A 57,436-nucleotide genomic window follows, 5' to 3' on the forward strand; every position below is an offset into this window, starting at 1 on the left:
TAAGTAGTTTGATTAATGTTTGCTTGTTCATAGTGATCTCCTCAAAGATGTTTGGTTTGCAGCCTTTGGCCTTTGACTTTGATTAGGTATAAGTCATTAGCCATTCGCTGCCGATGAGGTAAATGTAGCTCTCAACGTCAAATTGATAAACACCGCTATCATTTAATGATTAGCAACAAATTGACGATAATAAGCCTGGGCGGAAGATGGGCTTACGTCTTGGAGCATTAGTCTTGAGGCATTAGTCTTGAAGCTTAGGGCTTAAGGCTTTGCGCTCGGGCGCGGAAAGCTTGAGGACGAGAAAGCTGGCTAATGCGAGAAAGCTAGCTAGAGCGAGAAAGCTGGCTAAAACTATAAAGCTAGCCAAAACCAGCTAGTCGTCTAGCGCATCCCAGTAAGGGGTCTTGCCATAGTATTGGCTCAGGGCATCGACGAAACAGCGCACCTTGCTGGCGAGAAACTTACGGTGCACATAGACGGCGTACAGGCCAAAGGGCTCTGGCGTATACTCGGTGAGGATCGCTTTGAGCTTACCACTACGCAGGGCCTTGCTCACCAGAAAGGTGGGCTGCACCACTATGCCGCGACCGGCGATGGCGGCCTCCACCAGCATGTCACCGTTATTACAGGCCAGGTCGCTTGGGATCTTCAGCGCCGAGAAGTGCTCGCCGAAACGACCGAAGGCCGCGCCCAGATCCGAGTAGCTAAAGTGCAGATAGTTGTGATGGATAAGATCCGCCGGGGTCTTGGGCTCGCCGCGCTCGGCCAGATACTCGGGGGAGGCGCAGACAACCAGCTTGATCGGGGTGAGCTTCTTGGCGATAAGCGAAGAGCTTGAGAGCTGACCGATGCGCAGCGCCACATCGACGCCATCCTCCAGTAGATCCACCTTCTTGTCCGTCAGGGTGATATCCAGCCTGACATCCGGGTGTTGCTGCTGAAACTGCACCAGGGCGCTCGGCAGATGATGAATACCGAAAGACATGGGGGCGCTGACCTTAAGCAGACCCGAGGCGGTCTCGCTAAGGTTGGTCAGGGCGTTGTCCATCTCCTCGATATCGATAAGCACCTGCTGACATCGCTCGAAGTAGGCCCTGCCCGCCTCGGTCACATTGACCCGCCGCGTGGTGCGATTGAGCAGGCGCACCTTGAGATGCTCCTCGAGCTGAGACACATACTTGCTGACCAGCTGTGAGGAGAGCCCTAGCCTGTCCGCCGCCTTGGTGAAGGAACCCTCCTGCACCACGGCCGTAAAGGCTTTCATGGTATCGATTCTATCCAAGATAAGCTCCCCTATTCGTTCTTAATTAGTCGCCAAATTAGTCATCAGATGTTGATAATCAAAGACAAAATAGTCTATTTAATGGAACTTTTGAAGATAATCTAAGGGTAAAAATTCAATCAGCAGAGGTCGTACGCACCGTTGTCAGCCAATAAAAACTGGGCTAAACCTATAACAGATGCATACTCAGACTCAGGAGAACGAGATGGACTACCACTTAACCCAACTAAGCGGCGATATTCTGGTGGGCATAGTCAACGAGCAGCTCAGGCTGAACTGTAATGATAAGCAGGACCTCTTCTACCAGCTGGACATTCCCAGCGCTCAGCTGGAGCAGAAACTGGCGGCATCAGGGTTCGAATATGACCCCATCAGCAACCAATACAAGGCCTGCAAATAGCGATTAACCTGCCAGCGAGTTAAGAAGCTATTTAGCTATATCCCTGGGGATTACGACACTGCCAGCACCAGCTGTCTTGCATCATCTGCGTAAGATCTCTCGCCACCCGCCAGTCGAGTTCCCGGGCCGCCTTTTCAGGGAAGGCTTAGACGCTTAGGCGAAGGCCCCCGCCCCGCTATGGCACAGATAGATATCCGCCGTCAGCCCTGTCCTTGCCTGATACTCGGCGGCGATTGTCTCGTGCACCAGGGCTATCTTGTGCTCTGGCAGCAGGGCGACCACGCAGCCACCGAAGCCGCCGCCAGTCATGCGCGCGCCGCCATCCATGCCCAGCACCTCGCTCACCAGTGCCACCAGACAGTCCACCTCAGGGGTGCTCACGGCAAAATCATCTCGCAGCGAGCGATGAGAGGCGGCCATCAGACGGCCGATGCGGGCGCTATCGCCTGCGCTTAGCGCCTCAGCCATCTCAAGCACCCGGGCGTTTTCACTCACCACATGGCGGGCACGCCGAAACAGGGTCGGCTCGAGCGAGGCCTCAGCCTGACACAGCTGCTCATAGCTCACCTGCCGCAGGGAGTTCACACCGAAATGCTGCGCCACCTGCTGGCACTGCTCGCGCCTCAGGTTATATTCGCTGCCTACCAACGCCCGCTTCACGTTAGAGTTGATGATCATCAGCCCTAGCCCTGCTGGCAGCGGCACCTGTTTGATATCGAGATCGCTGCAATCGAGCAGCATGGCGCGCTCCGCCTCTCCCATGGCCGAGATCAGCTGATCCATGATGCCGCAGTTACAGCCGACAAAATCGTTCTCCGCCTGCTGGCCCAGCTGCGCGGCTTTTATGCCGTCGACCTTGAGATCGAACAGCCCGGCGAAGGCCTTGATAAGCGCCATCTCAAGAGAGGCCGATGAGCTCAGCCCCGCTCCTTTAGGCAGATTGCCGCTAATCATCAGGCTAGCGCCCCTGAGAGGAGGCTGATCCGTCTCGGCCAGATAGGCGCTGAGCATCTTCACCATGCCGCGCACATAGTTGCTCCATGGCGAGACGCTATCCAGTGGCATCTGCGCCATTGCTTGGTCATCGAGCGAAAAGCTAACCTTCTCGTTGTCCATGTCTCTCGCCACCACTTGGATCTGGCTATCATCGCGCTGTGATGCAGCCACCCAGGTGCCCCTGTCGAGCGCCACTGGTAATACCCAGCCCAGGTTGTAGTCTGTATGATCGCCTATCAAATTGACCCGCCCCGGGGCGTAGGCCACTAACCTAGGTTCTTGGCCGAACGCCTGGTTGAAGGCCTGGGTGAAGGCATGGATAAGGGCTTGAGTTAGCTCGCCATTTCTCATCTTTCTGTCCTTTTTTTAGCCTGGCTTTATCTGTGTTTTTATTGGCTCTGCTTGCCTTAGCTATTTTTGTTGTGGCTGTTCTTGTAGTGGCTACTCTTGTAGTGGATTGGGGATTGTTCCCTCAAACGCGCGGCGGCCTGCTCAGGGGTGATATCCCGCTGGATCTCGGCCAGCAGCTCGTACCCCACCATAAATTTCTTCACGCTGGCGCTACGCAGCAGTGGCGGATAAAAGTGAGCGTGCAGGCACCACTCGGGGTGGTCCTGGCCATCAAACGGCGCGCCGTGCCAGCCCATGGAATAGGGAAAGGCGCACTGGAACAGGTTATCGTAACGCACGGTGAGCGCGCCTATGATCTCCCCCAGGCTTTCACGGGTCTCGGCGGTCAGCTCCGGCATGCGCCTAATGTTGAACCTTGGCAAAAGCAGGGTCTCGAAGGGCCAGCTGGCCCAGTAAGGCACAAGCGCCACCCAATCATGGTTGCTCACCACAATGCGCACTTCTTGCTGTAGCTCGCGCTCGACATAGTCGCCCAGGAGATTGCCATGATGCTGCAGGTAGTAATCCGCAAGGCGCTGCTGTTTCGTCGCCACCAATGTGGGAAGGTGGTTATGGGCCCAGAGCTGCCCATGGGGATGGGGATTAGAGCAGCCCATGGCGGCGCCCTTGTTTTCAAATACCTGCACCCAGAGATACTTCTTCCCCAATAGCTCGCTCTGGCTTTGCCAGACGGCGATCACCGCCTGCATCGCCTCGGGGTCGAGCTGCGCCAGCGTCAGGCTGTGATCCGGCGAGAAGCAGAGCACCCGACTCTCCCCCTCTACCGTCTCGAAGCGAAACAGCGGATCCTCCCCCTGAGCCTTGGGGCCTTCACTATTGAGGGCGGCGAAGTCGTTTTGAAACACGAAGGTGGTGTCGTACTTGGGGTTTTGCTCGCCATTGATGCGTTTATTGCCAGGGCAGAGGAAGCACTCGCTGTCGTAACTGGGCGCCGTGGTCAGATCCAGCGCCTCGGTCTGTCCCTGCCAGGGCCGCTTACTTCTATGTGGTGACAGTAACACCCACTCGCCGGTGAGAGGATTGAAACGGCGATGGGGGTGTTCATCGGTTGAAAACTTCGGCTTAGCCTGGGTCTTTTGAAACATAATAGCGATCTACATCCTTGGTTCTTAAGTGATCGCTATGCTCGGCCAGTTGCCCTTTACAGTCATTCCTGAAAAGAGCCTTTTGTTTCCCATTTACCACCCAAGCGAGAAGAAAGCCACACTTATAGTGACAACTAATAGTGGTCAACTAAAATTAAACGCTTCGGGTACTTAGCCCACCCTACATACTACTGAGTATCCAGCACTTCCCCCTCTGTGATCTAGGCAAGAAAGGTTAAAGAGTGACACCCACCATGCTAAACAAGAGCAGATTTTCAATAGGGATTTACCTATTTTAAGGGGACGCTAACGGCACAGAATGCTCCTTTTGGGAAGAATAGCTTCATCCCACCCGGCGACGAAACTCCAGCGGCGACATGTTGAACTCGCGCTGAAAGATGTCATAGAAGCGGCTCACCGAGCCAAATCCTGCCTCCAGCGCTATGTTCAGCACAGGATTCTCGGTATCGATCAGCAAGGCCTGGGCATGTTGCAGTCGTAGCTGGTTAATATATTGTTTTATTGAGACTTTCATTACGCGATTGAAGAGCTTCATCGCATAGTTCTTGTGCAGCCCGGTGGACATGGCCACGTTCTCTATGGTGATCTTCTGATCATAATGGTCGGCGATATAACGCAGCATGGTCTGAATATGGTTAAGCCCGCCAAACACCGGCTTGTCGACCCCATGGCTGCTACGATGAGCCAGATTAAAGGTGCTGTAGTGCTCTATCGCCATGCGCCGGATACGATTGCGGATCTCGTTGATCACCTGACTGGCGAGCAGAGGCTCCTGGCTGGCGATATCCGCCTCCCAGATCTGCGTCAGCTGGCGATCGCACACATAGAGGCTGTCAGACACCATCACCTCGCCATGGAGCAACTGGCTGACAAACTCCCCCGGCAGCATCCAGGTGAGGAAGGCCTGCAGCGGAATGTAGATATTAACTATCTCACCGTCACCATGACAGGCGGTCATCTGATGGGGGATCGAAGCCCAGAAGATGATCATCCGCCCCTCGGGCACAGAGATCTCCTGACCGTTAATCAAATAATCGGCCGAACAATCAAAGAGGTAGTTAATCTCTATATGGCCATGCCAATGGCTGTGGGCCATCACCTCTGGCCGCTTGCGATGAAAGCCAAACTTATTGTCTTGCGCCTGCGCCGTTAACGGACTGGCTTCACTAAACGAAATTTTCTCGACCCATTCGAACATAAGGATAACCCCGGTTAACCCACCTCAGGCGAAACTAACGCACATACACTTGATTCACAAACTTAAGTTATTTTTCGGGAAGTTATACCTTATTTTCAGGAAGGTGCAGAGTGAAACTTACTCAAGTAGCTAGCATGAAAACGACTGATGTTAAATATTCGTTAGGGTATTTTCTGGAAGTCATAGCCACTATTTTGGGAAGTCTCCCATCCAGTATCGAGGATATAAATATCAGGGTGACGTGCTCAATCTCGTTTTGATCCGCTAGCCTTGCCTTTGGTAGCTGTCGCACCGCCGCGTCGATTGCCATAGCCACGTTTCTTAAACGAACGCTTAGGCGCCTCGACACCTTGCAAGGCCTTGGGCAGCTGGGCACCAGCCTGCATTATAAGCCCGTTGAGCGACTCGACTAGCGGCGCCATGAAGCTCAGGTACTTGGCTTCTTTACGACTGATGGCATCCAGGTGACTCTCCCACAGCGCCGTCATATCCGGCGTAGTTGCCGACTCAGGCAGGCTATTGATGAGGCCGCGACCAACAGGGGTCGAGACGATAGATTTTCCCTGGCGCGCCAGAAAGCCTCTTTTAAACAGCAACTCGATGATCCCGGCGCGGGTCGCCTCTGTCCCCAGGCCGTCGGTTTCCTTGAGGATCTTACGGATCTCTGGGTTGCTCACGTAACGACTGATCCCCGTCATGGCGCTCAGCAGGCTGGCATCGGTAAAGGCCTTGGGCGGCTGGGTCTGCTTCTCGATAAGCTCTCCCTGACCAGAGTGCAGTTCTTGCCCCTTATGTAGCGGCGGCAGCAGGGCCAGGGCCTCGTCGCCCTCGCCGTCGGCCTTGTCATCGCTGCGCTTGGGAAACAGTTGCTTCCATCCGGGGGCGATCTCCTGCTTAGCCTTGGTATGAAAATGGCCGCCGGCGATCTCCACCTCAACCTGAGTCTCATGGTAGCGATAGACAGGGTAAAACTGCGCCAGATACTGACGCGCCACTTGCAGGTAGATCTGTTTCTCGGCCTGGCTCAGGGCACTCAGATTAGCTACTTTCTCGGTAGGCACTATGGCGTGGTGGGCATCCACCTTAACATCGTTCCAGGCCTTAGAAACTATCTTGGGATCCGGCGCGGTGCACTGGGCGGTGAGTTCGCCAGCCCCCTTAAGCACGGCGTCGATCACCCTTGGCGCCAGAGCCAGCTGCTCCTTAGGCAGATAACGACTATCGGAGCGTGGATAGGTGATCAGCTTATGTTTTTCATACAAGGACTGACAGGTATCGAGCACCGTCTTGGCACTCATGCCAAATCGTTTCGCCGCATCTATCTGCAGCGACGACAGGTTATAGGGTAAGGGTTGTCCCTGCTGTTTATCTTTGGCCTGCAGATCCGTCACCTTGGCGGGCTGCTCTGTGATCCGCCCCACCACGTTTTCCGCCAGGCGGCGCGACAGCACCCGCCCCTCCTCATCCATATAGGGCTGACAGGCCTCGCTGGGCTGCCACTTGGCCTTAAAATGCGCCTGCTCTTGGGTATACAGATTGGCCTGCACCTCATAGAAAGGCTTGCTGACGAAATTCTCAATAGCCTCATCACGACGCACCACCAATCCTAATAGTGGCGTCTGCACCCGACCGACGGAGAGCACTCCCTGATAGCCCACCTTACGGCCTTGGAGCGTATAGGCGCGAGTCATGTTCATGCCATAGAGCCAGTCGGCGCGGGAGCGCGCCAGCGCCGAGGTCGACAGGGGGATAAACTCTCGGTTGCTACGCAGCTGCCCTAGGGCGCGTTTCACTGCCTGGGGGTTGAGGTCGCTCACCAGTAGGCGCTGGGTCTGTTCTAGCTTGTCGCCCTTGACCCCCAAATAGGCGATCACCTCATCCACCAGCAGCTGACCTTCACGGTCCGGATCCCCGGCGTTCACCAACTGGCTGGCCTGCTTGACCAGTTTTCTCAGTACGCTGAGCTGTCCCCGTGTTTTGCTCTTTGGGGTCATCTTCCACTGCTGCGGCACTATGGGCAGATGGTCGAACGACCAAGACTTGAAGGCGGGATCATAGCTGTCGGGCTCGGCCTGCTCCAGCAGGTGCCCTATGCACCAGGAGACGGTATCGCCATTGGCCGCCGTGATATAGCCCTCGCCCTTCTTGTGGGGTTTAGGTAACACATCGGCGATTGCCCGCCCGAGACTGGGCTTCTCTGCTATGTATAGGATCATACTGACATCAATTACTGTATAAATTAACAGTAACTTTAAACCACTCGTGGCCTTGGCGCAAATAGGAAAAGCAATCTTATGCTTACATGTAAATTTAGTTGAGAATAATTCTCATTAAAGAGTAGTCTAAGGCCATTCTATGGAGGTTGATATGCACATACGACTCAAAACCCCTTACCGACCCGAGCGCCTGCTACTCTATGCCACGCTGACAACGACGGCGCTGCTTCTGCTCTTAATGCCTAACTTAGCATTACCCTGGCGACTGGATCCCCTGATGCTGTTTGGCGCGCTGCTGTTGCTAAGCTGCGCAGGCACTCTATTTGCGCTCGCCCGCCATGGTAAAAATCATAGGCTGGCCATGGGACTCCTGTTCTGCCTCTGGCTGTTGGTGTGGGTAAGCCAAGGCTTGCTGCTCCCCTTCTGAACTCTCGCTATGCTCGATTAGCAGTGACTTGTCCCCAGCTTTGTCTTGGCCTCATCCGGCAAAAACCATTAAAAAGGCGCCTCCCAGGAGACGCCTCAATCAGCTTTAACAACATGCTGAGTCTATGTTTTTAACTTACCTAGCTGTAGGTGCTGCTGCTCCACCAATGCCGCTAGGCTGGCACTGCTCTGCTGCGCCTCATCGGCCAGTCTCGCCAGCTCTGAGGCCGAATCAGAGATGCCGGTTATGTTGCGATTGACCTCTTCGGTGACGGCGCTCTGCTCCTCTGCAGCGGTGGCGATATGGGTCACCTGCCCCGAGACCTCCTGAATCTGGCTCACTATAGTGTTAAGCGAACTCAAGGCCGATTCGGTCTGGGCCACGGCGCGCTGGGCACCATCCACCCCTTGGTCGATGATCTGCGACGCGCTGGTAACCTCCCGCTGTAAGGTCTCGATCAACTTGCCAATCTCATCGGTAGAACTCTGGGTCTTGGAGGCCAGGGCCCGCACCTCGTCAGCAACCACGGCAAAGCCCCGCCCCTGCTCTCCGGCGCGGGCCGCCTCGATGGCGGCATTCAGCGCCAGCAGATTGGTCTGTTCGGCAATGGCGCTGATCACCTCGAGGATCTTACTGATGTTGGTGCTGCTTTCCGCCACCTTGCCCACGGCTTCCTTGGCCAGCAGAGATTCTTGCGACATATGGGTCACATAGCCCATGGCCTGACTCAGGCTGTCTTCACCGGCCTTGACGTTGAGGGTCATCGCCTCGGTTTCCGATGCGGTTTGCTCAGAGGCCTTGGCCACCTCCAGCGCGGTGGCGCTCATCTGATTCACCGCGGTCACCACACTCTCGATGTCACTGTACTGACGATTGACGCTGTTGTGGGTCTGCTGGGCAATCCCGGCTGCCACCTGACTCTCCGCCTGAGAACGTGACGCCAACTCCTTAAGCTCGCCGATCAGCAGGCGCAGCTTGGTAATAAAGCCATTGATGCCGCCTCCCAGGGCGATTAACTCGGCGTGGGATTCCACCGTGATCGCCTGAGTCAGATCCCCCTCGGCGCTGGCAAGGTTTTCCACTCGATTCTGAATCACCTTAAGCGGCGCTATGATGGAACGTATCACTAAACTAATGGTGACCACGGCGATTAAGGAGACGATAACCCCGACGATCAACAGCAGGCTACCCAGAGAGCTGGCCATCGCCGACATCGCCTTATCCATGGCATTGGCGGCCTCATAGGCATCAACCTTGTCCACCTCGATAACCAGCGACCACTGCGCCTTGGCAAGTCCAATATCGATAGGATAGGCGACGATAATATGGCTTCCTTGCTCCAAGTAGCCGCCCTGGCGATGCAGCCCGGTTAACTGACTGGCGAGCGAGGGTGCGATAGATTCGCCCAAGGGCCTTGCCTTCTTATCATAGTGACTGGCCGCCACCACTAAGCCCTTCTGGCTCAGCAGGGTCACCTTGGCCTTGCCTCGATACAGGCTGGCCGAGAGCTCGTCGATCAGCTTCTGAAACACAGGCAGGTTGACGTCTACACCTATCACGCCACGAAAACTGCCGCCCACCACCACAGGTACGGTCAGCGAGGTCATCAGCGCCGTGTTGCCCGGGCTTATCTCATACAGGTAGGGCTCCATCAGGCAAGGGCGCTTGGTATCCTTGGCGCACAGATACCATTCGGCCTCGCGCACGCCAAACTCCTTGAGGGTGGCATCATATTTCTCACTGGCATCGTCCACCTGCTGATGTTCGACGCTGCCATCGTCGTTGCGGGTGTAATAGATCTCCAGGGTGCCCGCCTCTGGCACGCTGTGACTAATCTTCTGGGTATATTCGCTATCCCGACCATCATAACCATTGGGCTCGAACTGGGCGTACATGGAAGAGAGCTGGCTATTCTTGCGCAAAATACCTGCCACAGATTCCTCAACCCCTTCACGAGATAGCGGCTGAGTGGCGGCGCTTTGTTCTATCATACCCGCAAAGGAGAAGGGAATTCGGTAAGCCTCGTTGATGAAACCCGCAACACGCTCGCCGTACTCACCGGCCCGGGCACTGAGACGCTGGCGGGTCTCATCATGCAGCGCACTCTGCACCTGGCTTGCCAGTTGGGCATTTTTGTCGCTGAGCGACCACCAGAGGCTAAAGGAGAGAATGGCAACGATGATCAAAAACAGCGTTGAGGTGATCCAAAGCAACTTAGTACTGATGGACAAGTGTTTCATTTATCACTCCTAAGCAAGGCGGTAGAGATGAGGATTAAGGCGTGAGACCGAGCTCTTTCACTCATTAAACATAGCACTAAAGCATTAAAACACCATGCTATCAGGTATTTAATTGACCTTGCAGGGGAAGCGATGTAGCAAAATGCCCCATAAAAAAACCGACCACCTACATAAAAAAACCGACCACCTACATAAAAAAACCGACCACTAAGGGTCGGCTTTTAACTGATGCATCTGCTACCGATTAAGGGTGACAGACGTTGTGCAGCTCTAGGTTGGTACCGATATCCTTGATGCGATTTGCCTTGGCATCGTCGTTACGTAGCTGGGTCAGGTGATCCAGATAGGCCTGATCCACATCGTTGGTCACATAGTTACCGTCAAATACCGAGGTCTCGAAGCGTTTGATATCCGGGTTCTGCTGACGTACGGCTTCGATCAGATCTTCTAGATCCTGGAAGATGATGCCGTCGGCACCGATCAGCTTATTGATCTCTTCGGCGTCACGGCCGTGGGCGATCAGCTCGCTCGAGGTTGGCATGTCGATACCATAGACGTTCGGGAAGCGGATCTCAGGGGCCGCAGAGGCGAAGTAAACCTTCTTGGCGCCGGCTTCACGAGCCATCTCGATGATCTGCTCGGAGGTGGTACCGCGCACGATAGAGTCATCCACCAGCAGCACGTTCTTGCCCTTAAACTCGGCATTGATGGCGTTAAGCTTGCGACGAACCGATTTCTTACGCTCCTGCTGACCCGGCATGATGAAGGTACGACCGATATAACGGTTCTTCACGAAGCCCTGGCGGTATGGCAGGTCTAGGTTACGGGCGATCTCCAGAGCGATATCGCATGAGGTCTCAGGAATTGGGATCACCACGTCGATATCGTGATCTTCCCACTCCTTCTTGATCTTCTCACCCAGCATGGTGCCCATGTTCACGCGGCTACCGTAGACAGATACCTTGTCGATGGTCGAGTCTGGACGGGCAAAATATACATATTCGAAGATACAAGGCGAATAGGTTGGCGACTGGGCACATTGACGTGTGTAGAGCTGACCATCCAAGGAGATATAGATGGCTTCGCCTGGGGCAACATCACGTACCGTCTCGAAACCGACGGCGTCGAGTGCCACGCTCTCAGAGGCCACCATATATTCGGTGCCCTGCTCTGTCTCATGCTTACCCAGTACCAGTGGACGAATACCGTAAGGGTCGCGAAACGCTACCAGGCCCTGGCCGATGATCATCGCCGCCACGGCATAGGCGCCGCGGGTCAGCTCATGCACCTTAGTCACCGCCTCGAAGACTTCGTCGGCTGTAAGATACTGGCTCTTGGTGTGTTGTAGCTCGTCGGCCAACAGGTTAAGCAGGACTTCAGAGTCTGAGGTGGTGTTCACATGACGACGCTGCTTAACCAGACGCTCGTGCAGCTCGACCGTGTTGGTCAAGTTACCATTGTGCGCCAGAGAGATACCGAAAGGTGAGTTAACATAGAAAGGTTGCGCCTCAGACGCGCTCGAGCTACCCGCAGTTGGGTAACGCACGTGACCTATGCCAGCGGAGCCTTGCAGGCGCTGCATATGCTTAGGTTCAAATACGTCTTTTACCAGACCATTGGCCTTACGCAATCTAAACGCATTGCCATCTACGGTGACAATGCCCGCGGCGTCTTGGCCACGATGCTGTAGCACTGTGAGTGCATCATAGATTGTCTGATTAACCGATGTTCGGCCAACTATTCCGACGATACCACACATGGGTAGGTTTCCTCATTTTAAGATGTTCTGATAATTATTATCTGCGGCCAGGACCAATGGCTAGGCTCGCCTATGCTTAAGCATTTTTATATTTTAGGTACAAAGCTTGAGGTGTTTTCCACGTAGTCAAAGAACCACTGGATAACCACTCCGAATTCGGGAACCAGCTGTGAGCTGGCCCACCAGTCTGTCCTAGGCGCCCCGGTAAAGGCATCCAGGAAAAAGAGTATCGCGCTGACGATAAGCGCCCCGCGCAGAGCGCCGAAACAGAGCCCCAGTACCCTGTCTGTGCCAGACAGGCCAGTCTTGGCCACTAATTGGCCGATAAGATAGTTAACCAGGGCACCGAGAATAAGGGTCGAGATAAACAGGATGGCGATGGCGATGCCATTTCGCACCATTTCATCTTTCATCTGGGTCAGGTAGACGGCGAGATCTTGATAAAACTGACTCGCCACGAAGAAGGCGGCAAACCAGACCACGAGTGACATGGCTTCCTTAACGAAACCACGAAGTAGACTAATTAAAGTCGAAATTGCGATGACCGCAATAATGGCATAATCGATCCAAACCATTGAATAAGGTGATCCAGCATTAGCATTAAGACGGCGGGATTTTACCAGAGACTGAAGACATTCTCACCCCCTAGCCTGATTTAAAAGTGATTTAGTTTATCCGCAATTACGGACACTGAGTTCTGAACCAGGACCATCTTACCCCGGCCCCGCAGACAAAAACGCCCAGGGGAAAAGCCTGGGCGTCGGGGAGTGGTCACTCAAGATCAGAGCAGCGGATTGTAGTCGACCACCGCCGATTTAAGGCCGGTAAACTTATCCAGCTTGGTCTGCAGCTTCTGCAGCTTGGCCTTGGAGATATCAGGCCCCACAAACACCTTGGTCAGTTGGCCATCCACCGGCTTTTGCGGCACGGTATAGGCACGGTAGCCTTGGCTTCGAAGGCGTTTAACCAGGGCATTTACATTGTCGGCATTCTTAAAGCTACCTAGCTGCAGAGTATAGGCAGAGCTCGCCGTCGCTGGCGCAGGTTCACTCTTGTTAGAGGCACTTGTCTTAGCGGTATCGGTTTTCACGACATCGGTTTTTGTCACACTTGGCTTAGTCTCGGGCTTAGCTTCGACCTTAGCCGTTTCTTTCTCGCTCTGCGGCTCGGCTGGCAGTTGGCTAGCGTTAGCTTCTCGCGCACTCATCTGTTGGTCGAACTGCGCTTGCTGCTCACCCAGGTCGATGGCCGTGATGGTACCCTGCTCGTCGAGACGGGACTCGGCCTGTGGCCGCAGTGGGATCTCGGCAAACTGCTCTTCCTGATGCTGCTTCTTACCATCTAAGATATCGGGCAAAAAGATCACCCCCAGGGCCACCAAGACTATGATGCCCACCAGACGGTTTTGAAACTGGCTCGATACCTTCTCTTGTTTGACTTCTACTTCATCCACCTGCATTTAACTTAGGTCCAATTGCTTAAACTCTGCCACAGTGTAAAAGGAGCCAAACACAATTACCACATCGGATTGGCCAATCTCTGGCTTTAACGCTTGGTATGCCTGCTCAACCGAGGCAAAGCTATAGGCAGCTTTGTCGCCACTCAGATAGCTGAGCAAGTCCTGCGCCTTGGCACTGCGCTCACAGTTAAGGTCCGTCAGATACCAGGCATGTACCTGATCGTCGAGCAGGCTAAGCACGGCGCGGCAGTCCTTATCTTTCAACATGCCGCACAGGGCGAAGATTCGCCGGCCTTCATAGGCTCTTAGACGATCGGCCAGATAACTCGCCGCATGGGGGTTATGGGCAACATCTAAGATGATCTTGGGCTGCTCGCTAACCACCTCGAGTCGCCCGGCCAACTTAGCCTCTTTCAGCCCGGTGGCGATGGCGATGCGGGCCTGCTCTGTCTCAAACTGCTGGCACATAAGCTGTTGCACTACCGCCAGCGCAGTGGCGGCATTGGCCAGCGGCAAGCTAGGCAGCGGCAGCCCTGAGAGTGATAAATGAGACGGTTCGGCCGCCTTAAAACGCCAATCTGTCTCGCTCGCCTGATAGCTAAACTCCTGATCCACCCGCAGCATCTTAGCGCCGATGGACTCGGCGTAATCCACCACACTTGCTGGCAGGTCGGCGTCACCAATCACCACGGGACGCCCCGCGCGCATGATCCCAGCCTTCTCTCGGCCCACCAGCTCACGGGTATCACCCAGGTATTCCTGATGGTCGATATCAATCGCGGTGATCACCGCGATATCGGCATCGATAATATTGGTGGCATCAAGGCGGCCCCCTAAGCCTACCTCGAGTAACACGAGATCCAGCCCCGCCTGCTTAAACAGGTAGAGCCCTGCCAGGGTGGCATATTCGAAGAAGGTCAGCGAAATGTCACCGCGAGCCGCATCTATCGCGCAAAACGCCTCGATAAGCGCCTCATCGCTGGCATCAAGGCCATCGATACGCACCCGCTCATTGTATTTGAGCATGTGGGGCGAGCTGTAGACCCCCACCCTTAGCCCAGCCTGCCTCATGATGGCTTCTATCATGGCGCAGGTCGTGCCCTTACCATTGGTGCCGGCAACCGTCACTACCTTAGTGCCAGCAAGGCTATCCAGCCCCATGGTCCTGGCGACGGCCGAAACGCGGCCAAGCCCCATATCGATCTCGGTGGGATGGATGGCTATCAGATGCGTTAGCCAGTCATTAAGGCTAGATTGTGCGTTAGGTAGCGAGGTCATTGCGAATTGCTCTAATTATATTGATTCGGGATTAATCCAGCATAAACAGCGGCCCCAGGGCCAACTTGGGCAGATCATAATGCTCGGGATAGGTGACATCGACCAGATAGAGACCGTTAGGCTTGGCCGTTGCCGCCGCCTGAGTGCGATCCTTTAGTGCCAGTAGCTCTTTAATCCAGGTCACGGGCTGACGACCGTAGCCCACCTCGAGCAGGGAGCCCACAATATTACGCACCATGTGGTGTAAGAAGGCATTGGCCTTGATGTCGACGCAGATATACATGCCCTGACGGGTCACATTGACCTCATGTACGCAGCGAAACGGCGTGTTTGACTGGCACTGAATGGCGCGGAAACTGGTGAAGTCCTGCTCACCTAACAGAAACTGAGCCGCCTCATGCATCTTGGTCTCATCTATCTGCCCCGGATAATGACTCACGCCGGAGCGCAGGATACCAGGTCTGAACTGATGGTTATAAATCATGTAACGATAACGGCGGGCGGTGGCGGTAAAACGGGCATGAAACTCATCGTCCACATCCTTGGCCCAGCGCACGGCGATATCGTCCGGCAGGTTAACATTGACCCCTAGGGTCCAGGCGCTTTCCTTACGCACGGCATTGGTCTCGAAATGCACCACCTGGCCCGTGGCATGCACCCCGGCATCGGTACGCCCGGCGCATTGAATCGAAATTGGCTCGTTGGCAACAAAAGATAGGGCTCGCTCGAGCTGGGCTTGTACCGAGTCGACCTCGGCCTGACGTTGCCAGCCAAAATAACGGCTGCCATCATATTCGATACCTAATGCTACGCGCATGAAATACCTGTCCTCATGTTTTATAAATATGTACGCTAGGCGGCGGATTCTAGCACAAGCTCGGTATGAACTGGATAGTTAACTGGCCCGATAATTGGTCATCCTCGATTTAATACCAATCGTAATAAATAATTGATCATTCTAGCTTGTTAAAACGCTCGATAACTCGATTAGTATTTTTAATTGTAGAAGAACTACTTATCTAAAAATCCTGTCTTGTTCTCAAGCGTTTATCCTGCGCTATTTCTGATCACATGTTTACTGTGATTGGTATAACGGCATGAATTGAGAAAATATTGGCTTGCCGCCATAAAAAAACGGTGCCTAAGCACCGTTTGTTATGACTTATCTTGATTAGAGCTTCTCTGGTTTAGAGCTTCTCTGGTTTAAAGCTCGTCTAGCAACTTCTTGGCTTCCTGCTGCTGACGCTCGTTGCCATCGAGCTCGACCTCTTTGAGCAGTGCCTTGGCGCTATCCATGTCATCGATCTCGATATAGGCGCGAGCCAGATCCAGCTTGGCATTGACCGAATTCTCCTCGTCGTCGACATCCACCATGGCCGCATTGCCCATCAGGTTATCGAGTTCACCCATGTCGACATCCAGCTCCTTATATTTGTCGACATCCAGCTGCTCCTCATCGGCCTCGTTAAGTAGTCTGTCAATATCGATAAAGCCGTTATCTTGCTGGAAGGCGGTCAGGTCATGCTCAGGCACGGCTCTAGCGGCGCCCTTCTTCTCTGCCGCATCCAGGGCTGCCAGTGCCTGATCTACGGTCAGGTTATCATCATCGTCCAGCTGCAGATCGATACCTTCGTCGTCATCTTCTTCTGCCGGCGTATCCTGTGCACTCGGCGCAGCGCTAGTCAATGCAGACTCCCACTCAAGCATATTATCGCTGCTGCGCTTATTGCCCTTGAGATCACCGAAGAAACCCGACTCACCTTTCTCAGCCTTAGGTTCTGCCTCTTCGACCGATTCGAGGTCGGCCAGCAGTGCATCGAGATCCACCTCGCCGTCATCCTCAGCCTTGGTTTCATCTTGGGCGCTTGGCTCATCCTCACCCAGATCAAATTCTAGCGGCTCATGGCCGATCGATGGCTTACTCGCTTCTAGCTCGGCTGCAGGGTCGAGTTCCGGCTCAAGTTCGGGCTCAAGTTCAGGCTCGATATCGACGGACGCTTCATCGCTCGCCGCAGTGTCTGGCGCTTGAGTTTCAGCGGCTTCTGGCTCGCTTGCTGGCGCAGCGGGTTCGAACTCGGCCAATAAGGCATCGAGATCCGCCTCATCGGCATCATCGTTTTCTTCCTCAAATTCGGCGGCGATCTGACGGGCTATCTCATCATCCTGCTCGCTATCGGCCGCCTGCGCCTCCTCGACTTCTGTCGCTTCGTTTTCTGAGGCTGCTGTTTCAGCATCAAAACCGGCTAGCAAGGCGTCGAGATCGGTATCATCGACCTCGGCTTCATCACCCGTAGCATCGATAGCCTCTTCAAGTTCCTGCGCTATCTCATCGGCCAGGGTTTCCTGCTGCGCATCCTCTGGGGAGACTTCAGGCTCGGCGGTTTCCTCAGCCTTAGCCGTCTCTTCCACGGCCGCTTCTTCTACTGCTTCTTCTGCTGGCAGGTTAAACTCGGCCAGCAGCGCATCTAAATCTTCCTCTTTAGTCTCTTCGCTTGGTGTCTCTTGCTCAAATTCGGCTAGCAGCTCATCGAGATCTGTCTCGCTAGTGTCAGCCTCATCTTCAAGCGCTGCAGGCGCCTCGAACGAAGTTTCCTCGGCTAATGGCTCTTCGACTGCCTCGTCCTCAGCGGGTGCCGCGACCGGCGCGTCCAATTCGGCCAGCAGGCTATCCAGGTCATCTTCCGGTGCCGCCTTCGTCTCTTCCTCTTCCTGCTCGCCCATGGCCTCGGCCCAGAGATCATCGAGTGACTGCCCTTCATCATCGATCGGTGACATCACCTGCTCATCACCGGCATCGACCACCATCTCGGCGCCTTCTTGCGGCAACTCCTCGCTAAGATCGGCCTCTGGCGTTAACTGGGTTTCGTCGACCTTCATCAAGGAATCCAGCGAGTCGGCCTCATCGTCATTGTCCAGGTGCACCGCCATCATCTCTTCGCTATCTTCAGGCGCAGGTGCGACAGGCTTATCATCCATCTGCTGTGTCACAGGCGCGCTCTCCTCGCCCGCCTCACTCTTATTGTTGCGACGCTTGATAAACAACCATACCAATACCAGCAGCAGTAGCGCTGGAATAGCCGCGAACAGACCGAGATAGAGCGGGCTGCTCATCATGGTGCGCCAGCTATCATCAACCTCTTTAGGCTGGGCTGGCTGAGTGGCGGCCGCGAGCTGCTGACGTAACTGTTCCACCTCGCTGTTAAGTTGCGCCTTCTGCTCTTTCTGAACCAGTAGTGCCTCTTCCAGCTCGGCGATACGGCTGCTTTGCTCATCTATCTTGGCCTGCAACATCTCGCTGTCGTTGTTGCCCAGATTCAGCTTATCTTGTGCCCTGGCGAGCTCATCGGTGAGCGACAGGTTCTTGGCCTGCTCGGCTTCGAGCTGCGCCGTTAATGCCTCAATCTGCTTTTGCTGTTCGCCGCTAGGCTTATCAGCCGGAGTCGTTTTGTCCTGAGTCATCTCAGGTTGACTCGCCTCTGGTTCACTCGTTTGCGGCGCTTGTGCCGTCGCTACCGGCTTAGGCTTAGCCGCGGTCTGTGGCTTCTGACGCCAGCCTCTATCGTTTTTTTCGGCCTGCTGTTTGGCCAGGCTCTTAGGAATAGCCAGCATCACCTCTTTAGATGGGATCAGCAGGATCATCCCCTTCTCTAAGCTGTTGTAGTTGTCACTGGTAAACGCATGGGGGTTGGCTTCATAAATCGCCGCCATCACCTGATAGATGGTCACACTCGCATCGGGACGGGTTTTCTGTGCAATACTCCAGAAGGTATCAGACGCCGTGGTTGGACCGTATTGGCGCAGTGTCTGGCGACTCTCACCATCTGGACCGGTAATATTGAGGGGTTCTGCGGCAGATAAAAGACCCGAAGTCGACGAGAGAACAAGCAGTGCGCTGGCTAGCAAACCAGCAAGATGCGATGTGCGAAAGTTCATCAATTCTTCCCTTTCAAGCGATGATGGACTGCCATTTGGCAGCGTGCTTTAGGCAATTGTATTTATTGAGATTACTATAAACCAGTTTTAGATGGCCTGCTACTGTTCACATTTCAAAAACAAGTGATCACACAAAAAAAGCCTGCAAACTGCAGGCTTTTTCTCCACTTAGACGCTTATTGGCCCGTTAGGCCGAGCGTTCAGTAGTAGTCTCTGACCAAGACTTCGGCGATCTGTACGCTGTTAAGCGCTGCGCCTTTTCTAATGTTATCAGACACAACCCAGAGATTGATACCGTTAGGATGCGAGATATCTTCACGCACACGGCCCACATAAACAGGATCGGTTCCCGCCGCCTCAGTCACCGCCGTTGGGTACTCTTCGTTAGACTCGAACAGCTCAACGCCCGGCGCATCACGCAACACGGCCTTAACATCTTCTGCGCTCACCGGCTGCACGGTTTCGATATGCACAGCTTCGGAGTGACCATAGAAGACCGGCACACGCACCGCGGTAGGGTTAACCACTATCTGGTCGTCGCCGAAGATCTTCTGGGTTTCCCACACCATCTTCATCTCTTCTTTGGTGTAGCCGTTGTCCATAAACTTATCGATCTGTGGCAGCACGTTAAAGGCGATCTGCTTAGGATAGGCCTTAGGCTCTACCGGCAGCCCCTGCAATAACTTGGCACACTGATTGGCCAGCTCTTCGATAGCCTGTTTGCCCGAGCCTGATACAGACTGATAAGTGGCCACATTGATACGTGAGATCCCGAAGGCATCATAGACAGGCTTAAGCGCGACCAGCATCTGAATGGTCGAGCAGTTAGGGTTGGCTATGATGTTGCGGTTACGAAAATCGGCGATCGCCTGAGGGTTCACTTCCGGAACCACCAGCGGAATGTCGATGTCGTAACGGAAATGTGAGGTGTTATCGATCACCACACAGCCCTGCTCGGCTGCAATAGGTGCCCACTTGGCCGATACGTCACCGCCCGCCGAGAAGAAACCTATCTGCGCCTGAGACCAATCGAAGGTCTCCACGTCTAAAATTTCGACCTGTTTACCATGGAAAGTTACCGTGTCGCCCGCACTACGACTACTGGCTAAAGGATACAAATTGGCAACGGGAAAGTTGCGCTCTTCGAGGATCTCAATCATTGTTTGACCCACGGCTCCCGATGCACCTAAAACGACGACGTTAAATTCCTGCGACATAATTACAGACCGACTCCTGAAAAACCTAATTCGAACAACCAATCTACATCAGAACCCGCGGCATTGGCTAGCATTAACGCGCTAAATTCACGTCGATGCTTATGATTTTTTCTCATCAGGTCGAAGCCTTTGTTATTTTGGAATCGCTGGCGAAACAGTTCGTCGTCATCGCGCAGGTCATAGACCAGGCGAACCAGGCTAAGCAAGGCCCTCTCATCAGGCACTGACAGGGGCGACAACTGATGACTCCACAGCGGCGGTAACAGGCTGGAAAGCGACTTATCGACCTCTCTTCCAAGCTGAGCCATCAAGGCCAGATACAACATGAAGGTGCCGCGAGCCTTGCCCTCAAGGCTATAGCCTGCGATGTGCGGGGTGGCTATCTCAACCAGTGGTACCAGCTCGGCCATCGGCTCGGGTTCCCCTTCCCATACATCCAGCACCAGCTTGAGATCCTCCCGCACCTGTTTCACCTGAATGAGCGCGTGGTTATCTATCACCTCGCCGCGACAGCAGTTCAGCAGCCAGGTGCCTTCGGCGAGTGTGTTCAGGCGCGCCTGGTCAAACAGATAGTGAGTCGGATGCTCGCCATCTCGAGTCAGTGGCACATGCAAAGAGATCACATCGCAGCGCTCGATGAGTTCCTCTAGGGAGACAAACTCGCGCTCATCGCCACTGGCTTCGAGCAAGGGATCGTTGAGCAGTGTCTTCACTCCATAGGCTTGCAGACAATGTTGCAGCGCTGTGCCCGTGTTACCGGCACCGACTATGCCGACCGTCTTATTCTTAAGCGGCGAATGAAAACGTCTGGCGAGCTCCAGCATGGCATTGAAGGCGTACTCGCCTACGGCTACCGCGTTACAGCCCGGCGCATTGGTGCAGAAGATGCCTCGCCGCTTCAGATAATCCAGGTCCAGATGGTCCATGCCTATGGTGGCACTGCCCACGAAGGAGAGCCTGTCGCAGCCGTCCAGCAGACTCTTATTCACCTTAGTGACTGAGCGCACCAGCAGGACATCGGCATCTTTCACCTGAGCCTGGATCAGGGTGCGGCCATCGACCATCACCACCTCGCCAAGATCGGCAAACAGGGCTTCGACATAGGGCATATTTTCATCGGCTACAATTTTCATCGACTTCTCTTCACAGTTACTTGGGGCTACTTTATCGTATTATTTCGCAGTACTATTTTGCCGCACTATTTTTTTGCAGTAAATTTCGGGCACAAAAAAGGAGCCCTAAGGCTCCTTTTCGAGAGTTTTGCATCAGACTCGGATTAACGAGTACGTGGGCAAAGTTCTTCAGCGCTGAAGAAGTAAGCGATTTCACGCTCTGCAGAAGTCAGTGCGTCAGAACCGTGAACGGCGTTTTCGTCGATGCTGTCAGCGTAGTCAGCACGCAGAGTGCCACGAGCCGCTTCTGCTGGGTTAGTTGCACCCATGATCTCACGGTTAGCCAGAACAGCGTTTTCGCCTTCCAGTACTTGAACCATGATAGGACCAGAAGTCATGAACTCAACCAGCGCACCGAAGAAAGGACGCTCGCTGTGCTCGGCGTAGAAGCCTTCAGCTTGTTCTTTGCTTAGGTGAACCATTTTAGAAGCGATGATTTTCAGGCCAGCGGTTTCAAAACGGTTGTAGATAGCACCGATGTGGTTTTTAGCAACGGCATCAGGCTTGATGATAGAAAAAGTACGTTCGATAGCCATGTCTAGCTTCCTTCATTAAACAGGTTTTTAAAAATTCGCGCGGATTATACGAAATTAAAACCGAAAAACCTACCTTTATAACGAGATGAATGAGACATTCATCAAACCGTCATCTAGGCTGGGCGCGATCCTGCTTGCAAAGTAGCAAACACAAACCTGAACCTCTTTGGGTCAAGGCGATACTAAGAAGCTCGACGCAACATCAATACTCGTTGATCCAACAGGCCTGAATCGCCTCCAGGATCCGCTCATTGCAATGATTGGGGTCGTCGTCAAACTCATCGAGTGCCAACACCCACTCCCGCAGATCGGTAAAGCGGATCTTGGCGGGATCCACATCGGGATGGGCCTCAAGCAGACTGAGTGCGACATCGAGAGAATCTATCCATTTCATTGTCTTACCTCTATCGCTGAAAACTCTCCCTTAAGTTTAGTCCCTCGGCGAATGGCGGGATCAAAAAAGCCGGTCTGATGAACCGGCTTTCTTTCGTGTGCAGCGCACTGTTAGTCAGGCTTAACCTTCACTCACCATGTTGATGGTGTATTTAGGGATCTCGACCACGAGATCGCTGTCAGGCACCTTAGACTGGCACGACAGGCGGCTTTCAGGCTCCAGGCCCCAGGCCTTATCCAGCATATCATCTTCGAGCTCATCGCTCTCTTCCAGCTCATCGAAGCCTTCACGGATGATCACATGACAAGTGGTACAGGCACAGGATTTCTCACAGGCATGTTCGATGCTGATGCCATTACGCAGCGCCACGTCCAGCACAGTCTCGCCCACCTGGGCCTCGACTACTGCGCCGTCCGGACATAACTCTTCATTGGGTAAAAAAACTATTTGAGGCATATTGTTACCTATATATTGTCAACCGACTGGCCCTTGAGCGCCAATCGAATGGAATTATCCATACGTTTCGCGGCAAAGCTTTGGCTGGCATCGTCCAGCGCAGCAATTGCCTTTTCGATGGCGTCCGTATCGGCTTGGCTCGCCACCTGTGCCAGATTAGCCATTCCCGCCTGAATCGTCGCCGCTTCTGCTTCGTCGAGCAGGTTGCCATCTTTAGCCAGTGCCGCCGACAGGGATTCTAGTACCCTGGCCGCCTCCACTTGCTGCTCGGCCAACATGCGACGTTCGATATCCTCTTTGGCATGGGCCATCGAATCTTTGAGCATGGTGCCGATCTCTTCGTCGGTCAGACCGAAGGAAGGTTTAACCTGAATGCTGGCCTGCACGCCAGATGATTTCTCCATGGCGGTCACGCTAAGCAAACCATCGGCATCGACCTGGAAGGTGACACGAATATGGGCCGCGCCGGCCGCCATAGGCGGAATGCCTTTGAGGGTAAAACGGGCTAGCGAGCGACAATCGGCCACCAGCTCACGCTCGCCCTGCACCACATGAAATGCCATGGCAGTTTGGCCATCCTTAAAGGTGGTAAACTCCTGGGCGCGGGCAACCGGAATCGTGGTGTTACGAGACACCACCTTCTCAACCAGGCCACCCATGGTTTCGATACCCAGCGACAGCGGGATCACATCCAGCAGCAGTAGATCAGACTCTGGCTTGTTACCCACCAAGATGTCGGCCTGAATCGCGGCGCCGATGGCCACCACACGGTCAGGGTCAATTGAAGTCAGCGGCGCCTTACCGAAGAAACCTTCGACGCGCTCACGCACCAGAGGCACGCGGGTCGAGCCGCCAACCATCACGGTTTCCAGCACTTCATCGGCAGCGATACCGGCATCGCGTAGCGCGCGGCGACAGCTGGCGATGGTCTTCTTCACCAAGGGCTCGATCAGGGCATCGAACTGCACCTTATCGACCACTTGCTCAAATACTTCTCCCGCCGCCAGTGTCAGGCTCGCGGTAACACTTGCCTGCTCGGTCAACGCCTCTTTCACCCGGCGACTCTCGATGAGCAGTGCGCGGCGTTCGCTGGCGCTGAGGCTGGCCAGTTGCCAGCTCTGCTGCAGATGATCCGCCAAGGCATGGTCGAAATCGTCGCCGCCAAGGGCTGAATCACCGCCGGTAGCCAGTACCTCGAACACCCCTTTGTTAAGACGCAGAATCGAGATATCGAAGGTGCCGCCGCCCAAGTCATAGATGGCGATCACCCCTTCCTGCCCCGAGTCTAGGCCATAGGCGATGGCTGCCGCCGTCGGCTCGTTGAGCAGACGCAGCACCTTGACCCCAAGCAGGCTGGCCGCCTCTTTGGTGCCCTGACGCTGAGCGTCATCGAAGTAGGCCGGCACTGTGATCACTACACCTTCTAAGGCCCCCCCTAGGGTCTTCTCGGCGCGATCCACTAAGGGTCTTAGGATATCGGCAGAGATCTGAATAGGGTTGAACTGACCGGCCTGGGTATTAAAGAGCGGCAAGCCGTTTTCGCTGGCAGAGAAATTATAGGGTAGCGAGGCATCCTTGGCCTGGATATCACTCAGGCTGCGCCCCATGAAACGCTTCACCGAGACCACGGTATTGAGTGGGTCTTGGGCGGAGAAACGCTCGGCATCCACGCCGACCTGCACCCCATCTTCGCTGTAGCGCACCACGGAAGCCAGGGCGTGACGGCCTGATTCATCGGCCAGGGTATCGGCAACACCACTGCGCACGGCAGCCACTAGGGAGTTGGTAGTACCTAAGTCAATGCCCACCGCCAGCCTGTGCTGGTGCGGCGCGGCGCTCTGTCCGGGTTCAGCGATCTGCAAAAGTGCCATATCTTTCCAACTTAAAAAAATAAAGGCTCAGTCGACCGCAATCGACGACAGAGCCATAAAAAAACGTTCGGGCTTAAAAGAGAGCGTCTTCGGTTCGCTCGAGTTCCGCCTGCAGCTTCTCCATAAACTTGAGTTTACGCACCAGGTCGGCGGCCTGCTCCAAGACTGAAGCCTCTTCACTGCCTATCTTTTGCGCCAGCTGCGAAGTGATCTCACCGCGATACTCGCCAAAGGATTGATGCAGGTGCTCGATAGCCTCGTCGGGATCATCGCAATCGCTGATCTCCTCCAGCGCCTCACGCCACTCCATCTGCTGCATTAAAAACATTGTGTCTTTAACCGTGGTGGATTCGTGGCTGAGGTCGATTCCCTTGAGGCTGAGCATGTGCTCGGCGCGCGAGATGGGATGTTTCAGGGTGTTATAGCCATCGTTAACCTGGGCGGTATGCTGCACGGCCAGACGCTTGTCCTGCTCGCTGGCATTGGCAAACTTATCAGGGTGCACCGCACGCTGCAGCTCGCGATACCGCTCTGAAAGTAAAGCGGTATCTAGCTCAAACGATGGCGATAAACTAAACAACTCAAAATAGTTCATGTATCTCGATTCGCTCGCTAAACGGTGAAGCTCTCGCCGCAGCCACACTCCCCTTTCGCATTGGGGTTGTTGAACTGGAAGCCCTCGTTGAGTCCCTCTTTGACGAAATCTAACTCGATCCCTTGCAGGTAGATGAAACTCTTGGCATCGATGATGATTTTCACCCCTTCGATCTCATAAACTTCATCGTCGTCATTGAGTTCGTCGACGAACTCCAGCACGTATGCCATGCCGGAGCAGCCGGACGTCTTCAGTCCCAAACGTAATCCGATACCTTTACCGCGATTAGCCAAGAAACTTCTTACTCGCTCGGCCGCCGCCGGTGTCATCGTTATTGCCATTATTACTCCGACTATTACTTTTCGTGCTTAGCCTTGTATTCGTCTAACGCTGCCTTGATGGCGTCTTCAGCCAAGATTGAGCAGTGGATTTTTACAGGCGGTAAGGCAAGCTCTTCAGCAATATCCGTATTCTTAATCGCTTGTGCTTCTTCAATCGTCTTGCCCTTCACCCATTCGGTGACCAGCGAGCTAGACGCGATAGCGCTACCACAGCCGTAAGTCTTAAACTTGGCGTCTTCGATGATGCCTTGCTCGTCGATCTTCAGCTGAAGCTTCATGACGTCACCACAGGCAGGCGCGCCTACCATGCCGGTCACGACTGAAGGGTCGTTCTTGTCGAATGAACCTACGTTACGCGGGTTTTCATAATGATCTATTACTTTTTCACTGTAAGCCATGATTCTGCTCCAATCTCTATTCGTTTATCGGCCGGATTAATGGTGTGCCCACTGCACTTTTGACAGGTCTACACCATCTTTGAACATCTCCCACAATGGAGACATCTCTCTCAACTGACCGATAGACTTGGTAATGGTCTCGATCGCATGGTCAATCTCCTCTTCCGTCGTGAAACGACCGATAGAGAAACGGATTGAGCTGTGCGCCATTTCATCGTCTAATCCTAATGCACGAAGCACATAGCTAGGCTCTAAACTTGCTGAGGTACAGGCAGAACCTGATGAAACAGCCAGATCTTTCAGCGCCATCATCAAAGACTCACCTTCGACGAAGTTAAAGCTGACGTTCAGGCTGCCGCAGTATCTCTGCTCTGCATCACCGTTGATATAGGTTTCTTCGATATGCTTGATGCCGTCCCACAGTCTGTCGCGCAGACGACGGATACGGGCGTTGTCGCTTTCCATGTCGGCCTTGGCAATGGCTGCCGCTTCACCCATGCCCACAATCTGGTGAGTCGCCAGGGTTCCGCTACGCATGCCGCGCTCGTGTCCGCCACCGTGCATGGTCGCTTCCAGACGAATACGTGGCTTACGACGCACATACAGGGCGCCGATGCCCTTAGGGCCATACATCTTATGGGCCGAGATAGACATCAGGTCGACCTTGGTCTTCTGCAGGTCGATAGGCAATTTGCCCGCGCTTTGCGCCGCGTCTACATGGAAGATCACCTTCTTGGCACGGCAAAGCTCGCCGATGGCGTCGATATCATGAATCACGCCGATCTCGTTATTTACATGCATCAGGCTGAGCAGTATGGTGTCTTCACGCATCGCCGCCTCGAGCTTCTCGATAGGGATGATGCCGTTTGACTCAGGCTCAAGGTAGGTTACCTCGAAGCCTTCACGCTCTAGCTGGCGACAGGTGTCCAGCACAGCCTTATGTTCTGTCTTGCTGGTGATGATGTGCTTGCCTTTCTTATGATAAAAATGCGCAACACCCTTGATGGCCAGGTTGTCAGACTCGGTAGCGCCCGAGGTAAAGACGATCTCACGAGGATCGGCGTTGATCAACTCGGCCACCTGGTTACGGGCGATATCCACCGCCTCTTCGGCCTGCCAGCCGTAACGGTGAGAACGTGAAGCGGGGTTACCAAAAATCCCGTCCATCGTCATGTATTGCATCATTTTCTCTGCTACGCGCGGATCGACCGGCGTCGTCGCAGCATAATCTAAATAAATAGGAAGCTTCATCTCACACTCCGTACTGAGTAGTCATGGCGCGACCACTTAACCACGTACATATAGTAATAATTAATAACAAAGTTAACTTATAGGGTTACTCTTTGTTCCTGTTGCATCTTGTCTTGCTTGATTGAGATAAATTGCACATCTCGCTTGTTCATCAGACCCGCAAGGCTAATGCCATTTAAAAAATCTGAAATCTGTTTGCTCAAATCGCCCCAGAGCGAATGGGTTAAACATCTTGTACCGCTCTGACAATTTCCCAAACCTTGACAACGTGTGGCGTCGACCGACTCATCTACCGCCCGAACCACCATGCCCACGGAGATATCACTGGCGTCGAAACCGAGACGATAACCGCCGCCAGGTCCTCTGACGCTGGAGACTAATCCATGCTTACGTAATTTAGCGAAGAGTTGTTCAAGATAGGAAAGAGAGATTCCCTGACGCTCGGAGATGTCAGCTAATGGGACCGGGCCAGAAGTAGAATGCATTGCAACGTCTAACATTGCCGTTACCGCATACCGACCTTTTGAAGTTAGTTTCATAGCTACCACTGCTCTCTAAAATGCTTAGGTCAATTCAATCATACCCGACTATTTTAGTCAAGTATAAAGCCTAGTATTTTGGTCAGGTATTAAGGGCGTTATCGGAAACAGGAAATACCCTGCTTCGTTGCTGGGGTATTTAACCTGTTTCAAGGCAAAGATTCAACGCTCAGAGGGCAATAAATCTCACTCTTTATTAAATAATGGGATCAAACTCATCTATCGCCTGCTGGCGTTTCTCGGCGGCGGCCTGCTCGGCGTCGCTAAATTCACCCACTTCGAGCTCGGGAAGCCTTTCGGTACAAACGCTGCCGCCCATGCTCTGCACGGCCTGACACACCTCTTGCACCTTAGAGTCCATCAGGTGCATATGGTCGAGCATCTTGCCGATAGCATTGGCCACTGGATCGGGATTATCGGGAGAGACCGCATAGGCATCGAAGCCATATTTCTTGGCCATCTCTGAGCGGCGCTGAGCATGCTCCTTAGCCTCATCGCTAGGCCTGGCCACTTCTCGGGCGGGGATCCCCACCACAGTGGTGTCTTTTGGCACCTCTTTGACCACCACTGAATTAGAGCCCACACGTGCCCCATCGTGCATGGTGATGGGACCGAGGATCTTGGCGCCGGCGCCCACGACCACATTGTTGCCAAGGGTCGGGTGACGTTTGCCCGCCTGCCAGGTCGTGCCCCCAAGGGTAACGCCATGGTATAGGGTACAGTCGTTGCCGATTTCGGCTGTCTCACCGATCACCACGCCCATGCCATGGTCGATAAAGAAACGGTCGCCTATGGTGGCACCCGGATGAATTTCCACGCCGGTCAACCAGCGTGAGAAGGTAGAGATCATGCGCGCCGTCAGACACCACTTGGCCTTCCAAAGCTTATGGCTGACACGGTGGATCCAAATCGCCTGCATCCCTGGATAGTTAAGCAGGATCTCTAGGGTACCGTTCGCCGCCGGATCTCTATGGTAGATGGAGGCTATGTCATCTTTAATTCTGGAAATCACGCCCATGGCTCTATTCTTCCTTCGTTGACTGCACGTCTTTTGTGGCCTGCTGGGCCAATGCGACCTTCTTATCTACCGAGGTCAGGATACCTCGTAGGATGTTCATCTCCTGGCTCTCGATTCTCGCCCGGCTAAAGAGGCGTCTCAGCTTAGTCATCACCTGCCCCGGATGCTGCTTGATGATAAATCCGGTCGAAAGCAGTGTCTTCTCCAGATGAACGAAGAAGTTTTCCTGCTCCTTGGCCAGCGGATACGCCTGCTCTTCCACCGTCTCGGGATCCATGTTGAGATGCGCCACACGCGCCTCATAACAGATGATTTGCACCGCCTGGGCCAGGTTCAGCGAGGTATATTCTGGATTAGCGGGTATGCTCACATGATAGTTGCATTTTTGCAGCTCATCATTGCTCAGGCCATTGCTTTCACGACCAAAGACGATGGCCACAGGGCCATTAACGGCGGCGCCAGCGAGTTTTTCACCCGCCTGACGAGGATCCAGCATGGGCCAGTCCAGAGTACGGCTGCGGGCACTGGTGGCGATCACCAGGCTGCAATCGGCAATAGCGTCTTCCAAACAGTCGACGGTCACCGCATGCTTAAGGATATCCGACGCCCCGGCGGCGAGCGCGACAGACTGGCCATCGGGTGCCACCTTGGGCTCGGCGAGATAAAGTGTGGAAAGCCCCATGGTTTTCATGGCACGGGCGGTTGAACCTATATTACCTGGATGAGTGGTTCCTACGAGAACGACACGAATATTGCTAAGCATGAAACAAGTTTGATTTCTTTCTATAGAACAGTGGATTGATGGTATCACAGCGTAAGGGGATCCCTTAATATAAAAATCTATATTTGATATAACGCTTGAAAAGCGTATAATACGCGCCGATTATTTATATCTGTTCTTTAACATCCAGGGGATTGTAATGCATCCGATGCAGACCATCGCTGTGCGCGCCGCTCGCGCTGCCGGCCAAACAATTATGCGTGCCTATACCGAACTCGACCGTGTAGAAGTTAGCGCAAAAGGTATCAATGACTACGTGACTAACGTAGATAAAGAAGCTGAAGCTGCCATTACATATCAAATCCGCAAGTCGTACCCGGACCACACCATTGTCGGTGAAGAAAATGGTGAGAATAAGGGTCAAAACAGCGACTACATGTGGATTGTCGATCCCTTGGATGGCACTAACAACTTTGTTAGAGGCATCCCTCATTTTGCGGTTTCTATCGCCGTACAACACAAAGGCAAAACCGAAGTTGCCGTCGTCTACGATCCTGTTCGTGACGAGCTGTTCACTGCCGTGCGCGGTAAAGGCGCCAAGCTAAACGATTTCCGTATCCGCGTGAGCAAAGCAAACGATCTTAGCGACGCCATCGTAGGTACCGGCTTCCCATTCAAGGCAAAGCAACACTCAGAAACTTACATGAAGCTGCTGGCCTCTACTTTCAGCCAGTGTGCCGATCTGCGCCGTGCAGGTTCTGCCGCCCTGGATCTGGCTTACGTAGCAGCCGGTCGTATGGACGCCTTCTTCGAAATCGGTCTTAAGCCATGGGACATCGCCGCTGGCGATCTGCTGGTTCGTGAAGCTGGCGGTACCGTCACCGACTTTACCGGTAACCACGGCTACATGGGTTCAGGCAACATCATCGCAGGTAGCCCTAAGGCAACCGTCGCTATGGTGAAGAGCTTCCGCCCTCTGCTGAGCGATGCCCTTAAGCGTTAATCCCGGATTAAACAGCATCGCACGCTAAAGACCGCCTTCATGGCGGTTTTTTTATGCCTGTTGTTTATAACCTATCTATATGGTCTTTTTTTAGAGACTTTGAATAACGCTTTTCTCCACTTCATATCATGATTTCAGCCATAGGCCGTTGCACGGTTTCATCAAGCGCATATCAAGTTAAAAACCGCTACACGAAAAATGCTAGATGAAGAAGCCGCCTCCATTCAAAGCCGGTGCCCTGATTCAATCCTGGTTAATTAAAAACGAGCTGCGCTTATTTACATGCATATAAATTACACCTTATAATATCCGACATATTTACTCGGATATTTAATGAGACGCGTATGCTTAACATAGACGAACCCGCCCATCTCCAACCCAAACTCGCCCTGCTGCGTTTGGGATTTCGTCCCTTCTTCCTGTTTGGCGCCCTGTTCAGCCTGGTTGCCCTGACTCTGTGGGGCAGCTTTCTCACCGGTCGTCTCGGCTTTACCCCCCATGGAAATCCACTATGGTGGCACGGCCATGAGATGCTATTCGGCTTCGTGATGGCGATTGTCGCCGGCTTCCTGTTAACCGCATCGCAAACCTGGACAGGTCAGAAGAGCATCAAAGGCTGGCCACTGGGAGCCCTCTTCCTGCTTTGGCTGACGCCGCGCATCTTGCTCGCGAATAATCAGTGGGGCAGCTTCGAGGTCGTGGCCATGCTGGATCTACTATTCGCGCCGGCAGCGGCACTGGTCCTGGCCCGCCAGGTGATCGCCGTCAGGCAATGGCGCAACTTTGCCTTCATCCCCATCTTGCTGCTGCTCACCATGGCCAATGCCCTGAGCTACTACGGCGTGAGCAGCCAGAACAGCCTGCTGGTATCCCATGCCTTTCACGGTGCCACCATCTTGATGGTGACCTTAGTGGCCCTCATCGGTGGGCGGGTAATTCCCTTCTTTACCGATAGAGCCACACAGTGGCAGCGCCCGGACAACATCTCCTGGCTGGAAAAGCTCACCTTCATCAGTCTGATGGCACTCTTTATCGCCATGCTTGTGGGTCAGCACCTTGCTGTAATGCTGTGCGCCGCCGTGGCCGGGATCACCCTCTTGGTACGCTGGTCTCGTTGGGGCGTGCAATCTACCTTTAGCGTACCACTACTCTGGTCGCTGCATCTAAGTTATCTCTGCATCCCGATTGGCCTGCTGCTGATCGCGATGGGCGCTAGCGTCTCGGCCGGTCTGCACGCCATGACGGTAGGCGGACTGGGCGGCATGATACTAGCAATGATGGCCAGGGTCTCCTTGGGCCATACTGGTCGCAACCTGCTACCACCTAAGGTAATGACTGGCGCCTTCGCCCTTATCCTTATCTCGACAATCACCCGAGTCTTGGCAAGCCTGTTCCCAGAGCAGTTTATGCTTTGGCTCACGGTTGCCCTGGTGGCCTGGATCTTCGCCTTTGGCACCTTTGTTGTCTGCTACGCCCCCATTCTGCTTACCCCAAGGGTTGATGGCAGACCCGGCTAAGCCCCTAACAGAGGCCAAAACGTCAGTTTGTGAAAAGCATCACATCCAGGCTCTGGCATAGCGCTCAATACTTGTTACCATCTATAAAAACATTACTGAGCGCTATTCATGGGAAAACTCTACACGCAATATGGCTCTAAAAGCCTCAAAGCAATAGAACATTTTGTTTTAATTATCATCGCCATCGCCACCATAGTGGCCATAGGGCAAGAGATAGCGCACATCATCAAGATGGGAGAGGTTGCGCTGGCGGATCTACTGCTGCTATTCATCTATCTCGAGGTGCTGGCCATGGTGGCCAACTACGCAGAATCGGGTAAGTTACCGGTTCGGATGCCGCTCTATATCGCCATCGTCGCCCTGGCCCGTTATCTGATCCTGGATATGAAGGGGATGGAAGACTGGCGTATTCTGGCGATCTCAGTATCTACCCTGGTGCTTGCCAGTACGGTTATCGTGATCCGCTGGGGACAGCTAAAACTCCCCTATCCTCGAAAAGAGGACGATCACTAGCCTGTTTGTGGGGCGGCAAGCGCCGCCCCTTTTTACATTTGGCTACCAAGCATCAACTCGACATCAGCTGTAAATAACTAACCGTTATTCATGTTGTTATAACTATTATTTCCCACATAAACTGTGCTACGTTTAAAAGGCTTTCCCCCTATATCTAACAGCAAGGAAAACTCTGATGGATCAAAACCACGAAGATTTTGAAGAACGCCGTCAATCCCTGCGGGTTGACATGGAAGCCGAACGTATCCTGATCTCATGGACGGATGGCTTAGACGTGGTGCACACAGATGATGCCATCTGTATGGATCTGGCGCGTCGTGGTGTGCTGATTGAATACAAGCAGGCTTTTACTTTGGGCGACCTGCTCACTGTCACCTTCAATCCCAACACAGATAAGCAAAACAGTATCAAGGCCCAGGTGTGTCGATGCACCGAATGTGCACCACATCGTTTCCAGGTTGCGATGCAAATTATTTAGCCTTTTCAGTGAACTAAAAACAGGAGTTCGGGCAGTATCCATAACTCTGTTCTATACTAAACAGCACAAGTTCTGCGACATAAACCAGTGCCAATGCTTGAGGGAGACACGCTATGATTCTGCTTGTTGGGGGTGAGAAAGGTGGCGCGGGCAAGAGTTGCCTGGCCCAAAATATCGCCGTACATATCACTCAAAAATACAAAGCCAACGTATTGATGGTCGACTGTGATCCCCAGCGCACCACCTCAGACTGGATCCAGGCCCGTAATGAGGATACCAGCCTACCCGCGATTAATTGCATTCAACTCTACGGTAAAATTCGTAATGATCTTCTTGGGTTAGACCAAAGATTCGACTATGTGATCGTCGACTGTGGTGGCCAGGACAACCTAGCCATGCGTGCGGCCATGTCGGTAGCCACCTATGTGGTTCTGCCTCTGAGGCCCAAGCGGCGGGATCTAAAGACTCTCCCCCATATGGAAGATATGCTCAGCACCTGTAAGATGGTCAACCCTAAGATGGTGGCTACCGTGGTGATGACCCAGTGCCCTGCGCTGCCCAGCCAATATAAACGCATACTGGAGGCCAAGGAGGTGGTTGAATCATTCGGACTCAGGGTGTTGGACGCTGTGACCTTTAGCCGCAACATCTATGATGACAGTGAAGAACAAGGATCGTCGGTCATCGAAATCGAACCGGAAGGAAAAGCCGCCGCCGAGATACGTGCTATCGCCGATGAACTGTTTGCGATACCACCAGAAAATTCTTATGAGCTTAACTGATCTTAAACGCCGTAAATCTAAGCCACGCAAAAAGTTGTCGGTTGAAGATTTTATCGAGGATGCCAACAACTATGCGTTTGGTCAGCCTAGCCTCTCTAATCGCGTCAAGAAACAACGCAAAACCAATACCACGGTCAACCAGAAGAAGCAGGCGAGCCGTATCTTTCGCCATGCCACCTTTACCCTGACCGAGACCAGCATAGCTCAGCTCAATTCGCTGGCGAAGGAGAGCAAGGTGGCCAAGTCTCGCCTGATCCGTATGATGATCACCGAATTCGCCGGTAAATCTAAGGCCGAGCTACAAGCCCTGATAGAGCTCAGCCAGGACTAGCGCTGCGTTAGTGATTGCAGATACGATCGGCTGCGGTGGCGATCCCCTCGGCCGACTCGGTAAACTTGCCCTTACGCTCGAGAAACGCAATCAGCTCCTGGGCGTCCATCTCGCTGGCCGAACAGGTATGATAGCGCGCATGCTCACCAAACTCGTTATGCATGAGCTGAGTCAGCTCCCTCTTTGATACTGCGCGGCCCAAGGACAACATAAGTTCCATCACCTGATGGCCGTGAATTGAATCTGACATACTCTTCCCAAAAGATATAAAAAAGATATGTCTTTATAACCTATCTCACTGACAGAAACTTTGATCCCGTACGCAAAGCCCGCCCTTGTCCTAAAACCAGCGCCAATGCTATGCTGAAGATCACTCAGGCCTCTCCTACACGAGTACCCAAGTTGCTATGCCGCTGATCCTCCTGCTCACCCAACAGATGTGTCTCTATCTGGTGATAGTGTACCTGCTGAGTAAGACGCCGCTGTTTAAGTTGTTTGCCGAAACGGCCACTCGCCTGCCCCATAAGATCTACATCTATCTTATCTTCTCGGGCTTTTGCATCATGGCCACCTATTTTGGCGAGCAGACCAACGATGCTATCGCCAACACCCGTGCCATGGGCGCCGTACTCGGAGGCCTGTTAGGCGGACCGGTAACCGGTTTCCTGGTCGGCTTAACCGGCGGTCTGCACAGATACAGCATGGGTGGCTTTACCGATCTGGCCTGTGCCATCTCCACCACCCTAGAGGGGCTATCGGCGGGCATAGTCGGCTTTTATCTGCGCAAACAAAACCGCAGTGAGATGGTCTATGCACCACTGCTGGTCGCCCTGGTCACCTTCTCGGCCGAGATGCTACAGATGGCACTTATCCTGGCCATCGCCAAACCCTATGGCGAGGCCTTGACCCTGGTCAAACAGATTGCGCTGCCCATGCTAACGGTCAACTCCATCGGCGCCGCTCTCTTCATGAGCATGGTGCGAGATCAGAAGACCATGTTCGACAAGCTCTCCTCCGCCTTCTCCACCAAGGCGCTGAAAATTGCCGAGCGCAGCGTAGGCATTCTTTCTAAGGGGTTCGATCAAGAGGGCAGCACTAAGGTGGCGCAGATCATACTGGAGGAGACCAACGTCGGCGCGGTGGCAATTACCGACAGGGAGAAGCTGCTGGCCTTCATCGGCATCGGCGATGACCATCATATTCCCGGGACGCCTATCTCATCTAAGATCACCCAAGATGCCATAGAGCAGAACTGCGTCATGTTCGCCGACGGCGTGGAAACTCCCTATGCCTGCTCCATCTCGCCCCAGTGTCGTCTCGGCTCCAGCCTGGTTATCCCCCTGCGGTGTGAGTCTGAGGTGATTGGTACCATCAAGCTCTATGAGCCGAAGAACAAGCTGTTTCTCAACATCAACCGCACCCTGGGTGAAGGGATCGCCAGGCTGATGAGTAACCAGATCCTCTATGGCCGCTATGAGCTGCAACAGAGCCTGCTCACCCAGGCCGAACTAAAGCTGTTGCAGGCTCAGGTAAATCCTCACTTCCTGTTTAACGCCCTCAATACCATCGCCGCCATCATAGGCAAAGATCCCCTGATGGCGAGACAGCTGCTGCAACATCTGTCGCAGTTTCTGCGCATCAACCTCAAGCGCACCACGGGCCTGGTGACCCTCAGCGACGAGCTAGAACATATCGACGCCTACCTCACCATAGAGAAGGCAAGGTTTATCGACAAACTCAGCGTGCATATCGATATTCCGTCCGCGTTGCACCAGTACCGCCTGCCGGCCTTTACCCTGCAGCCCATCATAGAAAATGCGGTGAAGCACGGTACATCACACCTGCTTGAGCCCGGCGAGATCTGGGTCAGTGGCAGAGCCGAGCAAGATTTATTAATATTGGAAGTTAAAGACAATGCAGGTCTGTATCGAGAAGAGCTCAATACAGACACCTCAGGATTAGGTATGTCCATCGTCCATAAGCGGATCCAGAGCCTGTTTGGCCCTAATTATGGCGTTAAGATCAACTGCGAGAAGGACCGTTTTACCCAAGTTATTATTACTCTGCCGCTTAACGATGCGGCACAAACGGAATCCACGGCGTGATCACTTGCTTAATAATCGACGATGAACCCTTTGCCCGCGAAGCTCTCTATGACCAACTCAAGATCTATCCTGATCTTGAGGTAATAGGCCAGTGCAGTAATGCCATAGAGGGGATGCAAGCCATTGGCAAGCTCAAGCCTCAGCTGATCTTCGTCGATATTCAGATGCCCAAGGTAAATGGACTCGAGATGGTCGCCATGTTAGATCCCGACAACATGCCCAGGGTGGTGTTTGTTACCGCCTTCGACGAGTACGCCATCAAGGCCTTCGACAATCATGCCTTCGATTATCTGCTCAAACCCGTCGATGAGGCGCGCCTGGCCACCACTATTGAAAGGGTGCGCCGCGATCTACACCAAAAGCCGCTGGATGCCGTGCTGCCGACTCAGCTCGAGCATGTTCCCTGTTACTGCGGCAATCGTCTCAAGGTGATCAATGTCGATGAAGTGGAGTTTGCCTTTAGCGATCTCAGCGGCATCCATGTCACCACGGCGCAGGAGCAGGTGCACACTCACCTGACCCTCAAGGTGTTAGAGGAGAAGACAGATCTGGTACGCTGCCATAAGCAGTATCTGGTCTCGCCGCAGGCGATCAGCGAGATCCTCATCCTGGAAAATGGCGCCGAGGTGGTCACCCACTCGGGTAAAACCATCCCTGTGTCGCGGCGTTTCCTCAAGCCGCTGAAACAGATCTTCGGCTTTCATTAATACAGTTACCGCCTCGATTTTACCGCTTAATCCGCTTATTCGACCACTCAGCTAAATGTCGGTTTCCTAAAATTGCCGACAGGTTACACTCTTGTTAACTTTTAATGGGAGTACTAATTATGATGTGGTTTCTAATCTGTGTCGGCCTGCTCCTCGGCGGATACTTCATCTACGGTAAGTTTGTTGAGAAGGTGTTCGGTATCAATACCGCTCGCCAAACCCCCGCCTTTACCAAGACAGACGGCGTCGACTATGTACCTATGTCGAAAGGTAAGGTCTACCTCATTCAACTGTTAAACATTGCAGGTGTTGGCCCCATCTTCGGCCCTATCTTAGGTGCCCTCTATGGTCCTGCCGCCATGCTATGGATCGTCATAGGTTGTATCTTCGCTGGTGCGGTGCACGACTACTTCTCGGGCATGCTGTCGGTGCGCAACAACGGTCAGTCAGTGCCAAACCTTGCCGGTAAGTATCTGGGCAAGAGCGCCAAGCACTTCATGAACGTGTTCGCCATCATACTCCTACTGCTCGTGGGTGTGGTCTTCATCTCGGCGCCGGCAGGCCTGCTAGGCAAATTGACCGGTTGGGATGTTAGCCTGTTCCTTGGCATCATCTTTACCTACTACCTGATCGCCACTATCGTGCCGGTCGATAAGATCATAGGTCGCCTCTACCCCTTCTTCGGCGCCCTGCTGCTCTTTATGTCTGTGGGTCTGACCATCGCCCTGATCGTCTCTAGCGAGCACACGCTGCTGCCAGGTTTCAGCGCCGGTGACTTCCTGACTAACCTAAACCCGAACGACATGCCACTCTGGCCTGCGCTATTCATCACCATCGCCTGTGGTGCCGTATCTGGCTTCCACGCCACTCAGTCTCCGCTGATGGCCCGTTGCGTCGAAAATGAATCTAACGGCCGCTTCGTATTCTACGGTGCCATGATTGGTGAAGGTATCATCGCCCTTATCTGGTGTGCTATCGCCCTGTCATTCTTCGGCGGTGTAGAAGGCCTCAACGCCGGCATGGCGGGTAACCCTGCAAATGTCGTATACGAAGCCTCTACCGGCCTGCTGGGCGCAGTCGGCGGATTCATGGCTATCCTAGGTGTGATTGTTCTGCCTATCACCTCTGGCGATACCGCTTTCCGCTCTGCACGTCTTATCCTGTCAGAGTTCTTCAAGATGCCACAGACAGCGCTGCCTAAGCGTCTAATGCTGGCCATTCCACTGTTTGTGGTTGGTGCGATTCTGACTCAGGTTGACTTCGGTGTGATCTGGCGTTACTTCGGTGTGGCTAACCAAACCACCGCTGTAATGATGCTTTGGACCGCTTCCGCTTATCTGCTGCGTCATAACAAGCTGCACTGGATCTGTACCGTACCGGCCATGTTCATGACCACTGTGGTCATCAGCTTCCTGCTGAACTCGGCCACCTTAGGTGCAGGCCTACCTATGACGGTATCGACCATTGCCGGTGTGGTATCAACCTTGGTCATTACCGCACTCATCATAGTGAAGACTAAGGGCCGCGGCGAAGAAGAGTTACCCGAAGAAGCCTAAAATACTCCGGTAACAACCCCCAAAGTAAAAAACCAGTCGCAAGACTGGTTTTTTTATGCCGGTATCTGTGACGCTCACAACACCAATCGTTTTAGCGCTATACGCCTGAGCGTTTTATCCCTTTAGCTGCTCAGGGATAATATGTACACTGCCGCTATCGTTGGAGAGCCACACCTCGCCCTCGCTGATATTATATTGCAGGCTCATGTTGCGACTGACCATCTCGCCCATCGCCTTCACCTGCTCTTCGGGCAGGTTCCACACCGCAAGGTTCTGATAACGGCTGAGCGCCTGCTCATTTTGCTGCCACCAGATAGGCACGGCGCGGCCGCCATAGGTATAGAGCAACACCCTATCGGCGCGGCTGCTGGCCTTTCTCAGCCACTTCTCATCGCTCTGACCAAACTCGATCCACAGCTCTATCTCGTCGCTTAAGGATTTCTGCCACAGCTCGGGCTCGCCTTCGACGCACAGTCCCTTGCTAAAGGCCAGGGTGTCGCTGGCATTCAGGGCAAAGGCGAGCAGCCTGACCATCATGCGGGCATCGGTTTCAGACGGGTGTTGTGAAATAGTGAGGGAATGATCCTGGTAGTAGCCACGATCCATGTCGGCAATCTGCAGCTGCACTTTATAAACGGTTGCTTTGGGCGCCATAATGCTCAGTCGTTAAGAATAAAGCGCCTAGTTTACCCTAATTAGGCGCCCTTTGAGCAAGAGAAGCGTTATAGTGCACCCGGGCGCAGGTGTTTCGCCATGGGGAAATGGGCCACCAGCTGGGCTATGGTCTCGGCTTCGGCGTAGACCATCACCCGCTCGCCCTTGTCTAATCTGGCTGCCAACTCACTGAGCGGTAACACGGGCTGACGTCCGGCGTCGCGGCGCACCAACTCAGACAGACGCTCTGGCAGCGCTAAGTCACTACAGAGCCAGTCGAGACGCTGCATCATAGGCACGGCGGCCAGAGGCAGCAGATCGATTGAGGTGTGGGCATCGAGCAGCAAGAGTTCGCCACTGGTCGATAGGGTATCGAACGCCTGCTCGAAATAATTGTCAGTACGCTCATCGAACCTGTCGCCATTGAGGCGGAAAAACTGCTCCCAGAACAGCTTGCGCTGTTCAAACGCCGGCAGACGGTCTTGAACTTCGGTGCGTTTCTCGGCGATGAAATCAAACAGCCCGCTCAGGGATGCTGGCAGCCAGGTCTCCAAACGCGCCCTAAGCTCGCGGGCAAACACGGGGGCGGCGCCACTGGTGCTGATGGCGACCTGTAAGCGGCCCCTGTCGACGATGGCGGGGGTGATGAAGTTACAGAGTTTGGGGGCATCGACCACATTGACCCAGAGCCCCTGCGCCTTGGCCTGCAGGGCAAACTGACGATTGAGAGGCTCGTCACTGGTCGCCATGTAGAGCAGATCTATCCCTTCAAGATCGTCGAGTTCGGCGAATCTCTGTTCCAGGGCGATCAGCCCCTGATTAGCCATGGCCATCACGGCGTCGCAGACATCCGGGGCGATCACCCGAATGTGGGCCTGAGTGCGGCTCAGCAACTCAAGTTTACGGCTGGCGACAATGCCTGCGCCTATCATCAGGATCTTCAGCCCATCGGCCTGAGCGAAAATGGGAAAATATTGCATTATCTAAATGACTTGTCTCGACTAAGAATAAGACAAGAGTAAAGTAAGCCTAAGTCAGCGGCAAGCACTACTAGCTGAGCTGCTCGCTGCGCTCGGCGCTGCAATGCCAGCAGAGTTCAAAGTTACCTTCGTTTATCTCGTGACACTTAACGCACTGCCACTTGGGACTCTCGCTATTTAGGGTCTCAAGCTGCGCCCTGGCCGCCTCATACTGAGACTCTGCGACCCACAGCTCGACATCCTGTAAGTCAACCGGCAACTCACCGATACCACCTAGCAAGGCCTCGCCTCGCAGTTCGACCCCAATACCGCAGGCCTCCAACATCCCTTTCCAAGCATGGGCCTGTAACAAGTTACCACCGGCCACCAACTTACTGCGCTCTTCCATCTTTATCCCCTACAACGCTTGCTCTTTTTGGCAAATTATCAGGTGTATTGATTAATACCAATCGTAATAAATAATTAATCGTTCTAGCTTGTTACAACGCTCGATAACTGTATTAGTATTTTTAATTGTAGAATAACTACTTATCTAAAAATCCTGCTTTGTTCTCAAGCGTTTTTCCTGCGCTATTTCTGATCACATATTTACTGTGATTGGTATATTCGCTCAACATCCTAGCCTTAAAACTGACCAATTGTCGAGTCGGGATCCGGCCAATTTGGCAATAAAAAAGCCACGTAACCGTGGCTTTTTCATAACACATATCAGGCAATCTGTGCCCTATGGCATCAGCGCTTCCTGATCCGCGCCCTCTTTCTCGATCTCTACTGGCATCATATGCTCGCGATTGATCCCCAGCTTAACCGCCAGGAAACTCGCCACATAGATAGAAGAGAAAGTACCCACGAAAATACCCATCAGCAAGGCTGTTGCGAAGCCGTGGATCATGGTACCGCCCTTGAGGAACAGGGCCACAACCACCACCAGGGTCGTGCCCGTGGTAATGATGGTACGGCTCATGGTTTGGGTGATAGAGTTGTTCACCACATCTTCTGGAGTGCCCTTACGCATCTTGAGGAAGTTCTCACGGATACGGTCAAACACAACGATAGTATCGTTGAGTGAGTAACCCACCACCGTCAGCACACCGGCCAGGACGGTCAGGTCAAACTCCAGCTGGAACAGAGAGAACACACCTAGGGTGATGATCACGTCGTGCGCCAACGCCGCTACCGAACCCAGCGCCAGGCGCCATTCGAAACGGAAAGAGACGTAGATAAGGATACAGATCAGCGCCACCAAGACGGCCAGGCCGCCCTGCTCAGCAAGCTCTTTACCCACCTGAGGACCAACAAACTCGACACGCTTCTGGGTCACGCTAGGATCAACCTGAGACGCAGCCTGCATCACATGCTCGACTTGCAGGTCGCTCTTCACGCCCTCTTTCACTGGCAGACGGATCAGCACGTCACGGCTCGAACCGAAGTTCTGCACCACGGCACCGTCAGTCTCATCAGAGGTCAGGGCGCCGCGCAGCTTATTAAGATCGACAGGGTTTTTAAACTCCATCTCAACGACGGTACCGCCGGTGAAATCAAGTCCCCAGTTAATCCCATTCACGGCCAGAGAAGCTAGTGAGCCGACCACCAAGACAAGTGATAGCGCACTAATGGCCACGGCGTGACGCAGGAAGTTGATCGTGCCTTTAATTGATAAAATCTGGAACATGGTCAACTTCCCCTTAAATAGACAGTTTCTTCACGCGCTTACCGCCCCAGATAGCGTTAACTATCGAGCGAGTACCCACGATGGCGGTGAACATAGAGGTCGCGATACCTATCATCAGGGTCACGGCGAAGCCTTTCACGGCGCCCGTACCCACGGCAAACAGGATCAAGGCCGTCATAAAGGTGGTGATGTTGGCATCGGCAATGGTTGAAAACGCGTTGCCATAACCTTCATGAATCGCCTGTTGTACGCTGCGTCCCGCTCGAAGTTCCTCACGAATACGCTCGTAAATCAGTACGTTACCATCAACCGCCATACCGACTGTCAATACCATACCTGCGATACCCGGCAACGTTAGCACGGCGCCAGGGATCATTGACATCACCCCAACCACCATCACTAGGTTAGCCGTCAGCGCCAGGTTAGCGATAAGACCAAAGCCACGGTAGTAGACCAGCATGAAGATCAACACGACCGCCATACCCCAGATCATCGCCTGCAGACCGTTATCGATGTTCTCGGCACCCAGGCTAGGACCAATGGTGCGCTCTTCAACAATAGAGACAGGCGCGATCAGGGCTCCCGCACGTAGCAAGAGAGCCAGGTTTTGCGCTTCAGAGTGGTCAAGCCCGGTGATCACGAAGTTGCGGCCCAGACGCGCCTGGATGGTCGCGACCGAAATCACCTCTTCGATCTTATCCATCTTCACGCTGCCGTCAGGGTTCTTGGCGCCGTTATCCTTATACTCGATGAACAGGGTCGCCATCGGCTTACCGATGTTGTCCTTGGTCACGTTCGAGAAGATAGAGCCCCCCTTAGAGTCTAGGTTAATAGACACCTGAGGACGGCTGTACTCGTCGAAACTTGGCTGTGCGCCCTGGATATGGTCACCGGTGAGCATCACCTCTTTATGCAGGGCCACTTTACCGCCCTCGCGGCGATCATAGATCTGCGAACCTGGAGACACGCGACCAGCTGCAATCGCCGCCGCATCGGCCTTCTCATCAACCATGTGGAATTCGATAGATGCAGTCGCACCCAGGATATCCTTGGCACGGGCCGTGTCTTGAACACCCGGCAATTCGACGATGATGCGCTCCGCACCTTGGCGCTGAACCACAGGCTCGGCAACACCCAACTCGTTCACACGGTTACGCAAAGTGGTGATGTTCTGCTGCAGCGCTTCCTCTTTCACTTGCTTGAGGTAGATCTCGCTCATGTTCGCCAGCAGCATGAAATCGCTGCCTGACGACGCATCGACGAACACCATCTCGTTAGTGCGGCTCTTGAGGAATCGTTCCGCCTTGGCTAAATTCTCGGCATCACGAAACTTGATCTCAATCCCTTTAGGGGTATTGCGAATACCCGCATAACGAATTTTTTCACCACGAAGATCGGTTCTGAAGTCGGCAATTTTTGCTTCTGTCATCTTGCGGATCGCCTCGCTCATGTCCACTTCCATCAGGAAGTGCACACCACCACGAAGGTCCAGACCCAGCTTCATCGGGCTACCACCCATAGACTCCAGCCACTGAGGCGTAGCCGGTGCCAGGTTAAGCGCCACGATATATTTGTCGCCGAGTACCTCGGCAATTGCTTCTTTCGCCAGCAGTTGCTGGTCCGCATCGGCTACACGTACCAATAGCTGACCGTTTTCCAACTCTGAACGCTTCACCGCGATGCCTTTCGCCGACAGGATGTCAGTGACTTCACTCTGAGTCGAAGCATTAACTTCCGCGCCACGTGTGGCCACGACCTGCACCGCGTGATCTTCACCAAATAAATTTGGTATTGCGTAGAAGGCACCGACGGTGATGATCAACGCCACCATCAGGTTCTTCCACATTGGGTATTTATTTAACACACCATCGCCCTCTTGGCTTAAAGTGACTTAACTTTCAACTTAAAGTGACTTAATAGACCCTTTAGGCAAAACAGCCGCTATGTAATCCTTCTTGATTGTGATTTCTGAGGTTTCGTTGATCGTCAGCAACACGTAATCGTTGTCATCGCTGATCTTGGCGATCTTACCCAGGATCCCACCACTAGTGAGCACTTCATCACCCTTGCTCAGCGAGCTCATCAGGTTCTTATGTTCCTTTACACGCTTAGATTGCGGACGGAAAATCATGAAGTAAAAGATCAAACCAAAAATGACCAGCATGAAAACCAGTTCCATGGTACCACCCGCACCATTTACCGGCGCATCGGCTGCGTATGCATTTGAAATGAACATATTTCTCTCTTCTTATTAGCAGTAAAATTAATCGGATAACTTAGGAACTTCGCGACCTTGACTGGTATAGAACTCCTCAACAAAGGCGTCTAATGTACCTGTCTCGATAGCGCCACGCAAACCTTCCATCAACATTTGGTAATAACGCAAGTTGTGAATGGTGTTTAAACGTGCTCCTAAAATTTCATTACAACGATCTAAGTGGTACAGATACGCCCGTGAGTAGTTCTTACAGGTGTAGCAATCACACTTAGCATCGAGTGGTGAAGTATCATCACGATGACGCGCATTGCGGATCTTGATAACCCCTTCACTGGTAAACAGGTGACCGTTGCGCGCGTTACGAGTCGGCATGACGCAATCGAACATATCGACCCCTCTACGTACCCCCTCAACGAGATCCTCCGGTTTACCTACCCCCATCAAGTAACGCGGCTTATCGGCCGGGATCTGCGGGCAGACATGCTCCAGAATGCGGTGCATATCTTCCTTAGGCTCACCAACCGCCAGGCCGCCGACGGCATAACCGTCGAATCCTATCTCTAACAAGCCTTTAAGGCTCTCATCGCGCAGGTCTTCATACACGCTGCCCTGAATAATCCCGAACAGCGAGTTAGGGTTTTCCAGACGGTCGAACTCATCGCGTGAACGCTGTGCCCAACGCAGCGACATCTGCATCGATTTACGTGCCTCGTCGTGGGTCGCCGGGTATGGCGTACATTCGTCGAAGATCATCACGACATCTGAGCCCAGCGAGTATTGGATCTGCATCGACTTTTCCGCGTCCATGAAGATCTTTTCGCCGTTAATTGGCGAGCGGAAGTGCACGCCCTCTTCAGTGATTTTACGAATATCGCCGAGACTAAATACCTGGAATCCACCCGAATCGGTCAGAATTGGACGCTGCCAATTCATGAAGTCATGCAGATCGCCATGCTTGCGCATGATCTCTTCACCAGGACGTAACCAAAGGTGAAAGGTGTTCCCCAGCAGAATATCGGCGCCCGTGGCGCGCACTTCTTCTGGCGTCATCCCTTTAACCGTACCGTAGGTGCCCACAGGCATGAATGCCGGGGTCTCTACCGTACCGCGTTCGAACACTAAGCGACCACGACGCGCGCGGCCATCGGTTGTATCTAATTCAAATTTCATTTTTAACCTCGCCAGAGAAACAGTCTGACTCTCTTCGTGCCATTAAAACAGACACAGCTGAACAATAGAGATAAGGGCAAACAACTGAGTATCAACCCTCATCAGCAAAAATCTCTAAAAAAATACCCACCTCAAGTGTGGGTGGGTATTTTAAAGCAAAATCATCGCTTAGATCGCTTTTTTAGTCACAAACATGGCATCGCCATAGCTGAAAAAGCGGTATTTTTGTGCAATCGCGTGCTGATAGGCGTTTTTCACCTCATCGAAGCCAGCAAAGGCACTGATCAACATGATGAGGGTCGATTCCGGCAGGTGGAAGTTAGTCACCATGGCGTCGACAATCTGAAACTCATAGCCTGGGTAGATAAAGATGTCTGTGTCGCTGCTGTAGGCCTTAAGCTCCCCTTCGCTGGCCTTGGCCGCGCTTTCAAGCGAGCGTACCGAGGTTGTGCCCACGGCGATGACACGATTACCCGCCGCCTTAGTGGCTTTGATCTGGTCCACCACGTCCTGAGGCACCTCGGCCCACTCAGAGTGCATCTTGTGATCTAAGATACTGTCGACTCTGACCGGCTGGAAGGTGCCCGCGCCCACATGCAGGGTCACGAAGGCAACATTTACTCCTTTCTCTTTCAGCGCGGCGAGCAGGGCATCGTCAAAGTGCAGACCCGCCGTCGGTGCAGCCACCGCGCCAGGGTTCTGGTTATAGACTGTCTGGTAGCGCTCCTTATCGGCATCCTCATCGGGACGGTCGATATAGGGTGGCAGTGGCATATGGCCGACCTCTTCGAGCACCTCGAGTATGATGGACTCGCTATTGAGCTCAAGTTCAAACAAAGTATCATGACGGGCGAGCATGGTCATCTCATAGCCGCCATCTAAGCAGATGATGGTGCCGGGCTTAGGTGACTTGGAGCTGCGCACATGGGCCAGAATACGCTTGTCGTCCAGCATACGCTCGACCAAGATCTCCAGCTTACCGCCGGTTTGTTTCTGACCGAAGACGCGCGCCGGGATCACTCTGGTGTTGTTGAACACCATGAGATCGCCGGGGTTAACCATCTCTAGGATATCGGTAAATTGCCTGTCTGCTACCGCGCCGCTATTACCATCGAGTGTCAATAGTCGGGACGCCGTGCGATTAGGCATGGGATAACGGGCGATCAACTCATCGGGAAGATCGAAAGAAAAATCGGCAACGCGCATAGTCTGTCTCTGCTTAGCATAAATCGGCCGCTAGTCTATTGGCTGATGATGATAAGATCAAGACACAGGGCTTAGCTGGCCTTCTTCTCCTTGTCAGCCACGGCAATATTGGCTTGCAGATCGAAGCTGGCTTTACGGTAACTGTGCTGTTCGAAGGGAATATCGACCTCGACCCGACGCCGTTGAGAGGAAGATTTTTTGCCTAGACGTTTCATTAACCAGTTCCACATCATCCATGATCCTTTAAACCGATAATTAATATGAAGGGTGCTAGGTGCACATCCTGTTGATCCCAGTATCCAGGCATACGGTCCGTTAAAGATAACGCCGCGTCAGATAAAGGTTTCATCACACCTTTGGGCATGATAACGTGAAAAGCGTGAATTAACAAAGCAATTAAACTTTATCTAATGAACTTTTTGGCTCATCTGCACCTGGCAGATAACAGTAAAACCAATCTCGCCGCTAATCTCGCCGGTGATTTTGCCAAGGGTAATATCGCCGATCATCCCAAAGCCCTGCAACAGGGGATCTGGCTGCACAGGCAGATAGATACACTTACCGATAGCCACGAACTCACCAAGGAACTCAAGGCCGCATTTCCTAAGACGCTGCAACGCGCCGCGCCGATACTGATCGATCTGTCTTTTGACCATATGTTGGCAAAATATTGGGAAGAGTATCATCACCTGCCGCTGCCCGACTTTGCCCAGCAGGCCTATCAGGCGCTCAGCAGCGCCGAGGAACTACCGGGCAAACTGAGCGATATCATAATGCGCATGCAGCAGGAAAACTGGCTTATCGCCTATGAGAGCCGTGAAGGACTGAATCAGACCATCAAGGCGGTGAGCCGCCGCGTCTCCAAGCCGGAAATTTTTGATGGCGCCATCGACACTGTGAAGCGGATGGATACCGAGATAGAAATAGCCTTTCGCACCTTCTATCCGCAGCTGATGGCCTATAGCCGCATCTGGACTCGCCAGACACCACCCGAATATCTCTAGTCCGCCATGTCTAGTTCACAGGCTCAATGCCAAACTAAAGGCCAGTAACTGTGTCTTCGCTATTCAAAAGAGTGGTAAGCCGCCCGTTAAGCCACCTGGCGCCTTACCTGAACCCCAGGCGCAAAAGATACCGCTATCTCAGAGACGCAGCCCTTGTGGCACTATTTGCCTTTGCCCTGCTCAGCTACCAGCAGCGTAATATGATATCGGGCGAGGCGCCCCCCCTACGCGGCATCACCACCCAAGGCCATCCGGTCACACTCGAGCAAGGTGAGGTTACCCTGGTCTATTTCTGGGGCACCTGGTGCCCGATATGCCGTGTCACCTCCCCCATGGTCAATAGCGTGGCCAATGAACACAGGGTGATCAGCATTGCCGTCGCCTCAGGCTCAGATAACGAGATCAACCAATTCATGGCAGAGCATGGCTATCAGTTTGCCGTCATAAGTGATAGAGAAGCACTACACCAGGACTGGGGTGCCAGCGTATTTCCCGCCATCTATATCATCGACAGACAGGGGCAGATCCGCTTTAAGACCTCTGGTGCCACCAGCAGCTGGGGCATGAGACTCAGGCTGTTGCTCGCCAGCTGGTGACCTGCCGCCAAGGCCGACGGGGCATAGATAAGCTAAACCAGCTGGTATTTCTCCAGGCGATAGAGAAACGCCTTGTAGCTCAGGCCCAAACATTTCGCCGCCTTGGTACGATTGCCCTCGAAGCGGCTCAAGGCCTGGCGCAGACAATCCTTCTCGAAGCTCTCCCACTCGATACCCTCGTCAGGCAAGACAAAGCGAGCCGTATCAAGCGGCCGCGGCGCCGCGTTAAGCTCATGCACCATCTCCTCTTCATCTGTGAGCAAGACGAAACGCTCGATACGGTTAGCCAACTCACGCACATTGCCCGGCCAGCTGTAATCAAGCAGCGCCTTGAGGGTATCCCGGCTCAGCTTGGGCACGTCCACACCGTATTGATTGGCATGCAGCTTAAGAAAATGTTCCACCAGACGGCCGATATCCTCTTGACGCTCCCGCAGGGCCGGCATATGAATGGGGACGACATTGAGGCGATAATAGAGATCCTCACGAAAACGCCCCTCGGCCACCTCCTGCTGCAGATCTCTATGGGTCGCGGCGATCACCCTGACATCTAGCTTTATCTCACTGTTCTGCCCGAGGCGAGAGATCACCCCCTCCTGTAGAAAACGCAGCAGCTTGGTCTGCTGCAGTAGAGGCAGTTCGCCTATCTCATCGAGAAAGACAGTGCCGCCATCGGCCGCCTCTAGCTTGCCTATCTTCTGGGTATTAGCGCCCGTATAGGCTCCCTTCTCGGCCCCGAATAACTCAGCCTCGGCCAAAGATTCGGGAATGGCACCACAGTTGATGGCGATAAAGGGCTTATGGCTGCGGCCCGACAGCTGATACAGCGCCCGCGCCGCCAGCTCCTTGCCCGTGCCACTCTCGCCGCCGATGAGCACGGTCGCGTCGGTGGCACTCACCCGCTGCACCCTCTGATACACCTTCTGCATCTGGGCGGAGCGCCCCACCAGCCCCACCAGCTCCTGCTGCTGCGATAGCTCAGAGGAGAGGCGGCGGTTCTGCCGCTTCAGGGCGATAGACTTGGCTACTTTCTCTATGGCCAGCAAGAGGCTCTGACGCTGATAGGGCTTAGCCAGATAATCGTCGGCGCCCGCCTGCATGGCGTCCACCGCATGGGTGATGGTGCCGTAGGCGGTAGCGATGATAAAGCCCATGTCGGGGTGTTCACGGCGCACATAGTTGAGCAGGTCCATGCCGGTCAATTGTCCCAGCTTCCAGTCGGAGAACACCAGATCCGGCGCGGACGCCTTAATCATCACAATCGCCTGCTCGACGCTATCGGCGCTCTCCACCTGATACTGGTTTGCCGCTAACATCTGCACGATTAAGGCTCTTTGATCCGGCTCATCCTCAACCACCAAAATATGCAACTTAGGCTGCTCCATCATACTTCCTCTGTCTGGGGCTTAGATTCATCTGAAATAGGTTTGGCGAAATAGAGGGTCACCAGGGCGCCTCCCCCTGGATTATCCGCAAAGGTGATGCGTCCACCATAATGGCCTTGGAGCAACCGCTCGGCGATATAGATCCCCATGCCGGTCCCCTCAGCCTTGGTGGTCACATGGGGCTGCGCCAGCTTATCACGCACCTCGGGGCTAATTCCCTTACCTGTATCGGCCACCTTTAAGATATAACTCTCATCATCTTCCGCCAGAGTCAGATCGATACGGCCCGTGTCCGGGGTCGCCTCCACCGCATTTATTACCACGGCATGCAAGATGCTACGGATCTCAGACTCGGCTCCCTGCACCTTGAGAGCGACATTGTCACAGTGAAAGGCGATGCTGGGCTTGCTACCGTTGATCGACAGTTCCAGCAAGATATCTTGAACCGTCGCCGCCAATGGCACCCATGACTGGCGATTCACCTGGGTGCTCGACAGTGTCAGCAAAGATTGAATGCTCTTATCCATCATGGCGATCTTCTGCTGCATCTGGCTAAGCAACTTGTTGGCATCATCCATAGATGCCGACTGAGCGGCGGCCTCAGACAAGAGCCCCAGGGTATGCAGGGGATTACGCAGGCTGTGGGCTATTCCCCGGGTCACCTCACCCAGTTCGGCCAGCTGTTTTTGCTGCGCCATCTGTTTCTTCTGCTCGCTTAATGAGGCAAGCTGGTGACTCATCTTATTAAAGCCATTGAGTATGCTCTTCAGCTCTTTGACGCCACGCTCATCCACCTGATAACCAAGATCCCCCTGTCCCAACTTCTTGTGCCCCTGCGCGAGGGCCGACAGCGGCGCACTGATCACATGACTGAGCATATAAACCAGCAACAACCCGACCAAGGAGCTCATCAAAATCGCCCCTATCATGGACTCGCTGAAGCGTTCCAACTGCTCGTTAGTCTCCTGATTGGGGAGATTGATATCGTGGGCAAACTCCACGGCGACTCTGCCCTTCTCCGGTGTGGTAGGCGAGATAGGTGCGTCTATGATGGCCACGTTGCCCTTATCCAGCCAGCTATTGGCGTCTATCTCTATCTGACTCACCGCTTCATGTAAACGTCGACGATACTCATCGGCGGCCTCTCTCTTCGCCTCGGCAATACTCGCTTTCTGGCGCTGCTTAAGCTCTCTTTCGTAGGCCATCATGGCATTGAGATGGTCCCTCAGCTCCTGCTGCTTGGCGGCTAGTTTGGCACGGAAGAAGGCTTTCTGCTCGGCAGAGGCCTCGTCCGCCTCCATCTCCATTTGCACCACCTCTTCGCTGAGCTGCGCGATCGCCTCGGAAACCGATTCGATATCCTGCTCAAACTCCTGCCTGAGCGCCTCTGCATCCTCGACTGACGCCTGCATCGCCGCCTCATCGAACTGCACCACGAACTCCTGTTCGCTGCCCACGTTATCGATCAGCACCTTTACCAGGTTTTGCGACAGGTCCCTCGAGCGCTCACTCAACTCGCTCTGTAGCTGCGCCTTATAGAAATGGGAGATCAGCAGCTGGCTGCCACCCAATATCAGAATAAGCGCGCCAAACAGCACAAACAGATAACCTTTAATCGACATAGAGCCCTCAAGTTTCGGTGAAAACGCCGCATTGGCACCATCGAAGATAAATCGTCGCGTGCCTGCCCCTCAGGTTATACAAAAACAGTACCAAGATGAAACCCCTTGTGGATCACTCTATTAGGCAAGTTGCCAATAAGTCCTCGTGGCCTTCTCTTTAGTAGCGCAAGGCTTACGGGTCTGTAAAGCCGATGCAGAGCACAAATGGGACTTGTTCGCACCTTCCTTAGCACCGAAGTAGCAGTATAGTTAGCACCGAGGTAACAGTATCGCTCGATAGATTTCCCCATATCAGGAATGCCATGACCCATTTGAGGGTAAACCGCTAGGGAACAATATCTCTGTCTTCATGGCTAAAGTTTCGCAACTCCTTATCTAGCCTGGATTTCGTCAATTTGGCACGGCCTTAGCAAGGCATAGGGAAATCATTCATCACTATGGAAGGAAAAACCATGAAACTCAATAAACTAACTTCGCTCATCGCCTGCTCTGCGCTACTGTCATTTACCTTGGCTGCGGTGCCCACCGACCTACGCCAAATCGATTTTAATGATAGCCAAATCAATGCCAAATTGATTCAGGATGGCGGTGACGCCACTAAGCTGACCTTGGAGCTCGAAGGGAAACAGCACAACTACAGCTTCAGTCAAGAGGAGATGAAAGACGAGCAACTCATCCATCAGAAGCTCGCCAAGCTCCCTCGAGAGACCCAAGATAAGATGGTACGCCTGCTCAAACAGATCAACGGTGACGAACACCACTACCATTACCTGCGACACGATAAACTGTCTGAGGCCGATCAGGCGAGGATGGACGCGCTCTCCAAGAAGATGGCCAAGAAAGAGGCTGAACTGGCCAAACATATCGCCAAGATAGAAGTTAAAGTAGCAGCCAAAAGTGCAGAAATGGCGGCAAAAAGAGCCGAAATGGAACGCAAAGCCGCTGAACTTGAGGCGAAAGCCCGAGACTTTGAGGTGATCATCGACGCCCATGATGGCGAATTTAATCACGACATCGAGCTGCTATCGGACGATATCGCCGAAATCGCCACCGAGATAGCGGAGATCGAAATGAAATATCATGGAGACGGCGAGCGAGAGTTCATCGTGATCAGAAGTGACGGTGACGAGGCTGACGTCGAAGAGCTGCTCCATCTGATCGAAAGCGGCAAGTTAAGTGACGCCCAAAAACGCAAACTTCAACAGGCCCTAAACAATGATGATCGCAAATAAATGAAAATGTGAACAACGCGATAGAATACGCCACCGCCCCAAGGTAATCTGCCACCAAGCTGTTTATTCACTCTACAATTCGAGGCAATTATCATGTGGTGGCGCATTCTTATCATCTTTCTCGCTTTTGCACTTCTGGGGGCCCATTTTATGCGCTTCGGCCAAACGCTGATCAGCGCAGCTTTCATCGCGGCGCCACTACTCCTATTTATTCGCCATGTGGCCATCACCCGCAGCCTACAGCTGGTGCTTATCTTAAGCGCCATCTTCGTCTGGGGTTTGAGCGGTTTTGATTATGTACAGATGCGCATCTCGATGGATGCCCCTTGGGTAAGGCTTGCCTTTATCATGTCAGCGGTGACCCTGTTTACCCTCTTGGCCTCTTACTGCTGTCAGGGCGTACAACGCCTGCGACAGGCGAAGCGCTAGACCACACAGGATACCTGGCCGACCGCCATCCCTTGAGACAGGCGCTTGGCCAGCGTTTGCCGCGCCAGCGCATCGACCAAGACGTTAAGCAGTGCCGTCACCAAAAGCAGGTAGAAGGCGTTGTTGTAGCGTATCTCACTAAAGGCACTATCTATATAGAAGCCTAGGGTCATTATCCCCAGCACCCCAAAGATCGCGGTTTCCCGCAAGATCACCTCGAAGCGATAGAAGAGCAGCGACATCAGGTTCGGATAGATTCGCGGCAACACCTCATAACCATAGTGATCGCTGCGGCGCTGATACAGGGCGCTTGGTGTGATCAGCCTATCCTGGCGCGTCAGCAAGTAGGCGATCAGGGCGCCGTTGTGCAGCCCCAAGGCTAGCATTGCAGGCAACATCGAGGGGCCGCACAGCATCATGAAGATAAATGCCAGAATATACTCAGGCATGGAGCGCATGATCAGCAGCAAGAGCTGTCCTAAGGGCATAGAATACTTACTGCGGCTATGCATGCTGGTGAAACGATGCCCAAGCAGTGCAAGCAGATGAGTCAGTCCCAATGCGCTTACCGCCAGTACCAAGGTCGCCCCCACACCGGGTAAAGCCTGCTCAAAGGTCAGGCGCTGCCACCAGCTGGCAAATCGGGTAAGCCCTTGTGTCAGGTTCTGCTGACCATGGAGCAGCTCGCGGATACCTGGGGGGAGAATATCGAAGGTTAAGAACTGCCAGACCAGCTGCAGATCGACGCCTGTCATCTTAGGCAAGGTCAACAGCGCAGCCAACAGATAGAGCGGCAGCAGACGGCGACGCGACCAGAGCGGGATGGTGCCAATCAAAACCACGAAGAGGATGAGCAGCGCCGCCCCCTCATGATACTTGCCCTGGCGAAATGCAGTCTCTAGGTAGAAGCCGAGCGTCGGCATACCAATAAAGCCCAATACGGCGCTGCTGCGCAGGGCACACTCGAAACGATAACGTACGTAGGCCAGCATCAAAGGCAGCACGTGGCCTAGCTTACCGTAACAATAAGCGCTCAACCTGTCACAGCCAAAGGGCAGCGTTTCCCTGGTGGTTCCCGGCGCCTGTTGCAATATGTCATGGAAGACCCGGGCAAAGGTCGCGCCATAGGGTAAGGCGATCGCCAGCACGCCAGTTAACGGCGACAGGCCAAAGACTTGCAGGAAGAGCAGTGCCCAGAAGATCTCATGGATCCCCCGCACCATGGCGCAGACGCCCGCCACCAAAGGCGAGCGATAAACCAGCGCCAAAGGCGATCCAAGCAGTAAACCCAAGGTCACACCGAGTAAGGCGAAACTCACCGTCTGCCAAAGGGCATTAACCAGTGATTCGGTCGCGAAGAAATCTGGCCTCAGCAGCCCCTGCCCCATGCGCAGCAACTCGCCCCAGGGATCCAGGCTAATGATCTCGATATCGACAAACAACAGGCTGACACCAACCAGCAGCCAGAGGCCTAATGTCAGCCGCTGCCAGGGACCGACAAACTTAAACATCTTGAGTGGTCGCCATTTGGGTATCGAAGAAGTGGGACAGTTGCTCACCATCGAGTTCACTCGCAGGCTTATCGAGCACTAACTTGCCCTCGCTAAGCCCTATTATGCGATCGAAATGTTTCAGTGCCAGCTCACTATCGTGCAGCACCATGATAACCGTCTCATGGCGCGCCTTGACCAGGCTAAGCAGGCGCTGAGCCATCACTGGGTCCAGGGCGGAGAATGACTCATCGCCGATGAAGGTCGGTTTTTCCTGATAGAGTGCCCGTGCCAGGGCAACCCGTTGGCGCTGGCCACCGGATAGTGAAGAGACAGTTTTTTGCAGCGGCGCCTCGAGGTACAGCTCAGCACACAGCCTGGCCACCTCTTCACGTCTCGCCGCCATTGGCCAGGCGAGATTCAATAGGTTATAGGCAGAAGAGTGCCTGGCCAAAGCGCCCATATAGACGTTATGAAACACGCTCAGGGCATCGACCAAACCTTGGGACTGACTGCACAGGGCAGCATCTTGTTTAAGCTGCTGATAGATATAGCCGAGCAGCGTCGACTTACCCGCTCCCGAGGGGCCGACTATGGCTAAAGACTCTCCCTGCTTAATCGACAAGTCGAGATCGTCGATGACCCGAGTCTCGCGATAACTCAGGGAGAGTGATGCTATGTGAAGCACAGAATTAGTCTAACAGGCCGATCGCCGTCGCCACAGACTCGATTGGCTCGTAGTCTGCGTTATCGGCCTCAACAAACGACTGACGCGGGAAGCTGGCCAGTAGATCTGGATCTTTCATCTCTAGCAGGGCCTTGGTCAACTTCTCGGTAAAGCCATCACCGAAGCGCTGATCGGCATCGGCACGTACCGTCCACTGATAGTCTGGATAGGCAGGTGTTTCCCAGATAACCTTTACCTTGCTGGTATCGACAGTGCCGTTGGCTACAGCCGTTTCCCACACCTTATAGTTTACCGCGCCCACCTGATAGGCACCGGCCTCTACCTGGGCTATGGTGCGGCTATGATCGCCAGAGAAACCGATTCGGGTAAAGATATCCTTCACCTGTTTGCCCATATTACGCTCAATATAAAACTGCGGCATCAGGCGACCAGAGGTAGAACCTTTCGAACCAAAGGTAAAGGTATAACCGTTCAGGTTAGGAAAGTTGCTTGATTGCTCGAGCGGCGTCGAGGCATTGGCGATAAAGAAGCTCTTAAAATATTGATCTTCATAGCCCTGAGCGATGGCCTGTGAGCCTGGTACCAGGCGTCTTGCCTGCACCCCAGATAGGCCGCCAAACCAGGCCAACTGCACCTGATTATTACGAAATGCCGTTACGGCTGCGGCGTATGATTTCACCGGCACATAGTTCACCTCAACGCCTAGCTCGGCCTCCAGGTACTTAGCCACCTTGTTAAAGCGTGTCTTGAGCTGACTCTCGTTTTCATCCGGAATCGCGGTAAAGGTAAAGGTCTCGGCCAAGGTCGCCGGCACAAACAGACAGGTAAAGATCAGGGGTAAAATTTTAGCGAAGGACATATCCAGGCCTAATAGAGTATAAAATTAACCGGATTCTAACCATTTGACAGGCAAATTAACAGGTACAAGAAGCCCCTATTGCTCACAAAATGCTAACGACTAAAGCCTGTTTGAAGATGAGTCAGTCCCTGTTAAGCTAACCTATTATAAAGTAATGTTTTATAAAACGTCCTCCGCTTGGTTAACAATTGCCCAACCGGCTAACTAAGCGAGAACACAAATAAACGATAGGCAAAACATATGAGAATTTTGGTCGTTGAAGATGATCCCCTCCTGTCCCACCACCTCAAGGTACAGCTGAGTGAATTAGGCAACCAGGTTCAGGTTGCCCTGACCGCCAAAGAGGGCTTTTATCAGGCGACTAACTACCCCATAGACATCGCCATCATCGACCTGGGTCTGCCGGATCAGGATGGTATTGCCCTGATCCAATCGCTACGTAAGGCAGATCTCAAGGCACCCATCCTCATCCTGACCGCCCGGGTCAACTGGCAGGATAAGGTCGAGGGGCTAAACGCCGGCGCCGACGACTACCTGGTAAAGCCCTTCCAGAAAGAGGAACTGGTCGCTAGACTAGACGCCTTGGTGCGCCGCAGTGCAGGCTTCGTCAAACCGCAGATCACCAGTGGCCCCCTGGAGCTGGATCTGGCCGCTAAGCAGGTCACACTGGATCAGAGCCCGATGGAAGTTACGGCCTTCGAATATCAGATTCTGGAATACCTGATGCGCCACTGTCACGAGGTGGTCGCCAAACAGCGACTACTGGACGTGATCTATGGCGATAAGGAGGGTGATCCCAACACCATAGAGGTGATGGTGAGCCGCCTACGCAAGAAACTCTCCAAGGGTGGCCTGGAAAACCCCATCGCCACCATTCGTGGTCAAGGCTACAAGTTTAATCTGCCATGCAAATAAGGTTTAAGCCCAAGCAACGTTTGCTCACGCGGATGTTTCTCACCTCACTCTCCATCATCGCCCTGGTGGGCTTCGGCCTGGCCTGGCTGGTCAATTTGTTATACGCCCAAAATAGCTATAACGAGGAGACCGCCGAGCTTATCGCCGAGATTCCCAAGGTGGCCGCCGAACTGAGGGAGCACGACCTGATCCCCGAAACCTCTGAGTGGCTGGAGGAGAACAACACCCCCCAAAAATATATCATCGCCAGCTGTGATGAGGAGTTCAAACAGGTGTGGACCTCCTCCCTAGCCGTGGATCGCGGCCTGTTCGACACTTGTGAGCGCTTCAACGAGATACGCTTCGACTCACCGCCCTACTACCTCAACCTCGCAGACAGTAAAAACTACTTCGTCTATCTGCTGTCGGTGGAGATCGCCAAGCACAAATACAACCTCTTGGTGATGAAGGATGCCCAGAAGCTGGAACAGGAGTTCGACAAGTTCAGCCGCCGCACCTACTGGCGTTTAGGCATGATCTTGGCCCTGGCCCTGGTGCTATTGATCAGCGCAGGTTACTGGGGGATGCGACCTCTGGTTCGTATGCGTAACGAACTACAACAGGTCAGCAGCGGTAAGGCCAAGGCGCTCTCGGAGGATTATCCAGTAGAGCTCGAAGGTGTCACCCAGGCACTTAACCAGCTGCTGGTGCAGTCGAGCGCGCAGCAAGAGCGATACCAAAATGCCATGAATGACCTGGCCCACAGCCTGAAGACGCGCCTGGCGGCGGTGCACGCCATTACAGACGACCAGAGTTTGAGTAAGGCGGGCGCCAGCGAGAAGATCATGGAGCAGGTCAGCCAAATGGATCACTTGGTCAAGTATCAGCTCAAGCGCGCCATGCTGGGGCGCAAGGGACTTAAGCAAGAACAGACCCTGGTCGCGCCGCTGATCGACCAGCTATCGCAGATGTTGTTTAAGGTCTACCGTGACAAGCAGATCCAATTTAGCGCCGATATTCCGGATGATCAGGTGTTCCCCGGCGACAAAGGGGATCTGATGGAGCTGTGTGGTAACCTGATGGAGAACGCCTTCAAGCTATGTATCAGCAAGGTAGCGGTCACCGCCCATT

58 protein-coding genes (2 of these 58 only partly in view) are annotated in these 57,436 nt (G+C 53.6%); 17 read left to right on the forward strand and 41 right to left on the reverse strand.

Features of this window, described 5'->3' with window-relative positions; genetic code table 11:
- Positions 1-31 carry the start of a DoxX family protein gene (locus L2731_RS14315; RefSeq protein WP_249253835.1) on the reverse strand. It extends 410 nt beyond the left edge of the window, so only the first 31 of its 441 coding nucleotides appear in the window; the start codon lies at positions 29-31; the stop codon falls past the left edge of the window.
- A 342-nt stretch (positions 32-373) separates the two neighbouring features.
- The gene (locus L2731_RS14320; protein WP_249253838.1) at positions 374-1,282 is read right to left on the reverse strand and encodes a LysR family transcriptional regulator; all 909 of its coding nucleotides are present in this window, start codon (positions 1,280-1,282) and stop codon (positions 374-376) included.
- A gap of 205 nt (positions 1,283-1,487) precedes the next feature.
- Between L2731_RS14320 and L2731_RS14325 the strand changes: the two genes are divergently transcribed.
- Positions 1,488-1,682, forward strand: coding sequence for a DUF4250 domain-containing protein (locus tag L2731_RS14325; RefSeq protein ID WP_239850905.1), 195 nt, complete (start codon positions 1,488-1,490; stop codon positions 1,680-1,682).
- Positions 1,683-1,835: 153 nt separating this feature from the next.
- Here L2731_RS14325 and galK read toward each other — a convergent pair whose 3' ends face one another.
- The 4 genes from galK to L2731_RS14345 all read right to left on the reverse strand — a co-directional run bounded on the left by galK (position 1,836) and on the right by L2731_RS14345 (position 7,609).
- Positions 1,836-3,029: a galactokinase gene (galK, locus tag L2731_RS14330; RefSeq protein ID WP_249253840.1), complete on the reverse strand. Its 1,194-nt coding sequence runs from the start codon at positions 3,027-3,029 to the stop codon at positions 1,836-1,838.
- A gap of 56 nt (positions 3,030-3,085) precedes the next feature.
- Complete coding sequence (locus L2731_RS14335) at positions 3,086-4,174, reverse strand: UDP-glucose--hexose-1-phosphate uridylyltransferase (protein ID WP_249253842.1); 1,089 nt, start codon at positions 4,172-4,174, stop codon at positions 3,086-3,088.
- 343 nt (positions 4,175-4,517) lie between these two features.
- Positions 4,518-5,393, reverse strand: a complete 876-nt coding sequence (locus L2731_RS14340; protein ID WP_239850919.1) for a helix-turn-helix domain-containing protein — start codon at positions 5,391-5,393, stop codon at positions 4,518-4,520.
- Positions 5,394-5,638: 245 nt separating this feature from the next.
- A complete protein-coding gene (locus L2731_RS14345; protein ID WP_239850921.1) occupies positions 5,639-7,609 on the reverse strand; it encodes a DNA topoisomerase III in 1,971 nt (656 codons plus the stop codon).
- 151 nt (positions 7,610-7,760) lie between these two features.
- On the opposite strand from L2731_RS14345, the gene L2731_RS14350 reads away from it, so the two are divergent.
- On the forward strand, positions 7,761-8,036 hold the full coding sequence (locus tag L2731_RS14350) for a hypothetical protein (protein WP_249253844.1): 276 nt from the start codon (positions 7,761-7,763) through the stop codon (positions 8,034-8,036).
- 122 nt (positions 8,037-8,158) lie between these two features.
- Here L2731_RS14350 and L2731_RS14355 read toward each other — a convergent pair whose 3' ends face one another.
- From L2731_RS14355 to trmJ, 20 genes are all read right to left on the reverse strand, one after another.
- Complete coding sequence (locus L2731_RS14355; RefSeq protein ID WP_249253847.1) at positions 8,159-10,276, reverse strand: methyl-accepting chemotaxis protein; 2,118 nt, start codon at positions 10,274-10,276, stop codon at positions 8,159-8,161.
- Positions 10,277-10,520: 244 nt separating this feature from the next.
- Positions 10,521-12,035: an amidophosphoribosyltransferase gene (gene purF, locus L2731_RS14360; protein ID WP_041510967.1), complete on the reverse strand. Its 1,515-nt coding sequence runs from the start codon at positions 12,033-12,035 to the stop codon at positions 10,521-10,523.
- A gap of 86 nt (positions 12,036-12,121) precedes the next feature.
- The gene (locus tag L2731_RS14365; protein ID WP_041510966.1) at positions 12,122-12,610 is read right to left on the reverse strand and encodes a CvpA family protein; all 489 of its coding nucleotides are present in this window, start codon (positions 12,608-12,610) and stop codon (positions 12,122-12,124) included.
- 206 nt (positions 12,611-12,816) lie between these two features.
- The gene (gene dedD, locus L2731_RS14370) at positions 12,817-13,494 is read right to left on the reverse strand and encodes a cell division protein DedD (protein ID WP_249253850.1); all 678 of its coding nucleotides are present in this window, start codon (positions 13,492-13,494) and stop codon (positions 12,817-12,819) included.
- Entirely contained in the window at positions 13,495-14,772 is a 1,278-nt protein-coding gene (gene folC, locus L2731_RS14375) for a bifunctional tetrahydrofolate synthase/dihydrofolate synthase (protein WP_249253852.1), read from the reverse strand. It lies immediately after the preceding gene.
- A 31-nt stretch (positions 14,773-14,803) separates the two neighbouring features.
- The gene (truA, locus tag L2731_RS14380; protein WP_041510964.1) at positions 14,804-15,589 is read right to left on the reverse strand and encodes a tRNA pseudouridine(38-40) synthase TruA; all 786 of its coding nucleotides are present in this window, start codon (positions 15,587-15,589) and stop codon (positions 14,804-14,806) included.
- Positions 15,590-15,975: 386 nt separating this feature from the next.
- Entirely contained in the window at positions 15,976-18,705 is a 2,730-nt protein-coding gene (locus L2731_RS14385; protein WP_249253855.1) for a FimV/HubP family polar landmark protein, read from the reverse strand.
- Positions 18,706-18,905: 200 nt separating this feature from the next.
- Positions 18,906-19,922, reverse strand: coding sequence for an aspartate-semialdehyde dehydrogenase (locus L2731_RS14390; protein WP_041510962.1), 1,017 nt, complete (start codon positions 19,920-19,922; stop codon positions 18,906-18,908).
- Positions 19,923-19,924: 2 nt separating this feature from the next.
- Positions 19,925-21,055, reverse strand: a complete 1,131-nt coding sequence (locus L2731_RS14395) for a 4-phosphoerythronate dehydrogenase (RefSeq protein WP_249253857.1) — start codon at positions 21,053-21,055, stop codon at positions 19,925-19,927.
- A gap of 143 nt (positions 21,056-21,198) precedes the next feature.
- Positions 21,199-21,630: a nucleoside-diphosphate kinase gene (gene ndk, locus L2731_RS14400; protein WP_041510960.1), complete on the reverse strand. Its 432-nt coding sequence runs from the start codon at positions 21,628-21,630 to the stop codon at positions 21,199-21,201.
- A gap of 202 nt (positions 21,631-21,832) precedes the next feature.
- Entirely contained in the window at positions 21,833-22,024 is a 192-nt protein-coding gene (iscX, locus tag L2731_RS14405) for a Fe-S cluster assembly protein IscX (protein WP_041510959.1), read from the reverse strand.
- Between the two features lie 120 nt (positions 22,025-22,144).
- Positions 22,145-22,480 (reverse strand): ISC system 2Fe-2S type ferredoxin, encoded by a 336-nt coding sequence (fdx, locus tag L2731_RS14410; protein WP_041510958.1) that lies wholly within the window; start codon positions 22,478-22,480, stop codon positions 22,145-22,147.
- 8 nt (positions 22,481-22,488) lie between these two features.
- Positions 22,489-24,351 carry a Fe-S protein assembly chaperone HscA gene (hscA, locus tag L2731_RS14415; RefSeq protein WP_249253859.1) on the reverse strand — a complete coding sequence of 621 codons (1,863 nt, stop codon included), beginning with the start codon at positions 24,349-24,351 and terminating at the stop codon, positions 22,489-22,491.
- Between the two features lie 73 nt (positions 24,352-24,424).
- On the reverse strand, positions 24,425-24,946 hold the full coding sequence (gene hscB / locus L2731_RS14420; RefSeq protein WP_249253861.1) for a co-chaperone HscB: 522 nt from the start codon (positions 24,944-24,946) through the stop codon (positions 24,425-24,427).
- A 17-nt stretch (positions 24,947-24,963) separates the two neighbouring features.
- Entirely contained in the window at positions 24,964-25,287 is a 324-nt protein-coding gene (gene iscA, locus L2731_RS14425) for an iron-sulfur cluster assembly protein IscA (protein ID WP_041510955.1), read from the reverse strand.
- 14 nt (positions 25,288-25,301) lie between these two features.
- Entirely contained in the window at positions 25,302-25,685 is a 384-nt protein-coding gene (gene iscU / locus L2731_RS14430; protein ID WP_041510954.1) for a Fe-S cluster assembly scaffold IscU, read from the reverse strand.
- Between the two features lie 36 nt (positions 25,686-25,721).
- Positions 25,722-26,936 carry an IscS subfamily cysteine desulfurase gene (locus L2731_RS14435; RefSeq protein ID WP_239850951.1) on the reverse strand — a complete coding sequence of 405 codons (1,215 nt, stop codon included), beginning with the start codon at positions 26,934-26,936 and terminating at the stop codon, positions 25,722-25,724.
- Between the two features lie 77 nt (positions 26,937-27,013).
- A complete protein-coding gene (iscR, locus tag L2731_RS14440) occupies positions 27,014-27,475 on the reverse strand; it encodes a Fe-S cluster assembly transcriptional regulator IscR (protein WP_011866115.1) in 462 nt (153 codons plus the stop codon).
- Positions 27,476-27,671: 196 nt separating this feature from the next.
- Complete coding sequence (cysE, locus tag L2731_RS14445) at positions 27,672-28,493, reverse strand: serine O-acetyltransferase (RefSeq protein ID WP_041510952.1); 822 nt, start codon at positions 28,491-28,493, stop codon at positions 27,672-27,674.
- Between the two features lie 4 nt (positions 28,494-28,497).
- Positions 28,498-29,256: a tRNA (cytosine(32)/uridine(32)-2'-O)-methyltransferase TrmJ gene (trmJ, locus tag L2731_RS14450; RefSeq protein ID WP_239850952.1), complete on the reverse strand. Its 759-nt coding sequence runs from the start codon at positions 29,254-29,256 to the stop codon at positions 28,498-28,500.
- 157 nt (positions 29,257-29,413) lie between these two features.
- Between trmJ and suhB the strand changes: the two genes are divergently transcribed.
- The 6 genes from suhB (at position 29,414) to L2731_RS14480 (ending at position 33,838) form a co-directional block, all read left to right on the forward strand.
- Complete coding sequence (suhB, locus tag L2731_RS14455) at positions 29,414-30,217, forward strand: inositol-1-monophosphatase (protein WP_041510950.1); 804 nt, start codon at positions 29,414-29,416, stop codon at positions 30,215-30,217.
- Positions 30,218-30,561: 344 nt separating this feature from the next.
- Positions 30,562-31,734, forward strand: coding sequence for an NnrS family protein (locus L2731_RS14460; RefSeq protein WP_249253864.1), 1,173 nt, complete (start codon positions 30,562-30,564; stop codon positions 31,732-31,734).
- A 108-nt stretch (positions 31,735-31,842) separates the two neighbouring features.
- Positions 31,843-32,247 carry a phosphate-starvation-inducible protein PsiE gene (locus L2731_RS14465; protein ID WP_011866120.1) on the forward strand — a complete coding sequence of 135 codons (405 nt, stop codon included), beginning with the start codon at positions 31,843-31,845 and terminating at the stop codon, positions 32,245-32,247.
- A 175-nt stretch (positions 32,248-32,422) separates the two neighbouring features.
- The gene (locus tag L2731_RS14470) at positions 32,423-32,725 is read left to right on the forward strand and encodes a PilZ domain-containing protein (RefSeq protein WP_041510949.1); all 303 of its coding nucleotides are present in this window, start codon (positions 32,423-32,425) and stop codon (positions 32,723-32,725) included.
- Positions 32,726-32,838: 113 nt separating this feature from the next.
- Positions 32,839-33,507, forward strand: a complete 669-nt coding sequence (locus L2731_RS14475; RefSeq protein ID WP_041510948.1) for an AAA family ATPase — start codon at positions 32,839-32,841, stop codon at positions 33,505-33,507.
- Positions 33,494-33,838 (forward strand): hypothetical protein, encoded by a 345-nt coding sequence (locus L2731_RS14480; RefSeq protein ID WP_041510947.1) that lies wholly within the window; start codon positions 33,494-33,496, stop codon positions 33,836-33,838. Before L2731_RS14475 ends, L2731_RS14480 begins: the two co-directional genes overlap by 14 nt.
- Before the next feature lie 7 nt (positions 33,839-33,845).
- Here L2731_RS14480 and L2731_RS14485 read toward each other — a convergent pair whose 3' ends face one another.
- Positions 33,846-34,088, reverse strand: coding sequence for a YecH family metal-binding protein (locus L2731_RS14485; protein ID WP_041510946.1), 243 nt, complete (start codon positions 34,086-34,088; stop codon positions 33,846-33,848).
- Between the two features lie 157 nt (positions 34,089-34,245).
- Here L2731_RS14485 and L2731_RS14490 point away from each other — a divergent pair, with 157 nt between their 5' ends.
- The 3 genes from L2731_RS14490 (at position 34,246) to L2731_RS14500 (ending at position 38,206) form a co-directional block, all read left to right on the forward strand.
- Positions 34,246-35,943, forward strand: coding sequence for a sensor histidine kinase (locus L2731_RS14490; protein ID WP_249253866.1), 1,698 nt, complete (start codon positions 34,246-34,248; stop codon positions 35,941-35,943).
- Positions 35,940-36,650: a two-component system response regulator BtsR gene (gene btsR / locus L2731_RS14495; RefSeq protein WP_239850959.1), complete on the forward strand. Its 711-nt coding sequence runs from the start codon at positions 35,940-35,942 to the stop codon at positions 36,648-36,650. Before L2731_RS14490 ends, btsR begins: the two co-directional genes overlap by 4 nt.
- Positions 36,651-36,769: 119 nt before the next feature.
- Positions 36,770-38,206 carry a carbon starvation CstA family protein gene (locus L2731_RS14500; protein ID WP_239850961.1) on the forward strand — a complete coding sequence of 479 codons (1,437 nt, stop codon included), beginning with the start codon at positions 36,770-36,772 and terminating at the stop codon, positions 38,204-38,206.
- A 114-nt stretch (positions 38,207-38,320) separates the two neighbouring features.
- Here L2731_RS14500 and L2731_RS14505 read toward each other — a convergent pair whose 3' ends face one another.
- From L2731_RS14505 to L2731_RS14545, 9 genes are all read right to left on the reverse strand, one after another.
- On the reverse strand, positions 38,321-38,860 hold the full coding sequence (locus L2731_RS14505; protein WP_249253868.1) for a YaeQ family protein: 540 nt from the start codon (positions 38,858-38,860) through the stop codon (positions 38,321-38,323).
- Positions 38,861-38,928: 68 nt separating this feature from the next.
- Positions 38,929-39,840: a precorrin-2 dehydrogenase/sirohydrochlorin ferrochelatase family protein gene (locus L2731_RS14510; protein ID WP_249253870.1), complete on the reverse strand. Its 912-nt coding sequence runs from the start codon at positions 39,838-39,840 to the stop codon at positions 38,929-38,931.
- A 70-nt stretch (positions 39,841-39,910) separates the two neighbouring features.
- Positions 39,911-40,228 (reverse strand): putative signal transducing protein, encoded by a 318-nt coding sequence (locus tag L2731_RS14515; RefSeq protein WP_041510940.1) that lies wholly within the window; start codon positions 40,226-40,228, stop codon positions 39,911-39,913.
- Between the two features lie 336 nt (positions 40,229-40,564).
- Positions 40,565-41,512, reverse strand: a complete 948-nt coding sequence (gene secF, locus L2731_RS14520) for a protein translocase subunit SecF (protein WP_239850967.1) — start codon at positions 41,510-41,512, stop codon at positions 40,565-40,567.
- 13 nt (positions 41,513-41,525) lie between these two features.
- Positions 41,526-43,376, reverse strand: coding sequence for a protein translocase subunit SecD (gene secD, locus L2731_RS14525; RefSeq protein WP_249253872.1), 1,851 nt, complete (start codon positions 43,374-43,376; stop codon positions 41,526-41,528).
- Between the two features lie 39 nt (positions 43,377-43,415).
- On the reverse strand, positions 43,416-43,748 hold the full coding sequence (gene yajC, locus L2731_RS14530; protein ID WP_033539156.1) for a preprotein translocase subunit YajC: 333 nt from the start codon (positions 43,746-43,748) through the stop codon (positions 43,416-43,418).
- 27 nt (positions 43,749-43,775) lie between these two features.
- Positions 43,776-44,900 (reverse strand): tRNA guanosine(34) transglycosylase Tgt, encoded by a 1,125-nt coding sequence (gene tgt, locus L2731_RS14535; protein ID WP_041510937.1) that lies wholly within the window; start codon positions 44,898-44,900, stop codon positions 43,776-43,778.
- Positions 44,901-45,068: 168 nt separating this feature from the next.
- Complete coding sequence (gene queA / locus L2731_RS14540; protein ID WP_249253874.1) at positions 45,069-46,106, reverse strand: tRNA preQ1(34) S-adenosylmethionine ribosyltransferase-isomerase QueA; 1,038 nt, start codon at positions 46,104-46,106, stop codon at positions 45,069-45,071.
- Positions 46,107-46,177: 71 nt separating this feature from the next.
- Positions 46,178-46,321 (reverse strand): hypothetical protein, encoded by a 144-nt coding sequence (locus L2731_RS14545; RefSeq protein WP_162484110.1) that lies wholly within the window; start codon positions 46,319-46,321, stop codon positions 46,178-46,180.
- Between the two features lie 195 nt (positions 46,322-46,516).
- Here L2731_RS14545 and L2731_RS14550 point away from each other — a divergent pair, with 195 nt between their 5' ends.
- Positions 46,517-47,110 carry an acyl carrier protein phosphodiesterase gene (locus L2731_RS14550; RefSeq protein WP_239850973.1) on the forward strand — a complete coding sequence of 198 codons (594 nt, stop codon included), beginning with the start codon at positions 46,517-46,519 and terminating at the stop codon, positions 47,108-47,110.
- 155 nt (positions 47,111-47,265) lie between these two features.
- Entirely contained in the window at positions 47,266-47,706 is a 441-nt protein-coding gene (locus tag L2731_RS14555; protein ID WP_249253876.1) for a protein disulfide oxidoreductase, read from the forward strand.
- A gap of 32 nt (positions 47,707-47,738) precedes the next feature.
- Here the strand turns inward: L2731_RS14555 and L2731_RS14560 are convergent, their stop codons facing one another.
- Both L2731_RS14560 and L2731_RS14565 read right to left on the reverse strand, forming a co-directional pair.
- Positions 47,739-49,091: a sigma-54-dependent transcriptional regulator gene (locus L2731_RS14560; protein WP_415837100.1), complete on the reverse strand. Its 1,353-nt coding sequence runs from the start codon at positions 49,089-49,091 to the stop codon at positions 47,739-47,741.
- Positions 49,091-50,713: a sensor histidine kinase gene (locus L2731_RS14565; RefSeq protein ID WP_249253878.1), complete on the reverse strand. Its 1,623-nt coding sequence runs from the start codon at positions 50,711-50,713 to the stop codon at positions 49,091-49,093. Before L2731_RS14565 ends, L2731_RS14560 begins: the two co-directional genes overlap by 1 nt.
- A gap of 452 nt (positions 50,714-51,165) precedes the next feature.
- On the opposite strand from L2731_RS14565, the gene L2731_RS14570 reads away from it, so the two are divergent.
- Positions 51,166-51,945 (forward strand): hypothetical protein, encoded by a 780-nt coding sequence (locus L2731_RS14570; RefSeq protein WP_249253880.1) that lies wholly within the window; start codon positions 51,166-51,168, stop codon positions 51,943-51,945.
- Positions 51,946-52,095: 150 nt separating this feature from the next.
- On the forward strand, positions 52,096-52,374 hold the full coding sequence (locus tag L2731_RS14575; RefSeq protein ID WP_346429480.1) for a hypothetical protein: 279 nt from the start codon (positions 52,096-52,098) through the stop codon (positions 52,372-52,374).
- On the opposite strand, the gene L2731_RS14580 is transcribed toward L2731_RS14575, so the two are convergent.
- Genes L2731_RS14580 through L2731_RS14590 form a run of 3 tightly spaced genes read right to left on the reverse strand, consistent with a single transcriptional unit; the run spans position 52,371 to position 55,411 of the window.
- Positions 52,371-53,885: a PhnE/PtxC family ABC transporter permease gene (locus L2731_RS14580; RefSeq protein ID WP_249253882.1), complete on the reverse strand. Its 1,515-nt coding sequence runs from the start codon at positions 53,883-53,885 to the stop codon at positions 52,371-52,373. The genes L2731_RS14575 and L2731_RS14580 overlap by 4 nt on opposite strands.
- The gene (locus tag L2731_RS14585) at positions 53,878-54,552 is read right to left on the reverse strand and encodes an ATP-binding cassette domain-containing protein (protein ID WP_249253884.1); all 675 of its coding nucleotides are present in this window, start codon (positions 54,550-54,552) and stop codon (positions 53,878-53,880) included. The genes L2731_RS14580 and L2731_RS14585 overlap by 8 nt, the downstream gene beginning before the upstream one ends.
- Positions 54,553-54,556: 4 nt before the next feature.
- Positions 54,557-55,411, reverse strand: coding sequence for a putative selenate ABC transporter substrate-binding protein (locus L2731_RS14590; RefSeq protein ID WP_249253886.1), 855 nt, complete (start codon positions 55,409-55,411; stop codon positions 54,557-54,559).
- 240 nt (positions 55,412-55,651) lie between these two features.
- Between L2731_RS14590 and L2731_RS14595 the strand changes: the two genes are divergently transcribed.
- Together L2731_RS14595 and L2731_RS14600 are read left to right on the forward strand one after the other, a co-directional pair.
- Positions 55,652-56,326: a response regulator gene (locus tag L2731_RS14595; RefSeq protein ID WP_239850990.1), complete on the forward strand. Its 675-nt coding sequence runs from the start codon at positions 55,652-55,654 to the stop codon at positions 56,324-56,326.
- Positions 56,317-57,436: the 5' portion of an ATP-binding protein gene (locus L2731_RS14600; RefSeq protein WP_249253888.1), read on the forward strand. 230 nt of this gene lie beyond the right edge of the window; the window shows 1,120 of its 1,350 coding nt (coding positions 1-1,120); it begins with the start codon at positions 56,317-56,319; its stop codon lies off the right edge, out of view. The genes L2731_RS14595 and L2731_RS14600 overlap by 10 nt, the downstream gene beginning before the upstream one ends.

Source organism: Shewanella aquimarina (genome assembly GCF_023349185.1).
In the GTDB taxonomy this organism is placed as follows: Bacteria; Pseudomonadota; Gammaproteobacteria; order Enterobacterales; family Shewanellaceae; genus Shewanella; species Shewanella aquimarina.

Coding starts and splice junctions, on each gene's coding strand:
- truA (WP_041510964.1), bottom strand. CDS start 15,589: ATGCGCGTAGCATTAGGTATCGAATATGATGGCAGCCGTTATTTTGGC.
- purF (WP_041510967.1), bottom strand. CDS start 12,035: ATGTGTGGTATCGTCGGAATAGTTGGCCGAACATCGGTTAATCAGACA.
- L2731_RS14355 (WP_249253847.1), bottom strand. CDS start 10,276: ATGAAACACTTGTCCATCAGTACTAAGTTGCTTTGGATCACCTCAACG.
- hscA (WP_249253859.1), bottom strand. CDS start 24,351: ATGGCACTTTTGCAGATCGCTGAACCCGGACAGAGCGCCGCGCCGCAC.
- queA (WP_249253874.1), bottom strand. CDS start 46,106: ATGCGCGTTGCCGATTTTTCTTTCGATCTTCCCGATGAGTTGATCGCC.
- galK (WP_249253840.1), bottom strand. CDS start 3,029: ATGAGAAATGGCGAGCTAACTCAAGCCCTTATCCATGCCTTCACCCAG.
- tgt (WP_041510937.1), bottom strand. CDS start 44,900: ATGAAATTTGAATTAGATACAACCGATGGCCGCGCGCGTCGTGGTCGC.
- L2731_RS14510 (WP_249253870.1), bottom strand. CDS start 39,840: ATGCAATATTTTCCCATTTTCGCTCAGGCCGATGGGCTGAAGATCCTG.
- L2731_RS14365 (WP_041510966.1), bottom strand. CDS start 12,610: ATGGTTTGGATCGATTATGCCATTATTGCGGTCATCGCAATTTCGACT.
- iscX (WP_041510959.1), bottom strand. CDS start 22,024: ATGAAATGGATAGATTCTCTCGATGTCGCACTCAGTCTGCTTGAGGCC.
- yajC (WP_033539156.1), bottom strand. CDS start 43,748: ATGTTCATTTCAAATGCATACGCAGCCGATGCGCCGGTAAATGGTGCG.
- L2731_RS14590 (WP_249253886.1), bottom strand. CDS start 55,411: ATGTCCTTCGCTAAAATTTTACCCCTGATCTTTACCTGTCTGTTTGTG.
- L2731_RS14545 (WP_162484110.1), bottom strand. CDS start 46,321: ATGAAACGTCTAGGCAAAAAATCTTCCTCTCAACGGCGTCGGGTCGAG.
- L2731_RS14500 (WP_239850961.1), top strand. CDS start 36,770: ATGATGTGGTTTCTAATCTGTGTCGGCCTGCTCCTCGGCGGATACTTC.
- L2731_RS14350 (WP_249253844.1), top strand. CDS start 7,761: ATGCACATACGACTCAAAACCCCTTACCGACCCGAGCGCCTGCTACTC.
- L2731_RS14465 (WP_011866120.1), top strand. CDS start 31,843: ATGGGAAAACTCTACACGCAATATGGCTCTAAAAGCCTCAAAGCAATA.
- L2731_RS14515 (WP_041510940.1), bottom strand. CDS start 40,228: ATGGAAGAGCGCAGTAAGTTGGTGGCCGGTGGTAACTTGTTACAGGCC.
- L2731_RS14595 (WP_239850990.1), top strand. CDS start 55,652: ATGAGAATTTTGGTCGTTGAAGATGATCCCCTCCTGTCCCACCACCTC.
- L2731_RS14565 (WP_249253878.1), bottom strand. CDS start 50,713: ATGTCGATTAAAGGTTATCTGTTTGTGCTGTTTGGCGCGCTTATTCTG.
- L2731_RS14490 (WP_249253866.1), top strand. CDS start 34,246: ATGCCGCTGATCCTCCTGCTCACCCAACAGATGTGTCTCTATCTGGTG.
- L2731_RS14395 (WP_249253857.1), bottom strand. CDS start 21,055: ATGAAAATTGTAGCCGATGAAAATATGCCCTATGTCGAAGCCCTGTTT.
- iscA (WP_041510955.1), bottom strand. CDS start 25,287: ATGGCAATAACGATGACACCGGCGGCGGCCGAGCGAGTAAGAAGTTTC.
- L2731_RS14470 (WP_041510949.1), top strand. CDS start 32,423: ATGGATCAAAACCACGAAGATTTTGAAGAACGCCGTCAATCCCTGCGG.
- L2731_RS14570 (WP_249253880.1), top strand. CDS start 51,166: ATGAAACTCAATAAACTAACTTCGCTCATCGCCTGCTCTGCGCTACTG.
- L2731_RS14580 (WP_249253882.1), bottom strand. CDS start 53,885: ATGTTTAAGTTTGTCGGTCCCTGGCAGCGGCTGACATTAGGCCTCTGG.
- cysE (WP_041510952.1), bottom strand. CDS start 28,493: ATGGGCGTGATTTCCAGAATTAAAGATGACATAGCCTCCATCTACCAT.
- L2731_RS14325 (WP_239850905.1), top strand. CDS start 1,488: ATGGACTACCACTTAACCCAACTAAGCGGCGATATTCTGGTGGGCATA.
- fdx (WP_041510958.1), bottom strand. CDS start 22,480: ATGCCTCAAATAGTTTTTTTACCCAATGAAGAGTTATGTCCGGACGGC.
- suhB (WP_041510950.1), top strand. CDS start 29,414: ATGCATCCGATGCAGACCATCGCTGTGCGCGCCGCTCGCGCTGCCGGC.
- L2731_RS14460 (WP_249253864.1), top strand. CDS start 30,562: ATGCTTAACATAGACGAACCCGCCCATCTCCAACCCAAACTCGCCCTG.
- L2731_RS14480 (WP_041510947.1), top strand. CDS start 33,494: ATGAGCTTAACTGATCTTAAACGCCGTAAATCTAAGCCACGCAAAAAG.
- L2731_RS14475 (WP_041510948.1), top strand. CDS start 32,839: ATGATTCTGCTTGTTGGGGGTGAGAAAGGTGGCGCGGGCAAGAGTTGC.
- L2731_RS14485 (WP_041510946.1), bottom strand. CDS start 34,088: ATGTCAGATTCAATTCACGGCCATCAGGTGATGGAACTTATGTTGTCC.
- hscB (WP_249253861.1), bottom strand. CDS start 24,946: ATGAACTATTTTGAGTTGTTTAGTTTATCGCCATCGTTTGAGCTAGAT.
- L2731_RS14575 (WP_346429480.1), top strand. CDS start 52,096: ATGCGCTTCGGCCAAACGCTGATCAGCGCAGCTTTCATCGCGGCGCCA.
- dedD (WP_249253850.1), bottom strand. CDS start 13,494: ATGCAGGTGGATGAAGTAGAAGTCAAACAAGAGAAGGTATCGAGCCAG.
- folC (WP_249253852.1), bottom strand. CDS start 14,772: ATGACCTCGCTACCTAACGCACAATCTAGCCTTAATGACTGGCTAACG.
- L2731_RS14385 (WP_249253855.1), bottom strand. CDS start 18,705: ATGAACTTTCGCACATCGCATCTTGCTGGTTTGCTAGCCAGCGCACTG.
- L2731_RS14390 (WP_041510962.1), bottom strand. CDS start 19,922: ATGTCGCAGGAATTTAACGTCGTCGTTTTAGGTGCATCGGGAGCCGTG.
- L2731_RS14550 (WP_239850973.1), top strand. CDS start 46,517: ATGAACTTTTTGGCTCATCTGCACCTGGCAGATAACAGTAAAACCAAT.
- iscR (WP_011866115.1), bottom strand. CDS start 27,475: ATGAAACTAACTTCAAAAGGTCGGTATGCGGTAACGGCAATGTTAGAC.
- L2731_RS14560 (WP_415837100.1), bottom strand. CDS start 49,091: ATGGAGCAGCCTAAGTTGCATATTTTGGTGGTTGAGGATGAGCCGGAT.
- L2731_RS14505 (WP_249253868.1), bottom strand. CDS start 38,860: ATGGCGCCCAAAGCAACCGTTTATAAAGTGCAGCTGCAGATTGCCGAC.
- L2731_RS14340 (WP_239850919.1), bottom strand. CDS start 5,393: ATGTTCGAATGGGTCGAGAAAATTTCGTTTAGTGAAGCCAGTCCGTTA.
- L2731_RS14435 (WP_239850951.1), bottom strand. CDS start 26,936: ATGAAGCTTCCTATTTATTTAGATTATGCTGCGACGACGCCGGTCGAT.
- trmJ (WP_239850952.1), bottom strand. CDS start 29,256: ATGCTTAGCAATATTCGTGTCGTTCTCGTAGGAACCACTCATCCAGGT.
- secF (WP_239850967.1), bottom strand. CDS start 41,512: ATGTTCCAGATTTTATCAATTAAAGGCACGATCAACTTCCTGCGTCAC.
- L2731_RS14345 (WP_239850921.1), bottom strand. CDS start 7,609: ATGATCCTATACATAGCAGAGAAGCCCAGTCTCGGGCGGGCAATCGCC.
- iscU (WP_041510954.1), bottom strand. CDS start 25,685: ATGGCTTACAGTGAAAAAGTAATAGATCATTATGAAAACCCGCGTAAC.
- L2731_RS14335 (WP_249253842.1), bottom strand. CDS start 4,174: ATGTTTCAAAAGACCCAGGCTAAGCCGAAGTTTTCAACCGATGAACAC.
- ndk (WP_041510960.1), bottom strand. CDS start 21,630: ATGGCTATCGAACGTACTTTTTCTATCATCAAGCCTGATGCCGTTGCT.